Raw genomic sequence first — 57,671 nt, 5'->3', positions numbered from 1 at the left:
TCCCCCTTCAGCTTCTTGAAGGCATCCTCGCTGAAATAGCGCGAGTGGGCTTTTTCTCCGTGAATCATGAGCACGGCGCTGCGGATTTCCCCGCTGTACGCCAGCAGGGGCATATTCATGAAGGAGAGCGCGGAGGTGACATTCCATCCGCCGTTTGAGTTGAGCGAACGCTTGTGGTAGCCGCGCTCCGTCTTATAGTAATTGTAGTAATCCTTCATGAACGCGGGGGCATCCGCGGGCAGAGCATCGGGCACGCCCCCGGCGAGCGCATAGGAACCGTTTTTGGCATCGGCGGTGCGCTGGGCATTCAGCCGTTGGCGCAGTTCATAACGGGCGCCGGCATCCATCGCGTCAAAATAGCCGTTCGCGTTCACGCGGCTCATATCATACATCGTGGAAGTTACCGCCGCCTTGATGCGGGTGTCGATAGCCGCCGCGTTCAAGGCCATGCCGCCCCAGCCGCAAATGCCGATGATTCCGATGCGTTCGGGGTCCACGTCGTCGCGGGTGGAGAGGTAATCGACGGCTGCAGAGAAATCCTCCGTGTTGATGTCCGGGGAGGCGACGTAACGGGGTTCTCCCCCGCTCTCTCCCGTATACGAGGGATCAAACGCAATCGCCAGAAAACCCCGCTCGGCCATCGTCTGGGCATAAAGTCCGGAAGATTGTTCCTTCACGGCTCCGAAGGGGCCGGAAACGGCGATAGCCGGCAACTTCCCGGCAGCCTTCCGGGGCACGTACAAATCCGCCGCCAGCGTAATGCCGTAGCGGTTGCGGAAGCTCACCTTACGGTGGTCCACCTTGCCGCTTTCCGGGAACACCTTGTCCCATTCCTGCGTTAAATTCAGTTTTTCGTTCATGATCCTGTCAGTGTTAGCGTTATTACTCTCGGCAGATAAGCCGCCCGCGCAGCAGAAGCAGGCGGAGAAAGCTACGCAAAGCCTTTTAAATGAATGTCCTGTCATCTTCCCGGTACTTCATGTGAATTACTGCTTCCCGTAATTGATCAGGTACAGGACGGATTCCGGGTCCTGATGGCACAGGAAAAGGCTTTCCCCGCGGTCCAGCCTGGCGATGGCGCCCATGTCTTCCTGGGTAAGTTCAAAGTCAAAGACATTGAAATTCTCTTCCATCCTCTCCCGGTGGGTCGTCTTGGGAATGACGATGATCCCGCGCTGGATCAGGAAGCGCAGGGCCGTCTGCGCCGGGGTCTTGCCGTACTTCTCTCCGATGTCTTTCAAGACCGGGTTCGTGAAAAACCCGTTGCGGCCTTCCGCGAAGGGGCCCCAGGATTCCACCCGCGTGCCGTACTTTGCCATCAGCTCCCGGGCCTTCACCTGCTGGTTGAACACGTGCGTTTCCACCTGGTTGACGGCGGGCTTGATTTCACAGAACTCCGCCAGGTCCACAAAGCGGTCCGGATAAAAATTGCTCACGCCGATGGCGCGGACCTTCCCGGCCCGGTTCGCCTCCTCCATGGCCCGGTAGGTGCCATAATAATCGTTGAAAGGCTGGTGGATGAGCAGCAGGTCCAGGTAATCCGTGCGCAGCTTGCGCAGGGATTCGTCAATGGAGGCTTTCGCCTTTTCATACCCGCCGTTGGTGATCCACACCTTGGTGGTGAGGAACAATTCTTCGCGCGGCACCCCGCTCTTCTCCGCCGCGCGGCCCACGGCCTCTTCATTGCCGTAAATCTGCGCCGTGTCAATGGAGCGGTAGCCCACACTGATCGCGTCCAGCACGCAGCGTTCGCACTCCGCGGCGTCCGGAATCTGAAAAACGCCAAAGCCCAGGATGGGCATGACCACTCCGTTATTCAATGTTACTTCTTCCATAATCGTTTCTATTTGTATTGTTTATTGATATTAAAAAAGACCTGTCAAACGCCCCTCGGCGGCGGAAGTTCCTTCAGTTCATAGTTTCTGCTCCCCAGGCCGATCTTCTCGGCGTAATCCACCGTATGCCTCCCATGGAGGCTTTCAATGCGCTCGATCAGCGGCCTGCTGTTATCTCCCGGAGAAGGCTTGACGGCATAAACGAGGTCCAGGCACGCCTGGTCCAGCGCGACCGGGTCTGTGGAGGCCAGAATACCGATGTCCTTCATTTCCGGGTCATGGGGGTGGGCGTCGCAATCACAGTCAATGGACAGCCTGTTCATCACGTTGATGTAAAGAATCCTGTCCCGGAAATAGTCCGCCACGGCCTGCGCGGAGGCGGCCATGGATTCCAGGAAATCGTCCTGCGTGGCCAGATTGTTCCACACGGCGGAAACGTCCCGCGTTTTTCCTGCGGAATGGATGTACGCCTTGCCGCTTGCGGACGCCACGCCGATGGACTGGTTCTTGATCACCCCGCCGAAGCCCCCCATGGCATGCCCCTTGAAGTGGGCCAGGTTAATCATGAAATCATAATTCTTCAAATGGCTTCCCACGATGTCGTATTCCAGGTGCTTCCTGTCTTTCACCGGAATGGTGAACTCTCCCTCCGCATCCATGATGTCCACCCTGGCAATGTCGGAAAAGCCGTGGTCCTTCGCGGCCTTGAGATGGTCCTCCGTCCGGGAGCGCTTGCCGCCGTAAGCCGTATTGCACTCTACGATGGTGCCGTTCACGCGGCGCACCAGGTCCCTGATCAGGTCCGGGCTCAGGAAGTTATGGCCTCCGGGCTCCCCGGTGCTGATCTTGACGGCCACCCTGCCGGAAGCGGGGAGCCCCAGCGCCTCATAAATCCTTACGAGCGCTTCCGGAGAAATCTCCTTCGTCATCCATACCCCGGACGCCCCGTTCCTTTCTGCTGCCGCCCCCAGCGCGTATTCCGGCAAGGCCAGAGACGCCAGGGCCGCTGTGGAAGACTGGAGCCACGCTCTTCTTGTCATGTTGTTTCCCATGGTAACTTGATTGTTTGTTATTTTCCTGCGAGGCCGCCCGGGAATGCCGGGCTCGTTCATGTTCCGGAAACGCGGCCATCCAGGGTCCGGCAGATTCTGTCCAGCCCTTCAAGCAGCAATTTCCGGGGACAGGCGATGTTCAGGCGGATGAAGCAGCCCTGCGTCTCCCCGTACATTTCCCCGCCGTTCACCATCACGCGGCCTTCTTCCTCCAGCAGGCGGACGATTTCCGCCTCGGGAAGCCCCAGCGCGGAACAGTCCATCCAGACCAGGTACGTGCCTTCCAGCGGCAGCACGCGGAGCTGTGGCAGGCGGCCGCCCAGCACGTCCCGGACCGTTTCATAATTCCGGTAAAGGTAGAGCTTCAGCTCCTCCAGCCATTCCTCCCCGTTGTTGTAGGCTGCCTCCAGCGCGTCCACGGTGAAGGAGTTCACGTCGCACACCTCGTTAATGTTGATTGCCTTGTCTATCTTCTGCCGTATTTCCTCATCCGCCGCGACGATGTTGGCGATCTGGATGCCCGCCAGATTGAAGGCCTTGCTGGGGGAAATGCAGGTGACGGAATGGCGCAGGGCTTCCTCCGACAGGGAGGCGAAGGGCGTGTAGGGATGGCCGGGATACGCCAGCTCGCAATGAATCTCATCCGCCACCACCAGCACGCCGTTTCTCCGGCAGATCTCCGCGATCTTCTCCAGCTCCAGCCTCGTCCACACGCGCCCGGCGGGATTGTGGGGATTGCACAGGAGCAGGAGCTTGACGGCGGGATCAGCCGCTTTCCGTTTCAGGTCCTCCACATCAAGGGTGTACTTCCCGTCCTCATACTTCAGCGGATTCTCCTCCACCACGCAGCCGTTGTTGCGGATGGAGGAGAAAAAGCAGTTGTACACCGGCGTCTGCACCAGCACCTTGTCCCCCGGAGAGGCCAGCGCCCGGATGATCGCGGACAGGGCGGGAACCACCCCCGTGGTGTAAATCATCCACTCCGGCCTGATCTTCCAGCCGTGGCGGCGCGCAAACCAGTTCACCACCGCCTCATAATAGGAATCCGGCACCCGCGTATAGCCGAAGATGCCGTGTTCCGCCCTCTTCCGGATGGCCTCCGTCACGGCCGGGGCCGTGCGGAAATCCATGTCCGCCACCCACATGGGGAGGATGTCCCCCGCGGGCATGGAATCCCACTTGTAGGAATTCGTGCCGCGGCGCGGAACCACTGTGTCAAAATCGTACTTCATGCCGCTTCTCCCGACTGGGTTTTCGCCGTTTCAACGGAGCAGTCCGCCGGGGCCTTGCAGTTCCCGTCCAGAATGATCTCTCCGTAACTGTCCGCCACGATGCGGCCGCTGCGCGGATTCTTGACGCTGTGGACGCGCCCCTTGATCTCCGCCCGGACGGAGGAGTACTCAAAGCAAAGGTCCGCATCCTCCCCGAACGTGCAGTTCTCCAGCACCAGGTTCTCCGCGTAGCACAGCGCCTGCGTGCCGGAAATACGGCAATTCACCAGGCGGAGGTTCTTGGAATGCCAGCCCAGATACTCACCGTCCACCACGGAATCATACACCGTCACGTCCTCCGTATTCCAGAAGGCGTCCTTGGAATGGATCTCCGCATGGCGGATCACTACGTTCCTGCAATACTGGAAGGAGTAATTCCCGTTCAGGCGGAAGCCGTCAATGTCTATATTCTCCCCGTGCATGAACAGGTAATCGCCTTTGTCCGCCTGCACGTTGCGGAGCTCCACATTCCGGCAGTGCCAGCAGCACTCCAGGGCATCAGTCAGGACCACGTTCTCCAGCACCATTCCGTCCATGTCACGGAACATCTTGGGCGCCTCCACCCGCGTATCCTGCATGCGCAGGTTCCGGGAATACCAGATGGCGGCGCGGGCGCCTTCCCGGAACAGGCAATCCTGGATCAGGAGGCCGTCATTGTGCCAGAAGGGGTACTTGCCCCGGAACTCGCACCGCACGGCTTCAATGTCGGAACACTCCTTTAGGGCGGACTCTCCGGGATAAATCGTGACGTCCTCCAGTCTCAAATGATGGGAGGCAAACAAGGGGCGTTCCCCTTCGTAGGAAGTGTTTTTAATCATTCTCTTGGTCATGGTCATGGTTTGGTAAAATGTTCTTCTGATATTCATGGCGTGCCGTTTACGCGGCGGTGACGGACTCCCGGCAAAGGGAGGGAGCGGAAAGAAATGGGAACGGCGCTGGCCGCCAATCATGCCTTCCTCTTTCTTCCTTCAGGCTATTCATTATAGTAACTGTAATGCAAAGCATTTTTAGCATTTTCTGGTTCATCATTTTTAATGTATTTATATTCAATGGATATTAACTGTCATAAAACTCATTTCATAAAAAACGGACTCGTGAAAACATTCATTTTTCACTTCCCCGGCAGGCTACTTCCCTCCTGTACTCCACGGGGCGGTCCGGGAAAAGCCCCTTCTCCTCCCCGGATGGAGCTTCCGCCGGGGTTCTCCTGACCAGCGCGATGCTGCCCAGGATGATGCACAGCCCGGCCATCCGCACCCACGTCATTCCCTCCCCTCCGGCCGCGCAGCCCAGGACCACGGCCACCAGCGGATTGACATAGGCGTGCGTGCCCACCTCCGCCGCAGGCCGCACCTTGAGCAGCCAGATATAACTGGTATACGCCAGAATGGAACCGAACAGCACCAGATAAGCCAGGGACAGCCACGCGGACGCGGGAACGTCCGCCCAGTTCATTTCCTCCGGCTCCCTCCGGGCCAGGGCCCAGCACCAGAACATGGCCCCCGCCGCCAGCATCTGCCACGCGGCTCCGCCCACGTTATTCACCGCTTCCTCCGCGCAGGAACGGTACTTGGCGTACAGCGTGCCCATGGCCCAGGAGACGCAGCCCAGGACGAGCAGAAGAATTCCCTGCGCCCCCTGGCCGCCCCCCTCTTCCTGAAACGCCTGCTCCGCGAACAAAAGCCCCACCCCCAGGAATCCGGCGCCCATGCCCGCCAGGGCGGAAACGCTCCGGAAATTCCTGCGCCACATGGGAGCGTCCAGCGCCATGATCCAGATGGCCGTGGAGGAGACGACGATAGCCACCAGGCTGCTGCTCAAATACCGCTGGGCCAGCATGACCACGGCCATGTCCACAAAAAGGAGGATGACGCCGCTGACGGCGGACTTCCGGACCAGGGCGCTCCGGAAAACGCCCTCCCCCCGGGCGCGGGCCGCCAGCAGGAGAAGGAACCCGGCGGCGCAGAAGCGCAGGCCGCCCAGCAAAAACGGGGGGAAATCCTCCAGAGCCCTCCCGATGAAGTAATAAGTGGACCCCCAGACGACGTAAATCATGAAATACGCGGTGATGATTCCCGGGCGCCCCGGTTGTTCCGTGATGGGATAGGCAGGCATTGGAAAATCTCCCGGGCATTTATTTGTGAAAAGGAGCCGCCTTCCCTCCGCGGAGAAGCGGAGGCTTCCGGAACAACGGAAGCCGTTTTCCGTAAGTGAGCATGCGCCACCCCCATTCCAAGGGGCCGAACAGGCAGAATTTCAGCCACGCATGGCTGAACAAAACCTGGAACAGGAAAACGGCGGCGGCAGTCAATTCCACCTGCGCCAGCCCCATCCGCGCGCCCAGGCGGAAGCCTATGCCGTAAAACAGGACCATGCCCAGGACGGACTGGCCGATGTAGTTGGTCAGCGCCATCCTCCCGGGAGCTGCCAGGGCGCGGAACAGGGGAGCCTGCTGCCGGCGCAGGAACCACAGGCAGAAAACGGACGCATACGCCAGGCTCAGCGGAATGACGCTGAGGGCATACAGGCAGGCGCCCGCCACGGGCCCCCCGCCCAGCAGATGAAGCGCATGGGCGGCATAAAGGAAGGACAGGGGAAGCCCCGCCAGAAAACCGTAACGGCACACCTTCTTCAAAAGCTCCCGGTGGATCTTCAAATTCGCGTAAATGCCCTTTCTCCCCACATACAGGCCCAGCAGGAACAGGGCCAGAACCTTGAACACCCGGTTGCTTTCCAGCAGTTCCTGAACGCGGATGAATGCCCCGGACAGCGTGAACTTCAGCACGTCGGAATAATGCTCCCCATCCACCAGCCACCTGCTGAAATTGTCCTCCGTAATCCCGCTGTGCCCGTTGAAATACTGGACCGCGCCCTCCACGGAGGCGGCCAGGTCCAGCCGGAGGCCCGGCAGTATCTTCAGAATGTCCATCAGGACGGGACAGAAAACGAGCACGGCAGCAGCGGCAAGCAGCTTCCTGTCCGGCACGTTCCGGAACAGCGGCAGCAGCATGCCGGTCAGCGCGTACAGGAGCAGGATATCCCCGCTCCACAGAAGCATCAGGTGCAGCAGCCCGATCAGGGCCAGAAGGCCCATTCTGCGGTAAAAAACGGCCAGGCCGTTCCTCCCCTTCTCCATGGAATGAGCCATGATGATGGAAAAACCGATGCCGAACAGCAGGGAAAACAAACTATAAAACTTGCCGTCAATGAAAACATACTGAAGAAACCGGACCACGCGGTCGATTCCGGCCGTGGGCATGGCGGAAACAACTTCCTGACTCTGGAACGTGTACAGGGAAAACTCCGGGAAATTGGCAAGGCAGATGCCCAGAAGCGCCAGCCCCCGCAGGGCATCCAGAACCACGGAACGCTCCCGCGGACTGACGGGGTTCAATTGTTCAGCGGGAGGCATTCTTCCCTCCTTTCCAGCCGCAGGACGCATCGGCGCCCTGATTCAATAAACGTATTAATTTCATCTTCTTATAAATAATTGTTTCATGTCATTACCACCGTCTTCTCCAACAATGAGGCGCCAGGCCCCCCCTGCAACCGGAAAACGGTTTTCTCCCGGTTCCAACAGCAAGGAATGAATCCGGTTCCGGCGCAACCCGGAAAAGCCCCGGAATCAGCGTTTCACGTCAATGGTCACGCGGAGCTTTCCGGGAACATCCAGGGCCTTCAGGCCATCCCCGTCCAGGCTCCCCAGAATGACCAGGCCGCCGGACGGTCTGAAATCCTTCCTGAAAATGCATAAATTGCCCCATGGGGCGTAGTAGGCGATGGCCCCCCGGAAGGGTTTCCCCACGGACGGCGCCCCGGCGGCGGACAGTTTTCCGGGCAAGGGGCTGATCTTCTCGGTATCCCCGTAATCTTCCAGAACCAGCGTCAGAGGCAGCAGGGACATGAAATCCCTGGCGGCGTCGCTATCCTGGAGAGTGGCGGCAACTTCCCGTTCCCCTGCTTTAATCGTAATATTCATGGTGCTTGGAGATGGTGACGGAGCCTCCGGCTCCGCGGAGCAGCAGGGGGCAAGCAAAGCCCCTGCGGCATGCAAATACAGTAATATTCTTTTCATGGCCTGTGTTTAATGGAACTGGCTGCCCGGCATGGAAACGGGGCCGGGCCTCCCCGTGGAAAAAAGAGAACGGGAGGCTGTCTTCCCGCGGCATCCTCATCCCGTATCCGGAAACCCGGACGCCGCGGGAAGCGCTCACCTATCCTCACTGTGCGCAAAAATCTTTATTCATCTCTTCCCTGTATTCCGGATTCCTTCATGAGAGGCGTTCCCTAAACTCCTATCCCCATGATTCTGGCCTGCTTCATGGCCGGATTGCCCTTGATGTCCCCCATCTTCCAGGCTCCGGCGCCGTAAACCACGCCCTTCTCCACCGCCCCTTCCAGGCAGTCCAGAAAACCGCGGAAGCACTCCACGGTGCGCTCCATGCCGGCCCGGTTATCCTCCGCCGCGGCCAGAATGAAGTAAAACTCCTTGTCCCGCATCTCTTGGTAGCGGGGCACCGTGCGGTCGATGAACGTCTTCATCTGGCCGCACAGCGTGTAAAAATACACGGGGGTGGCCAGTACGATGACGTCCGCCGCCACCAGTTTGTCCAGCAGTTCCGCCATATCGTCCTTCTGGAGGCAGGCGTGGGCGTCATGGCACACGCCGCAGCCGCGGCAATAGCCGATGCGCTTCTCCGCCAGGCGCACCTTCTCCACTTCATGGCCTGCGCCCCGGGCGCCCTTCAAGAACTCATCACACAGAAGGTCGGAATTGCCGCCCTTGCGCGGGCTTGAGGAAATAATCAGAATCTTTTTGCTCATGGTAAAAGCCTCCCGGATTTAACGATAGGACTCCCGGTAAATGGAAACGCAATCCTCCAGGGACAGTTCCACGCGGTCGCACTGGAACAGGAACCCCATGGTTTCCCTGGCGTTGGCCGCCATCTTCCCGAACTCTTCCGGCGTGATGCCGTAGTCGCTCATGCACAGGCCGCTGACTCCGCAGGCCGTTTGCAGCCTGTCCAGCATAGTGAAGAAATCCATGGGGGCCGCGGCGTCCGGCATCCCCATGGCCTGCGCCATGCGGACAAAGCGTTCATCCGCCACATGCCGTTCAATCAGGTGCGTGAAATACGCCTTGCTGATCATGATGAGGCCTGCTCCGTGGGGCAGCACCTGATGGTAGGCGGACAAGGCATGCTCCAGGGAATGCTCGCTGGTGCAGCGGCCCACGCACATCACGTAACCGGACAGGGTATTGCCGAAGGCCACATGCGTACGGGCCTCCAGGTCGGACCCGTCAGCCACCGCCCTGGGCAGGTAACGGCTGATATGCTCCATGGCCGTCAGGGCGTACATGTCACTCATCAGGTTCGTGCCATTGGAAACGTAGCCCTCCACGCTGTGGAACAGGGCGTCAAATCCCTGAAAGGCCGTAAAAAGGGGAGGAACGGTAAGCATCAGTCCGGGGTCCACGATGGAAAGCGCCGGAAACAGGTCCGGATGGACAAACCCCGTTTTTTCATGCGCTTCCTCATTCGTGACCACGGTGCCCGCATCCGCTTCCGATCCGGTTCCGGCGGTGGTGGTAATGGCGACGAGCGGAAGAGGCCTGTTGGCAACGGGACGCCCCTTCCTGGTACCGGACGGGATGTAATCCCAGTAATCGCCGCTGTTCACCGCCATGAGCGCCATGGACTTGGCGGCATCCATGCAGCTTCCGCCGCCCAGGGCGATGATGAAATCACAGCCGTGTTCGCGGGCAAACCGGCCACCGGCGTTCACGGTGGACTTCAGGGGATTGGGCTCCACCCGGTCAAAAACGGCGTATTCAACGCCGGTCTTCTCAAGCTGTCCGGTGAGGCGGTCCAGATAACCGTTGGCCCGCGTGGACTTCCCGTTGGAAATAACAATCATGGCCTTGCGGCCCGGCATGGTCTCCCGGTGCAGGTTTTCCAGTTGCCCGGCCCCGAAAAGAAGCCGGGTGGGCACATGCACGATGAATGTGGAATTGGTATGGTCTGGCATGATGACAGGTTCGTTTGACGGCTGCTTTCCGGCCCCCGGAACATCCGGACGGAAACGGAAAGCAGCGCATTACCTATCATCTAAATGGTTACACTTACTCTAAGGAAAGAAAAATCTTGAAAATAATTTCAAAATCATTTCAAACAATTCATCATCAAATATTTCAGGCGCAAAAAATAAACCATCCCTTCCGTTTATCCCTCAAAAAATTCACACTTTCCATTCATCCCGCCCGCTGTACCGGAGAACATCCGCAAACACGGGAGTTCAACCGCGCTCCGGCTCCCAGCCGGGACCTTTTCTTCCTCTGCAAGCCGTTTCAACCGGGGAAAACAAGTCCGGTCTCATCAAACGCGGTCCCGGTTATTTACGGGCGCGGCGGCGCAGGAAAAGCGTGCCGGGCCCCCGCGCAAGGCCCGGTTTACGGCCTGATGGAACAGGATGACTTGGAAGCCTGCAAATCGGAATTATCCATCTCCACGGCCAGCCAGAACACGCCGACGGCCACCAGGCCGAAAGCGCACGCCCCCGCTACGGAAAGAACGGTCATCACCATCTTCTGCCGTTCCGCCTTTTCCCTGCATTGGCGGACCAGCGTTTGCAGCGCGCCGCAGACTGAACCGAGGCGCCCGCACCACCCTTCTTCCCGGGATGGTTGACTTTTGGGATGCAGGGCGGACCTCATCATCACAGGATAAGGGAACGGCTCCGGCTTCATCATGGAAAGGTCTAAAGGCATGTACTTCATGACCTCTTTTTAACGATATTCGTTAATCAGTCAATATATTTTTCACGAATTCAATTTACTTCTTTCTATCGACAATTCACGAAAATCGTGTATGATCAAGCCATGACACCGACAAAAGGGGACGTGAAAAGCTGGCTGAAAGCCATTGGAAAGGACCGTGACTGGCTCGCCAGGAAATGCGGCACGGAGAAAGGAACGGTCAACAACTGGCTTTCCCCCTCCGGCCCCTTCCCCTCCAACGCCATTTTGAAAATTCATTCCCTGATGTCCCAATACGGACCGGTTGCGCCGGAAAATGCGCCCATTCAGACCAACCGCCTGGTGCTGGAAATCACGGAAGAACGCATGCGGAACTATGAAAGGGCCGCCTCTGAACGGGGAGTGCCCCTGCGCCAGTGGCTGACGGAACTGGCAGACCAAGCGGCGGACGCGCGCCAGCTCCGGCCGGAACGCCCCACCTTCGTTCCGCTGGCGGAACAATTCCCTTCCCCTGGTGCACACGTCAGGCGCGAATACAGCACGCAGATCGTCGGCAACATCGCCGCCGGCTCCCTTGCGGAAAGCGATACCGTCCCGTCCACCATTTACATGGAAAGACCCCTGGGCAAAAATGAATACGTGGTCCGCGTGGAAGGAAAATCCATGGAACCTCTCATCCCGGACGGCGCGCTGGTAGTCATGCGGCGCCATACCGCTCCGCCCATCCCCAAACCGGGCACCATTGTGGAATACAACGACGGCCGCGGCGTGACCCTGAAAAAACTGATCCGGAAGAAAAATGCGGAAACGGGAAAAATGGAACATGCGCTGCAGCCCATCAACCCCGCGTTCAAGGATATTGCCCCCATGGAGGGAGGCAGCATCTCCGGGGTATACGTGGAAACGCTCGTAAACTACCGCAAAGGGTAGTTCATACCTCACGGGGAAAAGTCCGTTCCCCGGCTCTTTTCCATTTCATTCCTTGTCCGTAATGAATAAGGGCCATGGATGAAAGAACTTGCAGGGGGTGATGGTATTTGATTAGGTAACGCGGAAACCGCGCTTCCGGACGGCTGCCGCCCTGTGGTGCGAATCGGCGGTGCGGAAAATACTCTCTCCCATTGAACTGAACCCGGAATTTAAAGCCTGCTCTCTACCATGTCCAACACGCAGAATTCTCCCATTGCGCCTGGAAGTGAAAAACATCACTACCACATTCTTGACGGCCTGCGCGGGGTGGCCGCTATCGTCGTCGTATGGTTCCACATCTTTGAAGCCTACGCCACCAGCCATGTGGACCAGATCATCAACCACGGCTACCTGGCCGTCGACTTTTTCTTCATGCTGTCCGGGTTCGTCATCGGCTACGCCTACGACAACCGCTGGAAGACGATGACCACCGGGGAATTCATCAAGCGCCGCCTCATACGCCTGCAGCCCATGGTGGCGATAGGAGCGGTCATCGGCGCGCTTATCTTTTATTTTCAGGGCTGCTCCGTATGGGATGTATCCCAGGTGGCGGTCATCTCCCTTCTGGTCGCCACCTTCGTCAATGTCCTGCTGATTCCGTCGCCTCCCGGCCTTGAAATCCGGGGCCTGGGGGAAATGTACCCGCTCAACGGACCAAGCTGGTCCCTGTTCTTTGAATACATCGGCAACCTCCTATATGCGCTGTTCATCCGGAAACTCTCCACCCGCTCCCTGGCGGTACTGGTTATCCTGGCCGGATGCGGCCTGGCTTCCTTCAGCTTCTGGGGGCCCAATGGAGACATCTGCTCCGGCTTCGCCATGACCGGGACGGAATGGACAGGCGGCTCCCTGCGCCTGCTGTACTCCTTCTCCGCCGGGCTGCTTCTGTTCCGCCTGTTCAAGCCCGTCAACATCAAGGGCTCCTTCTGGCTGTGCGGCATCTCCCTCGCCATCCTGCTGGCCGTTCCCCGGCTGGGGGGAGAAGACGCCTTCTGGATGAACAGCCTCTATGAAACGGTGTGCTTCGCCGTCTTTTTCCCCCTCATCCTCCTCTTTGGCGCTTCCGGTAAAATCACTGATCCCTACACGGATAAAATATGCCGGTTCCTGGGCAGAATCTCCTACCCCCTGTACATGGTGCATTACCCGTTCATCTACCTGTACTATGCGTGGGTGAAAAACGGAGACCTCTCCTTCTCTGAATCCCTCCCCGGCGCCCTGGCCGTCGTCATCGGAAGCATCCTGCTGGCCTGGCTGTGCCTGAAGTTCTATGATGAACCCGTCCGGAGCTTCCTGGCGAAGCACTTTTTAAAGCGGAAAAATAACCGCAGCCTTGAGCCTTCATCTTCCGTACTCCAAAAAAAGACGGACGGCTAAAAGCCGCCCGTCTGAATTCGCACCACATCCCTATACAGAATTACGCTGCAAAGAACTTTTCCGTCGCAGTAGATGATGCAGCCAGCGGTGGATAAATCGCCGGCCATATACGTGACTCAATTCTCCACAGCCCACTCTGCCTACGGTCCCATCCAATAATTGATGTTCACGTTATTACGTTTGTAAATTAAAAAACACTGGCGCACATCACTTGACCCCCAATTGTTCCGGGGCCAGGTCACCGCCTTATAACGCCAGTTCTGAATACCCCCCTTCCCTCAGGGAGGACTATGGAAATAAAATTGCAGTTTTCTCATCGTTAAATATTTTCTACATTAAGATAATCAGCCGGATTGATACCCTGGATAACACTTACTCGAAAGTGAGCCATTTGCTCCGAACAGGTATCCACGATGGCATAATGACAGTCATTGCTGACTAACCCAAGAGGAACCTCTCCAAGATAGTATACCTGGGGAGTCAGATAACGGCGGTTAAAACTGTTGTAATTATCATCCACTCTCACGCCTGCGTGTCTCCCCAGATAAATCTTGCTGGAGTTCCATGAGGACGGAACCACCATCAAGTCCAGCCGGGAGACTTGGTCCAGGCTGATACCGGGCCACGGCAGCTCCGTAAGTTCTCCGGCCGCATTTTTAGCGACAACTTTCTTATCTGCACAATCCACGTAAAAGGACGGTCCCGGTATATCCTCAATGGCCGATGCTGTCACATTGCTGTAATAACCGGTCCAGCCGAATTTGGTGGATGTATTTCCCATATTGACACCGCTTAACAGGGACATCACCAGAACGTAGTTACCGGGTCCCGCAGGACTGACGGCGCCGCCGTAGTTGGTGTTGGGAACGGCGGATTTGACCAAGATGCATTTATGAGCGGCGTTCGTTCCTATCCAGGACAGGCCGCACCACCCGGACAAAGACCGCTCAATCTTGACGTTGTGGCCCTCAAGCGTAGTCACGGTACCGTTGACGTGGTCCAGGTGGTATACATTCTCCAGAACGGACATGACGGCGGCGGCACCTGCATTGAGTCCGGTCTTGGGAAGTCCGGGCTCAAGCGCGGATGCGGCATTGATGCCCCCGTTGGCGGTGACGGGTCCGTCTATCGTAGCCCCGCCAGTTGAAGAAAACCCGTCAGTAAAATGGGTGCATGCCAAATTTAGGGGAAGCGGTGTAGTCCGCCCATCAACAATGCCGTAGGTTTGCAAGTACAAACCGCCATGCTGGTTGCCAATGGAAAACCATCGTTTACCATTGTCAGCAATGGTGGGATTGTCAACATAAGCCCCGATGTTGATCGGCACACCCATTGGCGTGATATATGCGCCGGTAGTGCTGGCTACCGTCGTAGCCGTAAGTTCCCCATCCAGTACCATATTACCGGCGGTATTCAGTTTCGGAGCGGCGTTCCAGCATAGGCGTTCTTCCGCCGTAATATGTGCAGTTCCATTCTCCACGTGCTCATGCAGTTCAGCCTGAGAGGCCATGAAGATTCCATTGACTGTAGTAATTTTATTCATGATTATTCTTTCTGGTTGTTGTGAGGTGGCTGAATAACTCCACTGCCACCTTGTCCACTCGTACCACTTCGTTGAAAGCATCTACCTGGTCCCCGGAAAAATCATCACGTGTGAAACGTCTGAACTGGATAAACCCGGCCCGCATTCGAAAATTTGTCTCCACTCACAGATTCGGGCATCCGATCTGTATTTGTGCGTGCCAATAGTCATTGGCTCAACGTCAATGAGTGGATGAGTCTTCACAAGAAAAGAAACCAAATGAAACTAAAGGAAGAATTCCTTGCCATTTTAATATGACATTAGTTCGTCAATGCCCTAAAACAAAAAAACTTCCTAAATCAGGAAGTAGAAAAATGGAGCGGATGATGGGATTCGAACCCACGACATCAACCTTGGCAAGGTTGCGCTCTACCCCTGAGCTACATCCGCTTGGATGGGTCAGCGGACCGGAACTGGCCGCTGGAGGGTTTATACGCCTGTGTCGGAAAAAAGCAACCTTTATTTTGGGATTTTCCCGTCCCGCGCCCCTTCCCTTTCTGCCGAACTGTATCAAAGTGTGGCTTATAAATGAAATTCTCTCGTCAGGCGGAGAGACACATTCTATGCTGTGGCGGCATGAAAGAATTGCTCATTACCCTTATTACGCTGGCAGGCCTGTTCATCGGCATGCATTACCATGATTCCCTTGTGGGGGATGGACAGGCGGACCAGCAGAAGACGGAAGCTCCCGCTTCCGCCCAATAGCCCCCGGCCATGATGAAAACGGCTTTCCGGAAACCCTGTTTTTCCGCCATTTTCTGCGGCACGGCCCTGCTGGCTTCTTTGCCGCAGGTTCTGGCGCAGTCTGCGGACAGCGCAGGAATCCTCTCCACCACGCCGCAGTCCGTGGAGGATCTTCAGCGCATTGAACACCAGCTTCAGCAGGTGCTTCCCAGGGTGCTTCCAGCCCTAGTCTGCATTGAGGTGAATAACGGGAGCGGCTCCGGCATCCTGGTCTCGGAAAAAGGGCTGGTTTTTTCAGCGGCCCACGTCGTTGACAAGCAGGGCACCGTGCTCAAGATCATCATGCCGGACGGTACGCGCCTGCCCGGAAAGACCACGGCGCAGAACAGCGAGTCCGACGCCGGGCTGGCTGAAATCACCACCGTGCTGAACAAGGGCCTTCCCCGTGTGCAGCAGACAGAGAAACTGCCCCGCGTGGGAGACTGGGTGTTCGCGCTGGGCCACGGAGGCGGACTGGACCAGAAACGCGGCCCGATGGTGCGCCTGGGCCGTGTGGTTTCCCTCAAGAATGGCGTCATCCAGACGGATTGCAAGCTGATCCGCGGGGATTCCGGCGGCCCTCTGTTCAACCTGAATGGAGAGTTGATCGGCATTCACAGCCGGGTGGGTTCCGGGCTTGAAGACAACCTTCACGTTCCCATGAAGGATTTCGACGCCCTGACGGAACCTCCCCCCGGAGGAAAAGCGCCCCTCCCCCCGTCACCGGAACAGGACGGCTAAACCATTTATTCCTGCCGCTCATGAAACTTCCCTCCTGCGCGTATCTGCTTCCCGTGGCCTGTTCCCTGCTGCCCTCCGCCGTGGCGGAAGGTTATAACGGGAGCCTGGATTTTGAACAGCGCATCAATGGAAAGACGGTTTTGAAGACCATTGAACCCGTGCGCGAACGCCTCCAGGAATTGAGCGCCGTTTTCTTTTCCGGCCATGACGTGATGGTTTACGGCATCGTCCTGAGTCCGGACGGCTACATCGCCACCAAGGCTTCCGAACTTCACGCCCACCAGAATCCGGTGATCCGTATAGGGGCCGCCAAGTACAGCCATTTCAAGGAGATCGGCACGGACCCGGCCACGGACATCGCCGTGGTGAAGGTGGACGCCTCCAACCTTTCCGCCCCCGGCCCCGTCAGCCATGAGGCTCCCATGGGCATGCTGGTGGTCAGCAACGGCTCCACCACCCGCAGTTCCAGACGGGCCCAGCTCGGCACCCTCAGCGCGGCGCAGCGCCCCATTCCGAACGGTGATACGGCTTACATGGGCGTGGTTTTCGCTGCTCCGTGCTCCATTCAGGAGGTCGTCAAGGATGGCCCCGCCGACAAGGCAGGAGCCATGGCCGGGGATGAGATTCTGGCGGTGGACGGCGCCCCTGTTACCACGCTGGAAGCCATTTACCCCATTTTGTCCAAGAAGGAGATCGGGGAGAAGGTGACGCTGAAGGTCAGCCGCAAGGGCAACAAGGTTTCCTACGCCATCACGCTGGGTTCCCGGCGGAAGGCTCTGGGTGAAGATACGCCCCAGAATTCCAATGACCTCATCAGCGGAGGCTTCAGCAAGCGCCGGGATGATTTTCCCATGGTGCTCCAGCATGACACCCCTTCCCGGTATACGCTGATGGGCGGCCCGCTGCTCAACCTGAAAGGAGAGCTCATCGGCATGAACATCGCCAGAGTGAACCGGGCGGAGAATTACGCCCTTCCCATCAGCGTGGTGCAGGAGAGCGTGAAGCGCATTCTGGAAAAAGCCCAGCAGCAGGAGAAGAAGCTCCAGGAAGATTCCTGAACCATTCCCCGCTTTCTCCGGCATAAAAAACGCGCGGGAGCAGTTGCCTTCCCCCGCGCGGATTCTGGAAAAACAAGTCCGGCTACATGCCCGGCACGTCCGCGGCATCCGGCACCGTCTTGGGCTGCACGGTGGGGTCATAGTGGACGGCCCCGGTCACGCGCACGCTGCCGTCCGGCAGAAAGACCATGGAGGGGGAGCCCATCACTTTTTTGTAGTACTGGAGCTTTTCCATGGTTCCGCGGCAGTTGATGCGGGAGTACGCGCCCAGCAGGGGAGTGGTGGGGAAGAAGACGTGCACGTTCGCCTTGCCGTCCACCATGCACTGCGGCCGCGTGGTGCCCAGCCAGTCTCCGATGCACACGGCATTGTAGGCCACGCCCGTGTCCGGGTCCTTCGTCTGCACGTACAGTTTCTGGATTCCGCGCACGGCAATGGTGCAGATGGAGAAGGTGCACCGCTTGGCGCTGCCCGGAATGGCTACGGTTTGGGACCACATGGGGGTGCCGGTACGGACGGCGAAGAGGGATTTCTGGGAGGCGAACATGTCCTTCTGGTTGGGCATTTTCACCACCGCCTGCACATGGTAGTTCCCTTCCCGGGAGAGGTCATAGAAGTGCCGCAGGTCAATTTTCCGGGATACGCTCATGCCGGCGGGAACCTTGAGCGGCGGGAACATGGCAAATTTGGACTGCGGGAGTTCCGCTCCCGCGGTGGAGTGCTCCACATGGATGTCCAGCCAGGAGGAGTATTCCTGGCTCTTCAGTTCCACGGGCACGCCGGAGTTGTTGGTGATGGTCAGCCTCATGTACATGGCCTCCCCGCTCAGGAAGGTTTTCTTTTCCGGAACGACTTTCACGTAGATCTGGGCCAGGGCACCGGACGTCCCCATCAGGGCCAGCAGCAGCATTGCAAGGATGTGTTTCATGGTATTGGTATATCGAGTAGGTGTTTTTTAAATAGGTCAGCGGACGTCCCGCACAATTCTGAAGCCCAGGTTGTCCCGGCATTCATCACGGGAGCGCAGGTACTCCACCCTGTTGGTGATGCCGGGGTGCTTCCAGTCCCCGCCGCAGGCCACAGGCCCCGGCGGCTCTTTCACGCGCGCGGGGTCCTTTTCCATGGAGGAGGTCCACTCCATCACGCCGGAGGCCATGCCGCACACGCCCGTTTTTAAATCATAGTCATTGCTGTACCGGTCAATCACCAGGGTTTTGTCCCCCTTTTCCCCCGTGTCCAGCATGGCGCCCAGGGCCATCCATTCCCGGCGCGCAGGCAGCCGGTAGCGCGGCTCTCCCGGCGCAACGGGTTTCCAGCTTGCATACGCCCAGGCATCCCAGAAGCTGACGTTGACCACCGGGGAACGGGGCGTGATTTTCCTGCCCTTCCATTTCCCCCCCGGAGTATTGGCCGCCGTCCACATGGCTTCCCAGTCCGCGGGAACGTGGGTGGCGGTCTGCTTGTCCGGCTGGTCCGGATGGGAGTATTCCTCCCTCAGTTCCGGGGTAAGGCGCGCCCACTGGTCCAGAAACAGGCGGTAGGATTCCATGGTGATTTCATGGGCTCCCACCATCAATTCCCCGCCGCCGGGAAGGGTTACGCGGACTTCCGTATGGTCGCTGGCGGAGAAATCCGGATAGTGTTTCGGAGCCGGAGGCGGAGCAGGCCCGGAGACTTCCTCCCGGGGGAGTAAAAGGAGCACGGCACCGGCGGCTATTCCTGCGCCCAGCAGGCCCGCTCCGGCCCAGAGCATCCATGCCCCGCGTTTTCTGCGGGGTTCCACGGGAACGGTATAGCGGTGGGTGGTGGCACGCGGGGAGATTCCCAGTTGTTCGCGCACCGCGGCAATCAGCTCCATGACCTGGTCCCAATGCATCGGCTTGCCATTCTGGCCCTCCTGCATCCACTCCAGCAGGGTGCGCATGCGGGTGGTCCCGGGCACGTCCGGCGTGACCAAGGGCAGAAGGTCGGCCCCCAGGCGCTTCATCTGCGCGCGGGATATTTCTTCATGAAAGTCACCGGGCATGGCCGTATTCATCAGCCGCACGGCGGACTTGTCATCCAGGAAGATGTGGCGCGGCTCCATGACGTTGAAGGCGATTTGCAGGCGTTCATACCTGCCGCACATGCCGCCAACCGTTTCAATTATTTTCAGCAGGTCCTTCATGGGCAGAGTCTGCCCGCGGTCCAGCATGGACTGGAGGGAGGAGCCCCCCAGTTGTTCACTGGTGACGAACCAGTACCCCTGCGCCTGGGACGCCTCGTAAACAGTGCCCAGCACCGGGGCGGTGAGAGCCGCCCGCGTGCGGGCTTTCATCAGGAAGTCCTCCACGCTCACGCCCTCCGCGTTGTCCGGGTCCAGCAGTTCCAGGAATACGGAACGGTCCATGCCCTGCTGGATGGCCTGGTAGAGAATCCCTCCCCGCGTGCGGCCGATGAACGCCACCAGCGTGTAGTCGCCAAAGTTGTGGGGAAGGTCGAACATGGGCAAGTCAGGCATCAGGGAGGCAGAAGGGAGTCATAGGAGTCGGAAACCGGAGCCGCCTCCACCGGGGGCAGCAGGCCGCCGTCGTAAATTTCAGGCATGCCGGAAGGGGAACTCTGGTTCATCTGTTCCAGCAAGAATAGCACGGGGGGGGAGGCATGGCAATCCATCGGTTCACCCTTATAGTATAATTTGGCGGTATATCCGTAATACTTGAGGCTTCCGTAGGCGATCGTCTCTTCCTCCGTCAGGGGGGGCATGTAGTAGGTCACCTCCATGATTTCCTCCCCGTCCGCCCAGTCCGCCGGTTCCGTGACGCACCGTGAGGAGGGTTCCGGAGCGTGCGTCTTTTCCACCTTTTTTCCGTTGACCTTGTCAAAGAACTGGACAATGACGCGCAGGTCCTCCGGCCTGACATTCAATCCATCCTTCATCAGAATGGGAACGATGAGCTTGACGCGCTCCCCGGCGGGGCATTCCGGATCCCGGTATTCCAGAATGGTGCCGAAGGACATATCCCCCCGCAGGTCCGCCGGGCTGGAAAAACCGGCCTGGAGGTGCTTCGCCGCGCGCGCAAAGTATTTCCCCGCCTTTTCCCGCTGGGTGTATACCTTCAGGAAAAACTCCCGGGATTTATCCGCATTTCTCAGCCATTCATACGTGAGGCCGTAATAGTAAAGCACCACCGGATTGTCCGGCTCCAGCCTCATGGCCTGCTCCAGCTTCACCACCGCCACTTTAAGGTCTCCGTCAATCTGGGCATACCGCGCCGCCTTGACAAGTTCCGCCACTTCCTCCGTCATGGGCGGCATGGCTTCAGCCGGGTCCTCCGGCGCCCGGGGGGCCTGGGCGGAAACATCTTCCCCCCCCGGCACGGCAGCCGCCACGGCGGCGGGGGCCGGATCGTCGGCCGGGTCGGACAGGTCAGCATCCCGAAGCATTTCCTCCACGGAACGGGGTTTTTCAGAGGACGTTCCCGGTACGGGGGGCGCCTCCGCGGGTTCCTCGTCTTCAATAGGGGCAGACGGGGCCTGCGGGTCGGCTTCCGCCGCCACGGCCACGGGAATTTCCACCATTTTTTCCACCACCACGGTACGGGCGGACAGGCTGAAGGAGACGCCCACCATCAGGAGCAGGATGAAGGCCAGCGCGCCCAGCGTCCAGCAGGCAATGCCAAACGCACGGTCACGGGCGTTTTTTTCCGGTATGGGGGACTCGCTCATATGCCATGCTCCGCATGTTCCCCGCCATCCTTCCGGGCAGACGGGGCGTCCGCATCCGGAGCTTCTTCATAATCAACTACCTCTCCCCGGTAAAGGGACAGAAGGGCCTTCATGAAATCCTCCGCGTTGTTGGGGGAGTCCTCCTTGCGGAAGCCCCCGTAGGTCAGCCCGTCCAGCCTGATGCGGTTTCCCCCGCATTCCGGTTTCAGCGTCGCAAGGGCCAGCCCCTTCTGCTTCCACCGGCGCAAATCAAGACGGGCAATGTCCTCCACGCGGAAGGTTTTGCCGGCAGCCGTCACCTGCCCTTCGCTGAGGGCCATTTTCCTGCCGCGCGTCCTGACTAGGAAAAACAGGGCCACCATGGCCAGCACCATGCAGACGCTTCCGGCCACCCATTGTTCAAAAATCTTGGAGGCGTCATACGGATGGTCCTCCGGCTTGATGGGGTAGCGCATTTCTCCGGAATAGGACTGCCATGCGGCGCTCCACCCCTTTCCGGGGGCGGACATCAGCCCATAATCCGCCAGCACGGCGGGCCATGCCGTTCCGGTCCTGTCCACGCCGGAAGGTATCTTGTACCCCTCCGGGAATTCCACGGTGCGCGCCATGACGGTACGCTCCCATTCATCCCGGGACGCGCCGTTTCCGCTCACTTCACGGTCAAAGAGGGCGCCGGCATCCACAAACGCCTTGTGCATGAAGAATTCCAGGTTTTTTTGAGGATACCCGGTGGAAGCATCATAATAAAAGTACACTCCGAACCCCAGGAACATGAGAGCCATGAGAACCGCCCTGCCGGTGAACCACATGGTCGGCTTACATTCTACCGTGTCAGACTGCATGTTCCTTACATACCAACAATGCCATGCCCTTGACCATAAAAAAAGCGCACGTCACCCGCCTTTGCGGGAAAGAGGGGCGGATTCCTTCCCGGCGGCGGGTCCGGACATGCGGCGGAGGGGAATAAAACGCCCCTGCATTCCGTTCCGGGGATGTACCTGGAAAATCACTTTTTACCTTCTTCTTGGCTTGATTTATTTTGTGAAAGTTAAATAATAACACGCGCAGGGATTGCCTGACGGGCCCATTTTGCCCGGAAACGCCGTAATCCGCTGCATTCCCGTATCCCGGCACGCATCATTTTACCGCATATGAGACCAAGCAATCCCCAATACCGCCGCATGGACGCCGATCCCGGTTTCAATCCCCAGGCAGACGACCAGGTGGATTCCGACATGGAACAGGCCCAGCTTAGGCTGGAACAACTGCGGAAGGAAAAGGAGGAGGTGGAGAGCTCCCGCCGCCGTCTGGAGGAAAGCCATCTGCGCAAGGCCCGCTTCATGGACCAGCAGAACGAACTGGGGGACCGCATGGTGAACGCCGCGGACCTTATTTCCAGAGAGGTGGAAAGCCTCCGGCAGGAGAGCAACGAGCTGGAACAGATTCATATGACCCTGACGCGCAGCCTGAAGATGCTCAGCACCGTGCGCCCGGATGAATGGCCCATTGAAAATACGGACAACCTGATCAGCCAGGGCCAGCAGGTCATTGACCGCTGCGAGGAGGAATTTGCGGACGCCGTCCAGCAGTGCGCCCGCATGCAGCACACCAAGGTGCTCACGGGCGTGCGCCGTTCCAGCAAGGTGCGCATCAGCTCCCGCGAATTCATGACCCAGTTCCTCCAGGGCCTTTCCTTCCATCTTCCCCTGCTCCTGATTGCTCTCATTATCCTCTTCTTCATCTGGATTTTCAGCCCCTCCGCATCATGATTAAAAGAAAAGCCAAACGCCGTTCCTCAGAACTGGCAGAACTGGACCGCGCCTCACGGGAAATTGAGAACCGCATCCAGGAATTGGAAGCCTCTCTCAAACGCCCCGCGCAGCAGACCCGCATGCGCCTGGACCGCAATACCATGCCTCCGCCGGACCGCGTGCGGGAAGGCACCCAGAACCGCGCCCTGCGCGCCGTGGTGGCCCGCGACGGCCGCGCCACCAACATGAGGCGGGAGCTGCGTGAAAACTTCATGCTGCTGGGCCTGCTGGTTTGCGCCATCGCCGCCTCCTTCTGCTGGATTGTCCGCCTGCTGGAGCAGCAGTAGTCCTTCCCCTTTTCCTTTCTCCCACATGACGCACGTTCCCATCATGAGCACGCCCCAAATTGACGTAGCCTACATTGCCAAACTGGCCCGCATTGACCTGACGGAGGAAGAGGCCGCCCTCTTCTCCAAAGACCTGGACAAAGTCCTGGCTTATATTACCAAGCTGGAATCCTACGACGTCACGGGCATCGCCCCCATGAACCATCCCCTGCCCACGATGGATGTGATGCGCAAGGACGTTCCGGAGCCCGGCCTCTCCCAGGAGGAAGCCCTTTCCAACGCCCCCCAGCAGTCCCAGGGGCAGTTCCGCACGCCCAAGGTGGTGGAATCCGCCTGACCTCCTCCCCGTCTTTCCCTCTTCACGCTTCAACCGTTCTTACCCCTTCCTTTTTCATGTCAAGCATTCAAGGCACCCTGGCCCAGTGGCGCGACCGCCTGCGCCGCAAGGAACTTTCCCCCGCCGAACTGGTCAATCTGACCGCGGACGCCATGGAGGCGGACCGGACCACCAACGCCTACATCTCCTTTGACCGCGAGGCCGCCCTCCGTGCCGCCGCCGCCGCGGATATCTCCAGCCCCCTGGCCGGCATCCCCATCGCCGTGAAGGACAACATCAACGTCCTGGGCCAGCCGACGCGCTGCGCCTCCCGCCTGCTGGCCCCCTATGCCTCTCCCTATGACGCCACCTCCATCCGCCTGCTGAAGGCGGCGGGCGGCATCCCCCTGGGCCGGACGAACATGGATGAATTCGCCATGGGCGCCAGCGGTGAAAACTCCGCTTACGGCGTCACGCGCAACCCGAACGCTCCGGACCACATCCCCGGCGGCTCCTCCAGCGGCTCCGCCGCCGCCGTAGCCTCCGCCACCGCCATCGCCGCGCTTGGCTCGGATACGGGCGGCTCCATCCGCCAGCCCGCCGGGCACTGCGGCATCGTGGGGCTCAAGCCCACCTACGGGCGCGTTTCCCGCTACGGCCTGGTGGCCTTCGCCTCCTCCCTGGACCAAATTGGTCCCATGACCCGGACGGTGGAAGACGCCGCCATCCTGCTCCAGGCCATTTCCGGGCATGACCCGAAGGACTCCACGTCCGCAGACCAGCCCGTGCCGGACTTTGAAGCCGCGCTGGGCCGTGACGTGAAGGGACTGAAGGTGGGCATCCCCGCGGAATACTTCACCTCCGGCAACCATCCGGGCATTTCCGAGGCCGTGCAGAACACCGTGAAGCAACTGGAAAGCCTGGGCGCGGAACTGGTGGAGATCAGCCTTCCCCATGCGGACGCCGTGGTGGCCGCGTATTATATCATCGCCTGCGCGGAGGCCTCCTCCAACCTCTCCCGCTTTGACGGCGTGCGCTACGGCAAGCGGGCGGAAGACGCCAACGGCCTGGTGGAGCTCTTTTCCCGCACCCGTGAAGAGGGTTTCGGCCCGGAAGTGAAGCGCCGCATCATCCTGGGAACGTACGTACTCAGCTCCGGCTACTATGATGCCTACTACTCCCGCGCGCAGAAAGTCCGCTCCCTGGTTGCCAAAGACTTTGCGGAAGCCTTCTCCAGGGCGGATATCATCGTGGGCCCTACCTCCCCCGCCCCCGCGCCCAAAATAGGGGATTCCGCCCTGGACCACCTCCAGACCTACCTGGCGGACATTTACACCATCCCCGCCAACCTGGCAGGGCTTCCCGCCATCTCCATCCCCTGCGGGGCGGTGAAGGAAGGGGACCTGGAACTTCCGGTCGGCTTCCAGATGATCGCTCCCCATTTCCGGGAAGACCTTCTGTTAAAAACCGGATTTGCCCTTGGGAAATAATCGGAATTTTTCAACGCCGGCGCACGGCAGACTGTCTCACCCGCTATCAACAATCATGGACACCCGAGAATTCAACGAAATTATCGCCGCGAACTCATCGTGGATTTCTGCTCTCAGAACGGAGGTTGGCAAGGTGGTCATCGGCCAGCAGGCGCTGGTAGACAGGTTGATCCTCAGCCTCCTATGCAAGGGGCACGTTCTTCTGGAAGGCGTGCCCGGCCTTGCCAAGACGCTCTCCGTTAAAGCCATGGCGGGCACGCTGCACGCGCAGTTCGCCCGCATCCAGTTCACGCCGGACCTTCTGCCGGCGGACCTGCTGGGCACCATGATTTATAATCCGGAGGAAAGGCAGTTCACAGCCAAGAAAGGCCCGATCTTCGCCAACCTTATCCTGGCGGACGAAATCAACCGCGCCCCGGCCAAGGTCCAGTCCGCCCTGCTGGAAGCCATGCAGGAACGCCAGGTGACGCTGGGTGAAACCACCTACCGCCTGCCGGACCCCTTCCTGGTGCTGGCTACGCAGAACCCCATTGACCAGGAAGGCACCTACCAGCTCCCGGAAGCCCAGCTTGACCGCTTCCTCTTCAAGGTGCTGGTCACCTACCCCACGCGGGAGGAGGAACTCCAGGTGCTGGACCTGATGGCAAGCTCCGCCAAGCCGCCGGAAACCTCCCCGGTCACCACACCGGAACAGGTGGCGGCCTCCCGCGATCTGGTCAACCAGATTTACATTGACGACGCCGTGCGCGGCTACATCGTGGACCTGGTGCGGGCCACCCGCTTCCCGGAAACGGTGGACGTAAAGCTGCGCGGCCTTATCCGCGCGGGCGCGTCCCCCCGCGCCACCATCAACCTGGCCCTGGCCTCCCGCGCCAACGCCTTCATGCACCACCGCTCCTTCGTCACCCCACAGGACATCAAGGACCTGGCCCATGACATCCTGCGCCACCGCATCCTGCTCTCTTATGAGGCGGAAGCGGAAAACATCACCACGGACGACGTCATTGACCACATCCTGACGAAGGTCCCCGTGCCGTGACGCCAGGAGACGGTTCCCCCGTCCGCCTTATCCTTCAGGCCCTGCGGGGCGCCTCATGAAAACCTGATTGAACTCAAACAGGGAGGATTAATTCATGGATAAAGCCTCAGACATTCTCAAGCGCGTGCGCCGCATTGAACTGCGCGCCAGGCATCTGGCCACGGAAAACTTTGCCGGGCAATACCAGTCCGGCTTCCGCGGCCAGGGGCTGGACTTTGACGACTTCCGGGAATACATGCCGGGGGACGACCCCCGCTTCATTGACTGGAAGGTGACGGCCAGGATGAACTCCCCCTTCGTGCGCCGCTTCCGGGAGGAACGGGAGCAAGCCGTCATTCTGGCGGTGGACGTCAGCGGCTCCATGCACTACGCCTCCTCCGCGGCCCGCGCCTCCAAGCTGGATTACGCGGCGGAAGTGGCGGCGGTGCTCGCCTTCAGCGCGGCCCAGAGCGGGGACAAGTGCGGCCTGCTCATTTACGGGAACAGCCATTCCCGGTACATCCCCCCGGCCAAGGGCATCAAGCAAACCCTGCGCATCGTGCGCGAAATAGTAGCCAGTAAAAACGACGGGACGGACCAAAGCATCTCGGACGTAGCGCGCCAGCTCGTCCTTTCCCAGAAGAAGGCGGCCATGGTGATCATGATCAGCGACTTCTGGAGCGAGCACAACAAGGCCGCCCTGGGCCAGCTCAACTTCAAGCATGACTTCATCCCCATCCGTGTGGCGGATCCCATGGAACTCCACCTTCCGGACGCCGGGCGCGTTATCTTGAAAGACACGGAAACCGGCCGGAGCATGTTCCTGAACCTCTCCCGCCAGGACGTCCGTGAAGCCCACGCCAACGTCGTGCACCTGCACCGTGAAAAATGGACGCAGGATTTCCGCCGCCTGGGCATTGACTTCCTGGACCTTCAAACCACGGACAACTTCATGCCGCCCCTCCAGGCCCTCTTTTCCAGAAGGTCCCGCAAATTCTCACGCTAACCCCCTCCCCGCCAGCCATGCCAGCACCCGCCACCTTCCAGACTCCCCCCACGGCCATTCCGGAACCGCCGGCCTTTCCCACGCTGATGGAAACGCAATCCCCGGACGCCTACCTTCAAGCGGGCTTCTGGGATACGTGGGGCATCTGGATCATGCTCGCTGCCATCCTGCTGGCTGTCGCCATCGCCGTTATCGTACTCATCCGCAGGAAGGGGCAGACTCCCCCCGCTCCGCTCAGCCCGGCGGAAACCGCCATCCGGGACATCACGGTGCTCCGGGAAACGCATCCCTCCCTCAGGCAGGCTGCCGTGGAATTCTCCCTTCTTCTCCGCAAATACCTGGTGGGGGAAACCAAAGACCCGGCGCTGTATGAAACCCAGCAGGAATTCAACCGCCGGGCGGACGCGCTCACCGCGCTCCCCTCCGAACTCCAGGGCCCCACACGCGACCTGCTGGACCGCATGGCCTCCCTGAAATATGAGCCGGACACCCCGGAAAACGACTCCCTGGTCAACGAACTGGCGGACGACACAGTCCAACTTATCAATGACATAGAAAACGACGCCCGCCGCACGAAAGAGGAAACGGACCTTGTCGTTAAAAAACCTTCCCCCCGCTCCAACCAACGCTAGCACACCATGACGGAACACTTCCAATTCGCACAACCTGAATGGCTCTACGTCCTTCCCTTCATCTTGTGCCTCATTATCCTCCGCCGCAGGCGGGGAGCGGAAGGCTCCATCACCTACCCCACCGTGCGCTTCATCGCCTCCCTGGCCCGCAATCCCCAATCCCTGGCCGGGAAAATAGGGGCCATTTGCTTCGTGCTCGCGGCGGCAGCCATCGCCATCGCGCTGGCGCGCCCCCAAAACGTGGAAGATAAAACCTTCCGCACCGTCAACGGCATTGACATCATGATCGCCTTTGACCTCTCCTACTCCATGGAGACGCCGGACATGGTCCTCAACCGCATGCCCATCAACCGCCTGGTGGCGGCCAAGCACGTCATCACCCAGTTCGTGGACAGCCGCCCGGACGACCGCATCGGCGTGGTGGGCTTTGCCGGAAAGACCAAATCCTTCTGCCCCCTCACGCTGGACCACGCCCTGGTAAACAGCATTATCCGTGACTTCCACCTGCGCATGATCCAGGCAGACGGAACGGCCATCGGCTCCGCCATCGCGGCGGCAGCCACCCGGCTGGACGACCGCAAGGACACCAAATCAAAAATCATCATCCTGGTAACGGACGGCGCCTCCAACTCTGGCCAGATATCCCCGCTGGTGGCGGCGGAAAACGCAGCCAAGCTGGGCATCAAGATTTACACCATTGCCGTGGGCACGGAAGAAGGCACCCTGGCGAACGGAATGGTGGTGCAAAGCGAATTTGACGAACCCACCCTGCGGAAAATAGCCCAGATTACGGGCGGGGAACACTTCCGGGCCACGAACATGGCCTCCTTCAACAAGGCGTTCACCTCCATCGGCAAGCTGGAAAAAAGCGAGGCCAAGGTGCAGACCGTCCGCCACATTGAGGAATACTTCATGTACTTCCTTGTCACGGGCGCCGCGCTGACTCTTCTGGGCCTCTCCCTGCAAGTGCTCAAACCCGCCCCGGCCCCGTAACACCATCCCTTCCCCGCCATGACCTTCCTTTATCCCTACGTTCTGTACGCGCTCATCCTCCCGGCCCTGCTCGCGGCGGCGGCCTGGTGGCTGTGGCGCCGCCGTTCCAGAAAATGGGAAGTGCTCGTCTCACCGGAATACCGGCAGGAGCTGGTCCACGCTCCGGCCACCTGGCACCGGGTGCTCCCCGTCATCTTTGCCGTGCTGGCGTCCATCTTCGCCATCCTCTCCGTAGCCCGCCCGGTGGACGGCTATACGGAGGTAAGGGAAATCCCCAAATCCCGCAATATCCTCATCGCCATTGACTGCTCCCGCTCCATGCTCAGCAAGGACGCCTCCCCCACGCGCCTGGGAAGAGCTAAAACCGCCGCCTACGACCTGCTGGACGCCCTGCCGGGGGACAACTTCGGCATCATCATCTTCTCCGGGGATGCCGTCCTGCTCATGCCCCTCACCCATGACCACAATGCGCTGAAGGAAACCATTGAACAGCTTCAATTCGGCTGGGTATCCCAGGGGGGAACCAACCTGGAAAACGTCGTGCGGCTGGCCCTCCAGACCTTCAAGCGGGACAAGGAGGCGGACGCCAGAAACGCCCTGGTCATCCTGAGCGACGGGGAAGACACCGTCAACATCACCTACAAGACGGCGGAAGCCGCCCGGCAGCATGAACTCATCATCGTCACGGCGGGCATCGGCACCACCATCGGCACCACCATTCCGGATGAACAATCCCCTTCCGGCCTGTACCGGGACCGCCGCGGCCAGCATGTCGTTTCCAAGCTCAACCCGGAAAGCCTGCAATACCTGGCCCGGCAGACGGACGGCCAGTATGTGCAGCTCTCTGACGGAGCTGCGCTCAACCGCTTTGTCAAGGACATTGCGGACCGCCTGGACGTCACGGAAGGAAAGGAGGAAGTGCGCCGCGTGCCGAACGACCGCTACGTCATCTTTGCCGTTCCGGCCCTGATCTGCCTGATCCTCACCCTTCTTGCCGGCACCCGCTGGCGCTCCTTCCGCCGTTCCGGACGCCGCGGCATGGCCGCCCTGGGAGCCATGCTCCTGCTTTCCGCCGGACTGCTGGGCACGGAGGCGCGAGCGGACACGGGCGCCCTGGACAATGTCACGGACCTGCTCCGCACGGGAAAAACGGAGGAGGCCGTCAAGTCCATTGACGAGATGCTTTCCGCGCCGGACCTGGCTCAAGAAACGCGCCAGGCGCTGGAATTCGCCAAAGGCTGGCTGGAACAGAAGGAAGGCAACGCCAAGGAAGCCGCGGAAGCCTTCTCCCGGGCGCTCCTTTCTCCCAAAGCCAGCCTTCAGGCGGACTCCCACTTCAACCTTGGCAACCTGGAAGCCGCCCAGGCACGAAAAACCATGACCTTCTCCAGGCCGGACGAGGAACAGCCTCAGTCCCGACCCTCCTCCATTGATGACCAGATCAAGGAAATAGATGCCCGGCTGGCAAAAATTCCCGTGGCAAAAGAACACGTCAAGGAGGCCGTCAAGCGCTTTGACGATGCCATTAATGCCTACCGTTCCCATGAAGGAGCCGCTGCCAACAGGGAAGACATGCTCCGTTACGACAAGGAGCTGGACGAATACCGCAAACAGCTTGAGGAACTAAAGAAGAAATTGGAAGAGGAAAAGAAAAAACAACAAGATCAGCAGAACAAGGATCAGCAGAACAAGGATCAGCAGAACAAGGATCAGCAAAACAAGGATCAGCAAAACAAGGATCAGCAAAACAAGGATCAGCAAAACAAGGATCAGCAAAACAAGGACCAGCAAAACAAGGACCAGCAAAACAAGGACCAGCAAAACAAGGATCAGCAAAACAAGGATCAGCAAAACAAGGACCAGCAAAACAAGGACCAGCAAAACAAGGACCAGCAAAACAAGGACCAGCAAAACAAGGACCAGCAAAACAAGGACCAGCAAGACAAGGACCAGCAAGACAAGGACCAGCAGGACAAGGACCAGCAGGACAAGGACCAGCAGGACAAGGACCAGCAGGACAAGGACCAGCAGGACAAGGATCAGCAAAACAAGGATAACGCCCAGGACCGGGAAGACCGGAATGAGATGAAAAACGCCCAGCTCCCTTCCTCTCCGGAAAAAGACAAGCTGCCGGAAACGCCGGGAGCGGAGCAACCGCAGCCCCAGCCGCGCCCGGAAGGGGACAAGCCCGTACCGGTAGCCACGCAAAAGGAAAGCAAGGAGGAAAAGGAACGCCGTGAAGCCAGGGCCATCCTGATGGAACGCAGGGATATTGAACCAGGGTGCCCCGTTCCCCAGCGCTCCCCGGAAATTCCCCCGGACAAGGACTATTAACCTTCACCCCTTTCATTATTAACCCCTTCAAACCACACCGCAACATCATGAAAAAATTGTTCGCCATTCTTTCACTCTTCTTCTGCATGGCCATCACGGCCATGGCGCAGCAGGTGGTCACCACCTGGCTGTCTGACGCCGTGGTGCCGGGAGAACAGACCCGCCTGTTCATCATCCTGACGGACGGCAGCATCGCCCGCCAGGACCCGCTCCCCAGGGTGAAAGGCGCCAGCCTGCGCTGGGTCAGCCAGGGCAACTACATCCGCTGGCCCGGGTCCCCCAACCAGTCCGCCTTCCTGATGGCCATTGAAGTCACGCCGGATGAAGTGGGCACCGTGGAAATCCCCTCCCTCACCCTCCAGGCCAACAACGGGCGCACCTATACCACGCTTCCCCAGACGCTGACCGTTTATCCGTACAGCGCCATCAAGTGGAACACGCTGAACATGAACGGAACCACCGTGCCGTACGGCATGCTGTGGCATGTGGACAACCAGAGGCCCTACGTGCACCAGCCGGACCGCTGCGAACTGAAAATATACGCTCCGGAATACATCCTGGAATACACGGCCCCCACCATCACCACCTCCAACCTGGCCACCTGGCGCTTTGAACCCACGCTGGTGGAACTGCTCCGCGGACAGCCCCGCGGTTCCGTCCTCTATAAAGGCGTAAACTGGAACGTCATGACCTTCCAGAGTACCCTGTTCCCGCTGCGCGCCGGGGAAGTCACCGCCGCGGGCACCGTTACGGCCCGCGCCACGCTGCCGGAGGCGGATCCCCTCATCGCCAACTTCATCCGCTCGGAAGTGCTGGTGGAAATGTCCATCCCGGAAGTAAAAATCACGGCGCAGGAACTCCCGGAGGGAGCGCCCGCCTCCTTCACCAACGCCGTAGGGGAATTCCGCATCTCTTCCAGCACGGATGCACGGGACCTCAGCGCCAATGAACCCATCACCGTCAAGATCAAAGTGACAGGCACGGGCAACATCCACAGCATTGCCTGCCCGGCCCTCACGGACGCCTCCAACTGGAAGCTCTACCCGCCCAACAAGCTGGACCCGGGCCAGAACACCCGCACCATCCAGGGAACCGTGGAATTCCAGCAAATGCTGCGCCCCATTGCCCAGACGGATGCCATCCCCCCCTTTGAACTCACTTTCTTTGACCCCAGCACGCAACAGTACAAAACCGTGACCACCGCCCCCATTCCGCTGGAATGGAAGGCCTCCGCCATCACCGGAGCGGCGGCCGGAGCCGCTGCGCCCGCCACACCTCCCCCCGCGGGCACCATCCCGGTAGCGGACATGACGGACATCTATGGCCTCATGCCCGCCTCCGTCATGAACGCCCTGACCGCCCCGGCCCACTGGGGATGGTACTTCCTGGCTTACATCCCCGCCGTCGTCCTGCTGGGCATGGCTCTCATCCGCTACATCCGGAAAGTCCAGAAGGAAAGCTTCACGGCCAGGGAGCGCATGCGTTCCTTCAGGAGGCTCGCCTCCACCCCGCGCCACGCCAGCTCCACGGAATTCCTGCGCGCCGCAGGCAACTTCATTGAAAGCTACATCCCGCCCACCAAACAGAATGAAGAAATGAAAACGATCCTTCAGCTCCGGGATGACACGGCGTTCAAACCCTCCGGCTCCGCGGACGAACTGCCCCATGCGGAACGCCAGCACATGCTGCAAGCCATTAAAAAAGCCATTGCCAAGCTTCCCGTGGTCATCATGGCCGCCGTCCTGGCGGTGTCCCTGGCCGGAACAGCCGTAAACGCGGAGGAAGCGGACAACCTGGGCGTACAGGCCTACGAGCAGGGGGAATACGCAAAAGCCGCGGACTACTTCAGCAAGGAAAGCGCCAACCCGGACCTCTCCAGGGCGGAACGCGCCTATGCCTGCTTCGTCACCGGCAACGCCTACTACCGCATGAACAAGCCCGGACTGGCGGCTCTCAACTACCGCCGCGCGCTGGAGCTATCCCCCTACTTCACGGAGGCCAGATACAACCTGGAATTCATTGAACGCAAGGAAGGCGCCATCCTGCCGCCGGACACCACGGAAAACCAGTGGCTCACCTACCTCAGCCATGATGCGCTGGGCCCGGTCTCCATCCTCTCCGGAGCGGTCATGCTCACCTTCCTGGCCCTCCTGACCGTCACCCGCAGGCACGGCGCGCTGCTGACCATCCTGGCCACCCTCAGCGGCCTGGTCACCGTGGCGGCTGTCATGAACTACATCATGTACCCGGAAACGCCGGAATCCGTCCCCGCGGACCGCCTTCTTGTCGTCACGCAAAAGACGCCCGGCAGGCATGCGGCTGACCTGGCCAGCCCGGCCATTATCACCCTTCCGGAATCCACCCCGCTCATCCTGCGCGCGGAACGCGGCTCCTGGTACTACGCCAGCACCTTCCAGAACACGCCCGTCTGGATACCCAGGACGGACGCCCAGCCGCTGTAAAGCCGGCCGCACTTTCCCCCCTTGCAAAGGGCCGTTCTCCCGGACCCCGGCTTTCCGGAAGAACGGCCCCTGTCCATGCCTGAACGGAGCTACGCAGGCACACGGCAACGGCGCTTTGAAGAACCGGGCCATGTCCCGATGCCCAGGAACCGCTTTCACGGGAATTTCCATCTTTTTCTCCTCCCCCATTTCCGGGCGGATGGAAGAAAACAAGGCGGAAACATCCGGAGAAAAAATCCGGGAATGCCGGAAATCCACCTGCTTTAAACAAAAAAAGTGAAGGGGAACTGACGGGTAAACCCGGCCTGTCCCGCTTCACTCGCAACCGTGCGGCGGCATGGTTTACCAGGAATCCAGATGCACTTTCCTGCCCGGAGGCGGAAAAGCCTCGTCCAGCAGCTCCACATCCCCCGCCGTCAACTTAACGGACAGGCTGTGGTAATTCTCCTGCACATGCGTGACGGAACCGGCCTTGGGAATGGCAATCATTCCGGGCATCCGCATAATCCAGGCCAGCGCGATCTGCACCGGGGTGGCCTCATGCTTCAGGGCCAGCTCCACCAGAACGGGATGGGTGCACAAACGACCTTCATCCGCCGGAGAATAGGCCATTACGGGAATATGGCGTTCCCGGCACCAGGGCAGCAGGTCATACTCCACGCCGCGGTGGGATAAATTATAAAGAATCTGGTTGGCCGCGCAGCTCTTTCCTCCCGGTACGGCATAAAACCGTTCCATCTCCGCCACATCCATATTGCTGACGCCCCATGATTTGATTTTACCCTCCTGCTGCAACTCCAGCATGGAGGCCACCGTATCTTCAATGGGATGGGGACCGCCCCAGTGAAGCAGATATAAATCTATGAAATCCGTCTTCAGCTTCTTCAGGCTACGCTCACAGGCGGCCTTCGTCCCGGTTCTGCTGGCATTGCCCGGAAGCACCTTGGTCACTAGGAAAACGCGGTCGCGCAATCCGCGGATCGCCGCACCCACCAAGTCCTCGTTTCCGTACATTTCAGCCGTGTCAACCACGCTCATGCCCAGCTCAATGCCGGCGCGCAGCGCCTTGATCTCTTCGGCCTCCCTTAACGCCGACTTTCCCATCTTCCAGGTTCCCTGCCCCAGGGCGCAAACCTTCCGATGGTCCGGAAAAATCACTGAATGTTCCATTGCCGGTATTCTTTCTACCTGATCGTGCACGTTCATACTGTATAAACCTTTGACAACATTCAGAGAAAAAAGATCAAGAATGAGGACGTTTCCCTCATTCATCCGGGCCCCGGCTTACCCAGCGCCCCCGCTTCAGCGTGAAATAACGTACACGGGAATTTTACACAACTTGCTTATAATAAAATAAACTTATATCAAAACAGAACCAAGCGGAACATGCCGCCGCAAAAAGTTCCGCGCCGCCGTGCTGTCATACCTGCCGCCGGGCATGCATTTTGGCTGATAAGGGCCTCGCTTTTCGCACGGTTCCGTCTCCCTCCAGCGTGTTTAAATCCACGCACCCGTGAGGGTGCGACGTTGTAAAGCCCGAAAGGCGTATTCCACTTATGGGTTTCAATCCACGCACCCGTGAGGGTGCGACTGACGATGCGCACGACGGGGGTAGTCGGCGCAGGGTTTCAATCCACGCACCCGTGAGGGTGCGACGCTTGGAATTCAAAGCCTTGAATTCTATTTACCGGGTTTCAATCCACGCACCCGTGAGGGTGCGACTTCTTGCCGTTGACCTGGCCTCCCGTAAGCTCGTGGGTTTCAATCCACGCACCCGTGAGGGTGCGACTCCAAAACGGCGTGGAAAGCTGGGCGCGCCGCTGGTTTCAATCCACGCACCCGTGAGGGTGCGACCCGTGCTGACTCCGGAGGAATACGCTGATGCACAGTTTCAATCCACGCACCCGTGAGGGTGCGACCCTTGTTGAATCCGCCTTGTACCGCTGCCATCTGGTTTCAATCCACGCACCCGTGAGGGTGCGACAGTGCCGATTTCCCCTTCCTGGTCGTTGAATTCCGTTTCAATCCACGCACCCGCGAGGGTGCGACCAGTTCCTTCAGTTCGGTTTCAATCTCCGCGCGGGTTTCAATCCACGCACCCGCGAGGGTGCGACGCCAAGAGCCGCGCCCGTCAGTTGGCCTGGGGCCGTTTCAATCCACGCACCCGCGAGGGTGCGACAGCTTACGAAAGGGGCAGTTCTCCCATAGAGATGTTTCAATCCACGCACCCGCGAGGGTGCGACCGGATTCCGGGCAAAATCCATCAGCATGGACTTGTTTCAATCCACGCACCCGCGAGGGTGCGACCTCGAAACGGATAAGCTCAGGGCCCTTTATTCCGTTTCAATCCACGCACCCGCGAGGGTGCGACCAATACATTAGAAAATAAACTCCGCCAGTTGAAAGTTTCAATCCACGCACCCGCGAGGGTGCGACTAAGACCCCAATTGCCGTTGTCGATAGGCGGGCGTTTCAATCCACGCACCCGCGAGGGTGCGACGGCCTAAGGGCTTACAGGTTGAGCATCAATAACGCCGTGGGCGTTTTGCGCCGACCTCCCATGCCGCCGCATGGTTTCCAGGCCGTAAAGAAGAGATTATTGTTGTCAAGATAGGATTCCCAACGTCTTGCAGGAATCGCCGATGTCCCGGGAATTTCCTGTGAGCTTGGGGTTGGCGCAAGGGAGACCGGACGCTATGCTTTTTCTCCTGTAAAAAGCAGCCGCCTCCGGCAACCTGGGCCTGTGCACGATGCAGGAACATCCTAACCCGCGCCCTTTCCTCCGTCCAGAACTTTGCACAGCCCTTTTCCCGGGAATATCGTTATTCCCCGCCCCGCCAGACAAAAAAAGCGCTTCAGGAGCATTGCTGCCGTCCTGAAGCGCCTTTTGGAAAAATATCCGGGCTTTACATGATGCTCTTGCGCGTCCACTTGTTCAGGCTCAACAGCCATACCAGCACCACGGAGATGACGGAGGCCATGCAGGCCAGCAGGGGAATTTTCACTGCCGAGGGGAGACCGCCCAGCCCGATGAAGTTCACGAAGTCATAGGAGCACTGGACAAAGAAGAAGTGGCACAGGTATACGCCGAAGGTCAGCGCCGCCAGACTGCTCAGCCACGGACGCGGCTTGATCCTGAGCCTGCTGACCATGGCAAAGATGGCGAAGGTCATCATGAAGACGTTGATGCCGGAGAAGTACCAGAGGACTTCCAGCTTGGAGTACTGGCCGGGGAAGTGCTTTTGAGTTTCCAGGAAACCGAAGAATGTGACGGCAAAACCAACCAGGAAGAGGGGAGCGGTGATGGCGAACATTTTTTTCCAGCTCCAGGCAAGGGGGTATTTAACCAGATAATGGGCCAGCACCATGTAACCCAGGAAGCCGGAAAAGTTATAGAACATGCCGTACGGGTTCCAGTCGCAAACGCCCAGGATGCCCATGTTGCCGTAATTACCTTCATAGCCCAGCGCCGGAGCCAGCATCTGGATGTAGGGGAGGGTCATGCTGAATATCCATATCCCCAGGAAGATTTTCACGTCTTTCCGTTTGGCCTGCGTCAGCCAGGCGCTCATGATGGGCATGAAGAGGTACAGGCCCACCAGCATGTATACGTACCACAGGGGGGTGGTGTCATAGTTGAAGTTGAAGAGGAAGGTGTACAGTTTCTGAACGGTGGCGCTCCAGGTGTAGGTGTCCATCACGATGTTGGGGCTGGCCGTCTGCACGCCTGCAGCAAAGTAGCCGAAGTAGAACAGGGGGAGCAGCAGAGACCACACGATGAGGGGAATCAGCACCCTTTTGAGACGCCTGGCATAGAAAGCGCTCATTTCCATGGTGACGGGGAAGAGGAGCACGCCGGAAATCATGGCGAAGAGCGGGACGCAGGGACGGACGAGGCTGCCCCAGAAGACGGCTGATTTGAAGTTGAACGTACCGTCAAAACTGCCTACGAACGGGTCGCAGCAGTGGGCCATGACAACGAGGAAACAGGCCAGGATGCGCAGGAAGTCAATCCATGCGATGTGGCTGCCGTGTGGGTTCAATGGTTGGTTGGTGCTCATGGAGGTGTGGTGGAAAGAAGCGCCGCAGCATTGCGGACATTCCCGGAAATATACCCTTTTCCCGGAAACGTTCTATCATAAAATGGGGAAAAGAAACAAAAGGTTCCCGAAAACAGGCATCCGGAAGCGGCGAAAGCAGGGGGAAAAGAAAAAAGAGTGGAACAATGGACAGGAAAGCCTGGACGGCCCGTTGGTTTTAAGATTTTCCCCATCCAGCAGGCTCAAGGAGCGCCGCAGGACCTGCGGCACCCAGATGTTTTTCTTTCTTCCCGTTCCCGGACATTTTCTCACGCCCCGGCCGTCTTGAAACTGCCGGGAGGCGGAATCAGGTTGCCGTAGCGGTGGACGGTTTCGGAGACGGCCTGTTCCCGGAAGTAGCCCAGCAGCTCCAGGCGTCCGTTGGCAAGCACCGGGCGGTCCAGGACTTCCACGTCACGGGCGCGGGCGGCGTTCGCCAGTGCCTCGGAAATGCCCGTTCCGCGCAGGAATTGCACGCCCTGGGCCGCCTCCGGCATCCGGTCGATGAGTTCGGCTTCCGTCTCCACCGTCAGGGTGGCGTAGTAGCCGTTCATTTTCTGAATCCAGGGATGGCCTTCCTCCGCACTCAGGTGCAGAGCCGCTCCGCATAGTTTTGCGCCCAGCAGCAGGATGGCGGCATCATCGTCAGACATGTTTTCCACACGGGCCAGTATTCCCTTCACAGGCACGTAACGGAATGTGTTGTTTTCCCCGTAGATGCGGGAGGGGTCATGCTCCACGCCGAATTCCTCCATCCACCACTTGGCCTGGGAGCCCGCGGCGGAACGGATGCGCTTGGCACAGTCCGGCAGTTCGGAGCACAGTTTTTCCACCAGCCCGGTGATGCGTTCCCCCGGCGTGCGCAGTTTCTGCGGGAGCGCTTTTTCCTCCCAGCTTCCCAGCATGGTGAGGTAGTTGGGGCCTCCGGCCTTGGCGCCGGGCCCCATGGAGGAGTGGTTCCACCCGCCGAACGGCTGGCGGCGCACGATGGCGCCGGTAATGACGCGGTTGATGTAGGCGTTGCCCACCTGCACCTTGCTCTTCCAGAGGGCGATTTCCCGTTCATCCAGGGACTGGAGGCCTCCGGTGAGGCCGAATTCGGAGTCGTTCTGGATGTCAATGGCTTCTTCCAGGTTTTCCGCGCGGATGATGCCCAGCACCGGGCCGAAGCATTCCGTCTGGTGGAACCAGCTTCCCGGCTTCACGCCCAGCCGGATGCCGGGCGACCACAGGCACGGGTTGTCTTCCGAGGGTTCCGGCTTGAGCAGCCATTCCTCCCCGGGCTCCAACTGCGTAAGCGCCCGGAGCAGGTTGCCTTCCGGCTCCTTGATGAGCGGGGTCACTACGGAGTTGACCTCCCAGGAGCCGCCCACCTTCAGGCTGGCGGCGGCATCCTTCAACTGGCGCAGAAAGGCCGGGTTGTCATAAACGGACGCTTCCACAATGGCCACGCTGGCGGCGGAGCATTTCTGCCCGGAGTGGCCGAAGGCGCTTTTTACCAGGTCTTTCACGGCCTGGTCCGGGTCCGCCGTGGCGGTAATGACCATGGCGTCCTTTCCGCTGGTTTCCGCCAGCACGCGCAGGTCCGGGCGCAGGCCGCGCAGCATCTTCCCGGTGCGGTAGGAGCCCGTCATGATTACGCCGTTCAGGCGCGGGTCCATCAGGAATTTGTGGGAGATTTCATTGCGCGGCATGGGCATGAACTGAAGCACGTTCCTGGGCACCCCGGCGCGCCAGAAGGCCTGGGCAATCTGCCAGGCCGTGTAAACGGCCAGCTCCGACGGCTTGAACACCACCGTGTTCCCCGCCATCAGAGCGGCAGCGATTCCCCCCGTGGGAATGGCGAAGGGGAAGTTCCAGGGCGACATCACGCAAACGGTGCCCAGCGGGGTCATTTCCACGCCGTCATTCATGCCGTCACGGTCCAGCCCTTCCGCGTAATAGCGGCAGAAGTCAATGGCCTCGCTCACTTCCACATCCGCCTCCGTGGGCACCTTTCCGGCGTCCCGGACCATGGCCGCAATGGCCTCGCCGCGGATTCTGGACAGTTCCTGCGCCGCCTGGTGCAGGATTTCAGCGCGCTCACTGACGCTTTTGGACGCCCAGGAGGAACGGGCCTTGTCCGCCGTATCCAGCGCGCGTTCAATCTGGTCAAAGTCCGCATATGCGAACTTGTAGGAAACTTCATTGTGGCGTGACGGGTCTCGCCCCACGCCCCACAGGTTGGTGGTAACTTCCTCCCCGTTGACGACCAGGGGGATTTCTTCTCCGGATTTTTCCTTTTCCGCGGCAATCAGGCCGTTGATCCATTCCGCATTCTGCCTGAGGGACCAGTCCGTATCCCGCTCATTGGAAAAGGCGTCCCGGTAATGCGTGGGCTGTACGGGGTCCGCGGCGCGGTTCTGCGTGCGGTTGGGGCCGTACTTCACCTCGTCCTTTTCCTGGCAGGCTTTTAAAAACCGCTTTTTCTGGGCTTCCCAGCTCCGGGAACCCGGCGTCATGCCGAAGAGGTCATGCAGGAAGTTCTCCTCACTGGTGTTTTCATCCAGCCGCCGCACCAGGTACGCAATCGCGCTGTGGAAGTCTTCCTTCAGGACCACGGGGGCATACAGCAGCAGGCCGTCCGCCGCCTGGCGGATGACGCGCGCCTGGTGGTTGGCCATGCCTTCCAGCATTTCAAATTCCACGTAATCCCGCACGCCTTCCCGTTCACGCAGGAGCATGGCGTAGCACAAGTCAAAGAGGTTGTGGGAAGCCACGCCGAACTGCACGTACCTGGCGTTCTCCGGCATGCAGCCGTAATGGAGCATTCTCTTGTAGTTGGCGTCCACCTGGGCCTTCGTGCCGTACGGCGCCTGCGCCCAGTCATGCATGGAGGCCTCCACCTTCTCCATCGCCAGGTTGGCGCCTTTCACCAGGCGTATCTTGATGCGCGCGCCGCCCTGCTCCACGCGTTCCTTCGCCCAGGCGCACAGCTTCATCTGTTCCTCCCAGGAATCCGGCAGATAGGCCTGAAGGACGATCCCGGCTTCCAGATGCATGAATTCCTCTTCCATCAGGGTGCGCTTGAACGCCTCCGCCGTCAGGTGAAGGTCCCGGTATTCCTCCATGTCCAGGTTCACGAACTTGGGCTTTTTGGAGCCGTCCGGCAGAGTCACCGCATTCGTAATGGCCGCCCGGTACAGGATGCGCAGGCGCTCCTGGATGAGCTTGACGGTTTCCTCAAAGGCCACCAGATGAATCTGGCTGAAAATGGCTGAAATCTTGACGGAGATGTATTCGCAGTCCTTGTCCCCCAGGCGGTCCACCACCTGCTGAAGGCGGTGATGGGCCTCGCTCTCACCCAGAATGGCCTCTCCCAACTGGTTGATGTTCATCCGGATGCCGGCCTTGCGCCTGCGCCGCAGGTGGGAATGCAGCTTCCCGTCCTCCGCCGGGAGAATGACGTTGGAGCTTTCCTTCCTCAGCTGGCTGGTGATCATGGGCATCACCACGCCCGGAAACTGTGCGGAAAGCCTGCCGCCCAGCTTCATGGCCAGGCGGTCCGTGGCGGACAGGTACCTGGGGATGCCGTAGCCGTCCAGCAGGTACCTGAACAGCTCCGCGCCGCGGGCGGAGGCGGAGGGGCGGAAGACGCGGTCCGCCAGCGCCAGCGTAAACGCCTTGCCCGCCGGATCATTCATCATGCGCTCCATCTGCTCCGCCTGCTTCTTTTCCTTCCTGCGCATCCCGGCATTGGATTGTTTCAGAATGGATTCCGCCAGCTCCACGGCCTTGGCGGCCAATTGCTGGTCAGTCCACTTGTCACGGCTGGCCGCCGCCATCATGTCCGGGATGGATGAATCTGTCATAACGGTCCGAAGACTAGCCCCTGCCATGGGCAAAATCAAGCCAATTTGCCCGGCCCTTCCTGTGGAGCGGAGAATCAGGAAGAAAAAACGCATTCCTTGATTCCGCGGCGGGAGCCGGGGCCCCTTCCTGTCCGTTTCCGGGAGTTATGGAAAAACCGGTTCAATCATGCCGGGCAGCGGCCAGCCGAGCCCTTCTCAGCTCCTCCCGGAGCTGGTGCGCACGCCTGCCGCAAACGCTGAAACGGTCCATGTCCCGCACTTCCTCCAGCACGGCAATGGCCTGGTTGAAGGCCTCCTCACTTTCCGCATTGTGGCCGTCCCGGTACAGGGATTCCTCCAGCCGGACCCAGAGGGGATGAACCATGGCCAGCAGGAGCAGCTGCCGTTCCTCCACGGCCAGGGAAGGATCAGCCGCCCTGCTCCGCCACGTTTCCAGGCATTTCCGGATGGCCGGGGCTTCACAGGCCCGGAAGGATTCACAGAGCAGATCAGCCGTTTCCCGGTTTTTCTCCAGCCGGAGCGCCGCCGCGCGGGCGTTCAGGAAGGCGGGAACTTTACAGTCCAGTTTTTCCAGGCGTTTCATGGTTCCCGGATAGTCCCGGAACCAGGCTTCCGCCGGGACCTGCTCCAGAGCCCGGCAAATGGCGGCGGCTTCCTCCGCGGGGTCTCCGCCCTTCGGGACATCATTCACCACGGTGACGGGGCGTACGTGCTGCGCCTTCTCCGCCAGCTGGGCCATCCTTCCCGGGAGGGAGGCGGCATCCGCCCCTCCTTCCATTACATCAAACACGCGCCCCCTGGTATCCAGAAAAACCACCGTGGGGAGCACACGCACGCCATGCAGCGCCGCCCGGGACAGGCTGCCGCCCTCTTCCCAGTCCTTCAGGGCGGGACGTTTGGACACCGTGACAAACTGCACGTCACGCACCTTCCCCTCCAGCGCGCGGCGTTCTGCCGTTCCGGGGCGCAGCGCTTTCACCCAGCGGGCTTCAGCCGCTCCGGGCTCCGCGGAACCGTACACCACCAGCACAGGGAGCGGCGGCAAGGAAACCACAGCGCAGGTGGAAGAGGCATCCTCCGTTTCAGCACGGCCCGGAACCGCCATCACCAGCGCCAGACAGGCGCACGCCATTACCGCTGCAGCCCTCATGAACGTAACCGGGCTTCAGGCACGCCGGATGGTGATGCGCTTGTAGCGGCCGTCACCTTCCTCCGACTCCGTGGCGATGCCTTCCATGGATTGGAGGGCATTGTGCACCAGGCGGCGGTGGTAGGCGTTCAGCGGTTGCATCTTCATGGGCTTGCCGCTTTCCTGCACGCGCTCCGCCAGGGAGCGGGCCTTCTCCAGGAGGCGGGCCTCGTTGCGTTCCCGGTAATGGTCACAGTCCACCTTCACGCGGGGGGCCTCCTCCATCTTCCGCTGAATCATCCGGTTGACCAGGTACTGGAGGTCGTCCAGCCTGTCCCCGTCTCCGCCAATGATATACTGGCAATCCGGGGAGGAAATGTTCAGGCAAATAATGCCGTCCGTCTCCGTTATTTCAATATCCGCGGAAAAACCCAGTGAAGCCAGAAGGCTCTTCAAACTCTGTTCAGCTATTTCTTGCACCGTCATAACCTGTTAACAACTAATAAAAATGTTCCGTACCGGAAAAGTCCATGCCGCGCGGCAGGAACGCCCTCTCCGGTAACCCCATTGACAAAAAAATCATAACCTATTTATTCCCCGCGTCTATGAAAATTTGTGGAAGCTCCGCCTCATTTACGTATGCAGGGGATTTTATCCATTCCCGTGTTCAGGAGAATACCGGCGCCGCTTTTGAGGACTCCCGCGGCTTCCACCTCCTCCGGTCCCTCCGGCTTTATTTCATCCTCCCCCTTGTTCAAACGGTACTTCCGCACCATGAGCCGGCTGCGGGATTCATCCGTATAACACCGGGACACCACGGCGCCGCCCTCCTCCACGGCAACGGTACCCAGTGAGGCGACGATGCACCCGACCTGCTTCAGCATGGGGGAGGCCGTGATGCAGCTCCCGTAATCCCCCACATGCGCCTTCCGTGAAATGCGGAACACGCGCAAATGAAAGGCCCCGGCTCCGGCCTCATGGGCCAGCACCAGCTCCGGCATGCCGTCCCCGTCCAGATCAGACAGCCGCAGAGCAGGGCCATCCCCCACCCTGGAGCCGGCAAATATCCCGACAATATGGGGCTGGTCCTCATCCTCTCCGCGGTAATTCATTTCCGCCACCAGATAGAGGGAATTTTCACCCGACCCATGTGTCTTGTCCACATACAGATGCACCCGGCTGACCAGCCCGGAAGGGGCGTCCGGGTACTGCGGAAGAACGAGACTCTCCACCGGCTCCAGATGCAGGGCACGCGGCGGCTTGCCAAACGCCGCCTGAACCTCCACGGCCACATCCCGGTTGTTCCCGGCCTCCTGAGCCGCTCCCATCACAGGCAGGAACACGAGTCCAATGAAACACGCTTTGTTCATGAAGCTCATTTTTTAGCATACTACTTGTTCAAGTCGAGTTCATTCCGGAGAATCGCACCCGGACTTCCGCGGTTGAAAACAGTCCCTGCCGGAAAGAGCCGCAGCCACGTAAAACCTGAAGCAATGCCGCAAGCCTTTGCGGCAGATAAAAAAGAAAACCGAGTTTAGAGAATAAGCCACAGGCAGGAACGCATGCCAATAAAACAGGAGTGATCCGCGCCTTCCGTTCTCCGCAACTTAAATCATTCCCTTCAAGCGCTTTTTCCGGATTCTCCATCATCTTTTCCGTACCGGACTGACAAAACCGGCCGGAACATCCCGTGGAAAAACAGAGTCCAAGCTTCAACCCATGTAAAAATTCAAACACATCAAGGGACAAGCCAATGAAAAAAAAGACCCAGCAAATGGAAGAACGCTACGCCCCCTTTCCGGATGGAACGGAAGCGGAACCCCACTATACAGATACTATTGACCCGGAGCTGATCAAGCCCACCCCCAAGCCTACGCCGCCCAACGCGGAACCCTCCGCCCCCGGCTCCATGAAGACGCCGGACAACACTACGGAAAAAATCAAGGACCTGGACACCATGCGCTCCAACGGCATGGGACAAGCCCTTACAAGCAACCTGGGAATTAAAATAGCCGATGACCAAAACACACTTAAAGCCGGAAGCAGGGGCCCCTCTCTGCTTGAAGACTTCCACTTTCTGGAAAAAATGGCTCATTTTGACCAGGAGCGGATACCGGAACGCGTGGTTCACGCAAGAGGTTCCGGGGCACATGGCTATTTTCAGGTATACAAATCCCTTTCCAAGTACACCAAGGCGGGCTTTCTGCAGGATCCGGGAGAAAAGACTCCGGTCTTTGTGCGTTTTTCCAACGTGCAGGGCTTCAGAGGATCTCCGGATACGGTGAGGGACATCCGCGGCTTCGCCACCAAATTCTATACCAAGGAAGGCAACTATGACCTGGTGGGCAACGACACGCCGGTCTTCTTCATCCAGGACGCCATCAAATTCCCGGACTTCATCCATGCCGTGAAGCCGGAACCCCATAATGAAATGCCGCAGGGGCAGACGGCCCACGATTCCTTCTGGGACTATGTTTCCCTCCAGCCGGAAACCCTGCACAACGTCATGTGGCTCATGTCCGACCGGGGCATCCCCCGGAGCTACCGTACCATTGAAGGCTTCGGCATCCACACGTACAAGCTGGTCAATGCGGAAGGAAAAAGCACCTTCGTCCGCTTCCACTGGAAGCCGGCATATGGCAAGAAATCCCTGATCTGGGATGAGGCCCAGGACCTTACCGGACGGGACCCGGACTTCCACCGCAAGGACCTCTGGCAATCCATTGAAGGCGGAGACTATCCGGAATTCGAGCTCGGCTTGCAGATTATCCCGGAAGAGGACGTGGATAAATTCGACTTTGACATCCTGGACGCCACCAAGCTCATCCCGGAAGCGCTGGTCCCCGTGGAAATCGTCGGCAAGATGGTGCTGGACCGCAACCCGGACAACTTCTTCGCGGAAACGGAACAGGTCGCCTTCTGCCCCGCCAACATCGTGCCGGGCATTGACTTTTCCGACGATCCGCTCCTCCAGGGCCGCATCTTTTCCTACAGCGACACCCAGCGGCACCGCCTGGGCGGAGCCAACTTTACGGAGATTCCCATCAACCGGCCCATCTGCCCCTTCCACAACAACCAGCGGGACGGCTTCCACCGCATGCAGATAGACACCGCCCCGGCCAACTATGACCCCAACTCCATCGGGGACAACTGGCCGCGTGAAACGCCGCCGGAAGACGGCGGCTTTGCCACCAGCCCCCAGCCGGTGACGGGCATCAAAGAACGCCTCCGGAGCCCCTCCTTTGCGGAATACTATGCCCAGCCCCGCCTGTTCTGGATGAGCCAGACTCCCGTGGAGCAAAGGCACATCATTGACGCCTTCAGCTTTGAAGTAGGCAAGGTGACGCGCCCGTACATCCGGGAACGGGTGGTGGACCTGCTGACGCGCATTGATCCGGACCTGGCCGCCGGGGTAGCCAGGAACCTGGGCATCGAACTGACAAAGGAACAGCTTAACCGGGAACTTCCCAAGCCGGTATGCGGCCTGGAAAAAGACCCCACCCTGAGCCTGTACGCCAAGCCGGACGGCAACCTCAAGGGCATGCGCGTTTCCCTGCTCGTAGCAGACGGAGTGAACCTGAAGTCCGTGGATGAAATCTGCGATGCCCTGAACAAGGAGGGAGTGCATCCCCAGGTGCTCGCCCCCCACATGGGCTCCGTCAAGACGGAGGACGGGGAAGACCTCCACGTGGACGGAACCCTGTCCGGTAATCTGGCCGTGCTGTTTGACGCCGTCATCGTCCCGGAAGGAGCGAAGAGCATTCAGACGCTGATGATGAACGGAGACGCCAAATACCACCTGCGCCAGGCATACCGGCACCTGAAGGCCATCGGCCTGCCCGGTGACGCCAGTGAAATGCAGGAAGCAGCGGACCTGCCCCAGGACATGGACGATCCCGGCCTGCTTACGCCGAAGGACACCAAGGCGCTGATGAAACCCTTCATCACGGCCATGAAACAGCACCGCGTCTGGGCCCGCGAACCCAAGGCGCTGGACTTCGGAGCCTGATTTCTTCCCATTCAGGCCCCGGTTCAGCCGCATGATCAAGCAAGGGCTGCCTCACCTTCTGGTGGGGCAGCCCTTTTTTATACCAATGCCGGGCAGCCCACCCATGCTTCACGGGAATCAGGAGCGGAAAACCGGGGTACAACGTTCATGCAGTCCTGAACGTTTTGCGCATGATGATTTTTCTCCGGAACAGCCGTAATTTTTTCCGAAGCAGTTTTCAACCTCATCTATTTATCCTTTGAAAGTAAAAATATTACATCAAATTTACCACTGAATCCAACTTCAGCATCCGGAGTTGCTTTGACCGTTGGAGAAATCAATCCACAGGAAGAGAGCAAGCTTTCCCTGCAAGGACGATACGGAATTCATCAACATACATAGAAAGAAGGAGAATAAGTTGATCAACTACCTCACTACAAACGATACCCGCAAACAAAAAACCATGAATAAAATTACCTCTATCAACGGAATTCTACTATCATCTCAGAATGATTTTTATCAGCACGAGAAAAACAGTTCCGTTCACGTCACGGAGGACGAACGAACGGCCTGGAACGCCAAGGCTGAAGCATCTGACGTCAATTCCAAAGTCAGCACGGAAGCATTCGAAGCCCACAAAACGAACGCCACGGCCCACATCACGGAAGAAGAACGTAACCGGTGGAATGCTGCTCCCGAAGTGGACGAAAGCGGCAATATGACGCTTGCCGGAAGTCTGACGACGGCAGGAGCCTATAACGCCAACGGCGGCATTAATATTCCAGTTGATCCTGTAACGGATACGGATGCCGCCCGCTACCATGAGGTACGGGTGCTCAATGAGATTACCAATGGAGCAGGACAAAACTATTTCAATTTTTCCCCGCCCCCATTCGGTAAATTGTTATCGCCATTTTCCTGGCTGGCTACCTATTGGCCCAAACCGGCAACGGAAAATGGATGGGTGGATTTTAATTTCCAATGCGTGCCTGTGGGGCAGGACAGTGACCGGGGCGGTTCCTATACCGCGGCAACCGGCATCTTTCTACCCTTATACACCGGTCTTGGCTATCAGCGCATGTTCCAGGTTGTTGCCGGGGGACTATTTGATGTAATGCTTAATGAAGCGTGGGCCGCCCCTGACGATTATCCTTTCTCCGAACCTGCAAATGGCGTTGCCATGTGGTGGGATGTTTACTTTGGGGACCAGCTCACGGACCAGGACAACAAGATTCCCGCGCGCGGGCGATTTTGCCGATTCAACCACAATACCGGGAAGGTGGAGCTATTTAGCAAAACGGCGCTGTTACCTGCAAATTTCCGGTTACGGGGGATTGCGATAGCATGGGGAAATGAACATGACCATGGGGGGATTTGGGTTGTTGGAGTAAATGAGACAACAGGAGGCAGACTGGAGGCCTACCGCATTTGTGAAAAAACCTGGTTCACCTCTTCTTATCATAATTCTGTCAACATGCAAAATATAAGAGTGTTATGCAATAGAGAAGCGTTGGATGTAGGAGTCAAGCCGCTAAAAACTTACACAGGGCTTTACGGACAAAAATCCGTAGTGGCGGAATGGTGTGAAATGATGGAGGTTAAATAATGATGAAAGCACAATTACAATTTCAGTTTCCCGAACCCGGCAACTGGGGAAAGTTTATCCTGACGGCCGTATTCCCGGACAAGAATGGCTTCATTCAATCCCGACGCTTCACACAGGATGATATTCCCGGAGCACAGGCGGAAACTTTCCATGAAGTGGTAACACGCGTTGCCGTTTTATCCGACGAATGGAAGGCGCTCCAAGTCCGGGCGCAGCTGGACCAGGTCATCGTCAACCTACTCCCGGAGGAAGCAGAAGTATCCCCGGAATCCAAGGATGCGGTCGTTTTAACCGTGGAGGCGGTCAATGCCCGGGGAGGACGCAGGCTTTTCACCAGTCAGGATTATTCGGAGTTCACGATGATGGACGAGGCGGCAGTGGCGTTTTTCAACTACTTCATAACAAACACTAGCAATCAATAATAATCATGAATACTACTAATATTCTCAACGGGGTCACTCTGGCATCCCGTGATGAAGTAACCGAACACTCCGAAAATGCGACAGTGCATCTTACGGAGGAGGAACGTAACACCTGGAACGCCAAGGCGGATGCTTCTGCTCTTGCCGGCAAGGTGGATACGGGCACGTTCACGGCCCATGAAACCGACCCTACAGTTCATGTGTCACAAGAAGAGCGCGAGAAATGGAACGCCCGTACCACGAAGGGTGTGGTGGCGGCTACGCAGGATGGACTCGACGAGCATACGGAGAACACGACTGTGCACATCACGGAAGAAGAACGTATCACCTGGAATGCGAAAGTCGATTCTTCTGAACTTAGTTCCAAGGTGAGTACAGACACCTTCAATACTCATAAAAACGACTCTACGGTTCATATCACTGCTCAGGAAAGGAATAGGTGGAATACGACCGCTCCAGCCAATCTTGCTACTATTAATGGTAACAACAATTTCACGGGCGGGAACACCCACGCGGGAACCGAAACATTCAAAGGTTCTCTCATGATTAGCGGTTCAACACAGAAAACCACACTTGAAAGTGCTGATACATCGTTACAAACGTTGAGAAGTACCCAAGCCATTATCCGCATGCAGTCGGTTTACGACTCTTTTTTTGGGTCCTCCTCTCAAGCAGATTATCACGTAGGAGGCTGTTGGACAAATGCGTCTGCCATTCCTCAAAAAGGAGTTTTGACGCAAATCAATGGGGAAGGACATAAAGATGATGGGAGCAACTCTCATTGGATTCACGTCGAATGTCCCGCTAAGTGTGTTGTACACTTTGGGTCTAGCAATTCGTCCTCCATTATTCAAGGCGGTGCATCCGGAACTCCAAGTACGTGGGACGAGGCTCCCTGGGCTTTGCATTTATCAATTCCTGACGTTAATGGATGGGGTATTGGGTATGCTCATAATTCATGTATCTGGACGCTGATCGGGAAAAACTACTGTGGCAATAATCTTCCGGTGCTAATCGCCTATAACGTAACTGTCCATAAACCTGTACTTGCCGCGATACTTTGGGACAGAACTTATTTTCCATTGCATACCACATGGGGCATCCATGATACACCAGATCATGATCCTGATTATGGAAGTGATATTATCCCTTATCGTTGGCGTTATAGCGTCAGTCTCGCATTACCTGCTTCTAAGGAGTACAACCTATTAGGATATGCTGACGTACACTGTCTCGGTAAACCTTATATGTACGGAGGAGGTTCAACTACTGCCGCTGTTGATGGTATAACATCTAAAGCTATTATCCGAACACATTCCGGACACGTAAACACTGAAGAATCAACCTTTGAGGAGGCTATATTGTGTAAAATGTACAATTTAAAGAGGGTGGAACCTTCCAATTGGGAGGATAGTTTTGAAACCGCTTATAATATCGAACCGGCGGGTGGAACAATCACAGGGGATGTTAATTGCGATGGAGAGAATCGTTTGGATTATGGCTGGGGTGGCGCGATTATCAGTCTTGCAGAATGGGTTCACCTATCACAATTCTCTGTACATAAAGACAACAGTGGTCCCAGAGATATTATTGTTGATCCGAACGAAACTGGGAAGGAACGTTGGTGTTATGTACTAACAGGACTAAGCAACCGGCGAGCTTCCAAAATCATTAAAATTACGCAAAAGGCATCATGAACTACCATTATAAATAAACGGCATACTCACATGGTAACAAAACAATCCAACAAAGGTAGATGTAGTTCTATCTTTGAAGCATTAATACAAAGTACACGTATTAGATGGAAGCTTATAGCCAAGCTATACTAGTCCCTGTTTTCTGATGTGGAAAAGGGACTAATTATTACAAACCGTATATTTTGAATATCAACTTGAAACCCCGTTTCTTAATATTAGCACACCGAAAGTATTCATATATTTATTAAACCACCCACAAAAGAAAACCCCGCAAGCCGTTAAGCTTGCGGGGTTTATTAGTGGTACACGGAGAGGGATTCGAACCCCCGACCAACTGCGTGTAAAACAGCCGCTCTACCACTGAGCTATCCGTGCATGAGGTAGCGGGAATATATACCGGGGAACCGGGAACGGCAAGGAGAAAATGAGAAAAGTGCGTTCCCTTCCCCTCCCCACATGCCCCATCCGGCCTGACCCGGAAGATTCCCGGAACAGGCAACGGGCATGGGCCCTGTTCGCTGCCCGTGCCCCCGGGTTATTTCCAGATCATTTCCGGCTTTTCCGCGCCTCTTACCTGATTTCCACGCGCCGGAGCGCGCGGTAGTGCAGGATGATGAAGAGAACGCACAGGACGGCCTCAGACCAGTAGAAGACGTCCAGGGCGTCCCGCCCGGAGGTGAAGCCGTAGGAGTGCAGCCCCACGCCCAGCATGTTGACGCCCCACCAGGCAAAGGCGATGATGACGCCGCCCACCACGTTGCTGAAGTGGAGCAGCCAGGGGGAGAGCCACCCGGCCTTGCGCGCATGCAGCACGATCAATTGCCACAGCACAATCATCAGCGCCCCGTTTTCCTTGGGGTCCCATCCCCAGAAGCGCCCCCAGGATTCATTGCCCCAGATGCCGCCGAAAACCGTTCCCACCAGCGTGAATACCAGGGAGAAGCACAGGATGCCGTAAGCCATGCGGTCCAGGGACAGTTCCGTTTTCCTGCCGATCAGGCGCAGGGGGGAGGCCAGCAGGTACACATGGGAGAGCACCGCCGCCAGCAGTCCCGCCGCATACCCCAGCACAATGGTGATAACATGGGTGGAGAGCAGGAAGTTGGAGCGCAAGATAGCTACCAGCGGGTCCATGTGGTCCACCGCCTGGGAGGATTCATACAGAATGCCCATCTGGCAGGAGAGCGCCCCCAGCAGCAGCCCCGCCGCCAGCACGATGCCCTTTTTGCTGAACAGCTCCGCCACCAGGGCGCAGAGCACGCCCATGCAGGCGATGAAGGCGATGGTTTCATACGTGTTGCCCACCGGGGATCTCATGGTGATCATCACGCGGATGGCCAGGCCCGCCGCCAGCACGCCGGTTCCCGCCGCTCCCAGCAGCCACGCCAGGCTGAACCCGCTGGGCCGCAGGAAGCGCCGCCAGAGCGGAGCGCCGGCGGAAGGCCGGAAAAGGGCGCAGACCAGCAGGCACACGAACGCCGCCACAAAGACGGCCAGGGAGACGTAAAGCGGGTCCAGGCGGTAGTAGAAGATTTCCCTTTCCAGGCTGTGCCGCTCCCCGGCGGAGGCGGCTTCATTGGGCTGCGCCAGTTTTTCCAGCAGCAGCCCTTCCGCCTTCATCCTCAGTCCTGACGCTTCCTTCCCTTCCATGCCCATGGCCTTGCGCTCCAGCAGGGAGGCCATGGCCAGAAAGGCCCCGGTGGATTTGTCCGGGGCAGCCGTCCACAGGCGTTCCCCATCGTGGTTTCCGGCGGGGAACCAGCGGGGGAATTCCATCCGCTCCATGGCAGCGGGGTCTTCCAGCATGATCCGTGAGCCGAGCATCCACCCCCGCACCACGTCAAAGTTGCGGGAAAGGGCCAGGATTTCCTTCTGGGCCTCCGTGAGGTTTCCTTCCCCCAGCATCCGGATTTCCCGGACGGCACGGGTCATTTCCTGCCAGCGTTCCGCAATCTGCGCGTAGGAGTATTTTTTACGCTTGTCCGCCTGGCCAGGCAGGTGCAGCTGCGTGACCACCTCTTCCCGGTTAACCAGAAAAACGGGGTACTGCTCCGCCAGTTCCGGGCGGAACATGCAGTCCAGCATCCATTCCACCGGGGAGAGCTTCTTTTTCCCCTCCGGCGTATTGATGGAGAAGCTTCTTTTGCCCAGCGTCCGGAGCAGATGGAAGCCCGCATACGTGGAGACGGGCTTCAGCCGGCCTCCGTCCTGCACGGCCATTCCCCCGGCGCGTTCCACCAGGAAGGAGGACCAGGGCGCATAGTTCTTCACTTCAACCGGATGGGCGGCAGGCCTGGCCGCCAGCATGCCGATTCCGAAGATGGCGGCCACCAGCACGCAAACGCCTACCAGCCGCAGGCGGCGTCTTCCGCCGGGAACGGGCGGTTCCGGCTGTTCCCCGGCTGCCTCCGTCCCTGCGGGAACCTGCCCCGGCTTGCGGCGCAGGTATCTTCCGAAGACGAAGCTAAAATGCCACAGCAACCCCGCCGCAATAATGTAGGAGGACCATTTGGGCATTTGCTCCAGAGGGTTGTGCGAGGCGCGGAGAATGGAGATGAGCCTGCCGGGGTGCAGGGAGTCCTGCCCCCAGCTCATCTGGTACAGCGTCCAGCCGGAGAGGCGCAGCGGCTCATTCATGCGGATGACGGCGTCATACTGGCCTCCGGATTCCGGAAAGACGGTTACCTGGGATTCATAGGATTTGGGCTTGGAGGTGCCGGGATAGAATTCCGGCACAAAGCGGTTCAGGCGCAGGTCAAACGGCAGGGCCTGCTCATGCACGCGGTCCCCCTGGGGCAGTTCCACCTGGTCCACGGCCACCGTCATTTTATTGCCAAGCATGATGCCGGCCAGCAGCAGCAAAATGCCGCCATGGGCCACCAGAATGCCCGCGTGCTTCCACGTCCACCTGACGCGGAACATGCCGCCTATGAGCAGGTTAATGAACAGAAGGGTGCACGTGACGCCCATGCCGGGCAGCGGGAGGGAGATGAGGGAGTGCTCCCCGCCCAGGGGAATCAGCACATACGGCGCGCCGAAGAAGGATTCTATGGCGGCTTCCGATCCCATGGAGGAGGACAGGCGCACCTGATGCAGCGTGCCGGCAAACGTAAGCACCAGCAGTATCAGCATCAGGGCGATGCCCAGCCCGTAGCTTCCGGCAAATTTCCAGAGCCGCCGGCCATAGTCCCTCCATTTCGTATCCGTGTGCTTCCCGTCCATCAGTGTAATGCGTCCGTATGTAAAAAAGCGGGACCGATCACACGATCAGCTCGTGAAACCGGCCCCAATCAAGTTCTTGGAGAAAGGAGGATTAGAAGTTATCCGCCAGTTCTTCAAAGTACGCCTGGGGATGCACGCAGGCCGGGCATACCTTGGGGGCGGTGGCTCCGGTGTGCACGTAACCGCAGTTGCGGCACTTCCACTGGATTTCCTTTTCCTTGGCAAATACCTTGCCGTCGCGCACGTTTTCAGCCAGCTTCAGGTAGCGGGCTTCATGGTGCTGTTCCACGGTGGCAATCTTGCGGAAGGTTTCCGCAATGGCCGGGAAGCCTTCCCTGTCCGCCACTTCGGCAAACGTGGGGTACATTTCGGACCATTCGTCGCGCTCTCCGGCCGCGGCGGCCAGCAGGCATTCCTCCGTGGATTCCAGGGGAGCCGTGCAGACGGTGTGGGTCACTTCAATGCAGGCGTCCTTAAGCAGTTTGAAAAACACCTTGGCATGTTCCTTTTCATTGTCAGCCGTTTCCAGGAAGATGGCCGCAATCTGCTCGTAGCCTGCCTTCTTGGCTACACCGGCAAAGTAGGTGTAACGGTTGCGCGCTTCGGATTCCCCGGCAAACGCCTTGAGGAGATTCTTTTCTGTTTCTGTGCCTTTGATGGATTTCATAAATTAGTCATCTGGTTGCGTAAGCGGGATTATCCTAATGGGGACTTGCCGAAAAACAAGCTTTTATTGAATGAATCTAAAAAATCATTTTCCTGCCGATTTTCCGGAAAAAGCCTCGCGCCACGGGTCATCCAGCCTGCCCGGGATGTTGTCCAGCTCCCGCAGGATTTTTTCCCGTTCCCGGGAAATGCGCTCCTGCTCCGCGGAGTCAGGCGCGGGTTCCTCTCCGGGCATGGGCAGCAGGCCGTCCGGCGTCTTGCCGCTGTCCGGGGTAATCGGAAGGGTAATGTCCCTGTTGTCTTCATCCGGTTTGGGGGCCGGATGGTCCGGGTCCTGGTCATCCTTCTTTCCGGAGCTTTCCGGAGCGGCCAGGTTGCGGTACAGAAACACCAGGTCCCCCGCCTCCACGGCGCCGCTGCGTATGTCCGCCGGAATGCGCGCCCGGCCCAGCCGTTCCTCCGTCACGACCAGGTTGGCCACCCTCCGGTTTTCCTCCAGGCCCGGAGACTGGGAGATCAGCACGGTGCCCGGCTCATAAATCTTCCCGGCCAGCGCAATCAGCACATAGTTATGGCTGCGGTACACCTGCTCCACCTTCCCCACGTACACCGGGGGCCGGGGAGCCTTTTTGACAGGCTGTACCTGCTGGGAGCAGGAGGCGGCCAGCAGAGCGCACGCCGCCAGGACCGGCAGGGAAAGGAAGCGTTTCATGGGAGGGGGCAGCTTTTTATCATTTATTCCACCAGCACCTTGCGCGGACGGTTGGTGTTGTCCGCAGGCGCAATGATTCCACGTGATTCCAGCAAATCCATCATGCGGGCCGCACGCCCGTACCCGATGCTCAAGCGCCGCTGGAGCAGGGACGTGCTCACCTTGCGCTCAATGAGGGCCACTTCCAGGCATTTGGAGTAGCATTCCTCCTCCGCGTCATCCAGCGGGCTGTCCGCCCCTCCGTGGGAAGGCTCTTCCAGGGATTTCTGCACCTCTTCATGGAATTTCTGCCTGGCCTGGGAGGCGCAGTGGGCCACCAGGGCTTCCACCTCATCATCAGAAATGAAGGCGCCCTGCGCCCGCTCCACCTGGGCGGAACCCGGCGGCAGGTAAAGCAGGTCCCCCTTGCCCACCAGTTTTTCCGCGCCCTGCCTGTCCAGAATCACGCGGCTGTCCGTGCCGCTGGCCACCTGGAAGGCGATGCGCGTGGGTATGTTGGCCTTGATGGTTCCGGTGACCACCTGCCTTCTGGGAGTCTGCGTGGCTACAATGAGGTGGATGCCCGCGGCGCGGGCCTTCTGGGTCAGGCGGCCGATGTTGGTTTCAATGTCCGCCCCCACCGTCTGCATCAGGTCCGCAAGTTCGTCAATGATGATGACGATGTAGGGGAAGCGTTCAGGGATGACGCCGTCGTCATCCAGGTCCAGTTCATCATCTTCTTCCGCCGGCCATTCGCCCTGGGATTCAAATTCGCGGGCGACGGCCTCCGCCAGCGCTTCGTCCCCCTCCCCGTTTTCCGGCTCTTCAGGTTCTTCCGCAGGCGCGTCCGGCGGACGCTTGTTGAAGGCTTCAAAGTTGCGCACGCCCACCTTGGCGAAGCAGTGGTAGCGGTGCTCCATTTCATTCACGCACCAGCGCAGGGCATTGGGCACCTTTTTGGGGTCCGTCACCACGGGCACAATCAAGTGCGGCAGCTTGGAATAAGGCTGCATTTCCACCACCTTGGGGTCCACCAGAATGAGCCTCAGTTCATCCGGGCGGAATTTCAGGAGCATGGAGGAGATAATGCTGTTGATGCAGACGGATTTGCCGGACCCGGTGGCCCCGGCCACCAGCAGGTGGGGCATGGAGGCCAGGTCCCCGATCACGGTGCGGCCGTACACGTCTTTCCCCAGAGCCAGCGGTATTTTCTTCTTGGGAGAGCAGAAGCCGGGGTCCTGGAGCAGTTCCCGCAGGGGCACGGCCACCTTCTTCCGGTTCACAATTTCAATGCCCACCGTGTCCTTGCCCGGTATGGGCGCCACGATGTTCACGCTTTCCGCCTTCGTCGCCAGCGCAATGTCCTTGGCATACTGGTCAAAGGTGTTCACGCGCACGCCGCGCGCGGGATAAACTTCATAGCGGGTGATGGTCGGGCCGCGGGTGATGTCCCCCGGCGTCACGTCCACGCGGAATGTCGTCAGCGTATCAATGATCTTCTGCTGGATTTCCAGCATTTCATCCTTGTCTTCCTCCGTGGGGCCGTCCGGTTTTTCCTCATAATGCAGCAGTTCAAAGGGAGGAAGCTCGTAATTGCGGAATTCCTCCGTGGGCGGCGTGGAGAGTTTGGAGAAAGGCTGCTCCTTGGGCGCGGGCTTGATTTCCGCCGGTTCCGCCACGGTAATCCTGGGCTTGGGCGTCAGGGGAAGGCGGCCCTGCGTGCGCGTGGCCCGGGCGGGCGCGGCGGCTGGCTTCACGGGGGGAGCCGCGGTGACTTCACTATATAAACCCTCCAGATCATCCCCGGTGCGCTGAAGGCGGGGGGAGGAGGAAGCCCTGCTCTTCCGGTCCGGCCTGGGGGCGGACAGGGCGGCGTCCTCCATGCTGGCCCTTACGCGGGCCGCCTCCCTGGCAAGCTGGTCGGACCGCCGCTTCATCTTTTTCTCTTTCCGGTTCATGCGCCAGGCGCGCCATTCACGCAGCACGGCGCGGAACAACGGGCGGGGGTGCATGCCCGCGGCGTAAACCAGGGCCGCCAGATAACCCAGGCCGGAAAGCACCAGCACGGCAGAAGCTCCCGCCAGGGGAAGCAGCAGGAGCGTCCCCAGCAAATGGCCTGCCAGGCCGCCGGAACCCTGCACCTGGTGGCGCGCCACCCACTCCGCTCCCGGCACATGCCCGGCCGTCAGGAACAGGCACCCGCACAGCAGCAGGAACAGGCCTCCGTACACCACGCCGCGGGGCAGTCTGCCGCGATGCGCCAGACGGTAAAAGCCCCACCATTCCAGCAGAATGACAAGCATCCAGGCCATGCCGCCCAGCACCCAGTAAAGAATTCCCGCGGCATACAGCCCTGCCAGCCCCAGCACATTGGACGTTTCGGGAACCACGTGCCCGGACTTGTTTAAATAACTCCAGCCTATTTCCCGCACGTCAAACGTCAGCATGGCCGCCAGCAGCGCCGCGCCGCCCAGCAGGGACACGACACCCCACACCATTCCTATCCAAACCGGGGGGCGCTCCTCTTCATGCTCAAATGCATGATGCTCCTGCACATCCAATGCCATACCTGCCTTTCATCTTAACAACTCCGCGCGCGCAACTCAAGGCTAAACAAAAGGCGGAGGCCGTGAGGAGAAGAATTCACCTGAATGCGGCAAAAAACAGAGCCCAGGGAGAGAAAAAAATCAGAGCCCCCCCTCCCCCGTCCCCCCTGCTGACGGCTCCGTGCATACTCCTTCCCTTACCTGTACAAACGCCGCCATCCCCCCGCAAACCAATACAAGCACAGCAATACCCAATTCCGTTCTCTTATCTTACTGAATAAGTTAATTCAACGTTCTTTCTATTATAAAAAGACATGTTATTCAATTCTTCGCCGTCCAGTTTAAAATATCC

General features: G+C 58.9%; 46 protein-coding genes, 2 tRNA genes and 1 CRISPR repeat array (1 of these 49 running past the window's edge). Of the genes, 19 read left to right on the top strand and 29 right to left on the bottom strand.

Annotated elements, in window-relative coordinates; translation table 11 throughout:
• From HHJ06_RS04810 to HHJ06_RS04760, 11 genes are all read right to left on the bottom strand, one after another.
• Window positions 1-965: the 5' portion of an alpha/beta hydrolase gene (locus tag HHJ06_RS04810; protein ID WP_215428100.1), read on the bottom strand. The gene continues 115 nt to the left of window position 1, outside the view; only the first 965 of its 1,080 coding nucleotides appear in the window; it begins with the start codon at window positions 963-965; its stop codon lies beyond the left edge, outside the window.
• Window positions 966-986: 21 nt separating this feature from the next.
• Entirely contained in the window at window positions 987-1,835 is an 849-nt protein-coding gene (locus HHJ06_RS04805; RefSeq protein ID WP_215428098.1) for an aldo/keto reductase, read from the bottom strand.
• Between the two features lie 44 nt (window positions 1,836-1,879).
• Window positions 1,880-2,875 (bottom strand): DUF362 domain-containing protein, encoded by a 996-nt coding sequence (locus tag HHJ06_RS04800; protein WP_251841419.1) that lies wholly within the window; start codon window positions 2,873-2,875, stop codon window positions 1,880-1,882.
• A gap of 68 nt (window positions 2,876-2,943) precedes the next feature.
• On the bottom strand, window positions 2,944-4,119 hold the full coding sequence (locus HHJ06_RS04795) for a MalY/PatB family protein (protein WP_215428094.1): 1,176 nt from the start codon (window positions 4,117-4,119) through the stop codon (window positions 2,944-2,946).
• Window positions 4,116-4,988: a DUF3737 family protein gene (locus HHJ06_RS04790; protein ID WP_215428298.1), complete on the bottom strand. Its 873-nt coding sequence runs from the start codon at window positions 4,986-4,988 to the stop codon at window positions 4,116-4,118. Before HHJ06_RS04790 ends, HHJ06_RS04795 begins: the two co-directional genes overlap by 4 nt.
• Window positions 4,989-5,262: 274 nt before the next feature.
• Window positions 5,263-6,273: an EamA family transporter gene (locus HHJ06_RS04785; protein ID WP_215428092.1), complete on the bottom strand. Its 1,011-nt coding sequence runs from the start codon at window positions 6,271-6,273 to the stop codon at window positions 5,263-5,265.
• A gap of 19 nt (window positions 6,274-6,292) precedes the next feature.
• Window positions 6,293-7,570, bottom strand: a complete 1,278-nt coding sequence (locus HHJ06_RS04780; RefSeq protein ID WP_215428090.1) for a DUF418 domain-containing protein — start codon at window positions 7,568-7,570, stop codon at window positions 6,293-6,295.
• A gap of 213 nt (window positions 7,571-7,783) precedes the next feature.
• Window positions 7,784-8,137, bottom strand: coding sequence for a cyclophilin-like fold protein (locus HHJ06_RS04775; protein WP_215428088.1), 354 nt, complete (start codon window positions 8,135-8,137; stop codon window positions 7,784-7,786).
• 308 nt (window positions 8,138-8,445) lie between these two features.
• A complete protein-coding gene (locus HHJ06_RS04770; RefSeq protein WP_215428086.1) occupies window positions 8,446-8,982 on the bottom strand; it encodes a flavodoxin family protein in 537 nt (178 codons plus the stop codon).
• Window positions 8,983-9,000: 18 nt separating this feature from the next.
• On the bottom strand, window positions 9,001-10,188 hold the full coding sequence (locus HHJ06_RS04765) for an iron-containing alcohol dehydrogenase (protein ID WP_215428084.1): 1,188 nt from the start codon (window positions 10,186-10,188) through the stop codon (window positions 9,001-9,003).
• A gap of 421 nt (window positions 10,189-10,609) precedes the next feature.
• Entirely contained in the window at window positions 10,610-10,927 is a 318-nt protein-coding gene (locus HHJ06_RS04760; RefSeq protein ID WP_215428082.1) for a hypothetical protein, read from the bottom strand.
• 111 nt (window positions 10,928-11,038) lie between these two features.
• Between HHJ06_RS04760 and HHJ06_RS04755 the strand changes: the two genes are divergently transcribed.
• Both HHJ06_RS04755 and HHJ06_RS04750 read left to right on the top strand, forming a co-directional pair.
• Window positions 11,039-11,845 carry a LexA family protein gene (locus HHJ06_RS04755; RefSeq protein ID WP_215428080.1) on the top strand — a complete coding sequence of 269 codons (807 nt, stop codon included), beginning with the start codon at window positions 11,039-11,041 and terminating at the stop codon, window positions 11,843-11,845.
• A gap of 228 nt (window positions 11,846-12,073) precedes the next feature.
• Window positions 12,074-13,261, top strand: coding sequence for an acyltransferase family protein (locus HHJ06_RS04750; RefSeq protein WP_215428078.1), 1,188 nt, complete (start codon window positions 12,074-12,076; stop codon window positions 13,259-13,261).
• 319 nt (window positions 13,262-13,580) lie between these two features.
• Here HHJ06_RS04750 and HHJ06_RS04745 read toward each other — a convergent pair whose 3' ends face one another.
• Together HHJ06_RS04745 and HHJ06_RS04740 are read right to left on the bottom strand one after the other, a co-directional pair.
• A complete protein-coding gene (locus HHJ06_RS04745; RefSeq protein WP_215428076.1) occupies window positions 13,581-14,804 on the bottom strand; it encodes a hypothetical protein in 1,224 nt (407 codons plus the stop codon).
• Window positions 14,805-15,158: 354 nt separating this feature from the next.
• A tRNA-Gly gene (locus tag HHJ06_RS04740) sits at window positions 15,159-15,233 on the bottom strand.
• 186 nt (window positions 15,234-15,419) lie between these two features.
• Here HHJ06_RS04740 and HHJ06_RS11845 point away from each other — a divergent pair.
• The 3 genes from HHJ06_RS11845 to HHJ06_RS04730 are packed head-to-tail and all read left to right on the top strand — an operon-like array spanning window position 15,420 to window position 17,365.
• Window positions 15,420-15,548, top strand: coding sequence for a hypothetical protein (locus tag HHJ06_RS11845; RefSeq protein ID WP_286010588.1), 129 nt, complete (start codon window positions 15,420-15,422; stop codon window positions 15,546-15,548).
• A gap of 9 nt (window positions 15,549-15,557) precedes the next feature.
• Window positions 15,558-16,307, top strand: a complete 750-nt coding sequence (locus HHJ06_RS04735; protein ID WP_215428073.1) for a S1C family serine protease — start codon at window positions 15,558-15,560, stop codon at window positions 16,305-16,307.
• 20 nt (window positions 16,308-16,327) lie between these two features.
• Window positions 16,328-17,365, top strand: a complete 1,038-nt coding sequence (locus HHJ06_RS04730; RefSeq protein WP_215428071.1) for a PDZ domain-containing protein — start codon at window positions 16,328-16,330, stop codon at window positions 17,363-17,365.
• Window positions 17,366-17,447: 82 nt separating this feature from the next.
• Here HHJ06_RS04730 and HHJ06_RS04725 read toward each other — a convergent pair whose 3' ends face one another.
• Genes HHJ06_RS04725 through HHJ06_RS04710 form a run of 4 tightly spaced genes read right to left on the bottom strand, consistent with a single transcriptional unit; the run spans window position 17,448 to window position 21,855 of the window.
• On the bottom strand, window positions 17,448-18,293 hold the full coding sequence (locus HHJ06_RS04725; RefSeq protein ID WP_215428069.1) for a hypothetical protein: 846 nt from the start codon (window positions 18,291-18,293) through the stop codon (window positions 17,448-17,450).
• 36 nt (window positions 18,294-18,329) lie between these two features.
• Window positions 18,330-19,865, bottom strand: a complete 1,536-nt coding sequence (locus HHJ06_RS04720; RefSeq protein WP_215428067.1) for an SUMF1/EgtB/PvdO family nonheme iron enzyme — start codon at window positions 19,863-19,865, stop codon at window positions 18,330-18,332.
• Complete coding sequence (locus HHJ06_RS04715) at window positions 19,865-21,073, bottom strand: tetratricopeptide repeat protein (RefSeq protein ID WP_215428065.1); 1,209 nt, start codon at window positions 21,071-21,073, stop codon at window positions 19,865-19,867. The genes HHJ06_RS04720 and HHJ06_RS04715 overlap by 1 nt, the downstream gene beginning before the upstream one ends.
• A complete protein-coding gene (locus HHJ06_RS04710; RefSeq protein WP_215428064.1) occupies window positions 21,070-21,855 on the bottom strand; it encodes a hypothetical protein in 786 nt (261 codons plus the stop codon). Before HHJ06_RS04710 ends, HHJ06_RS04715 begins: the two co-directional genes overlap by 4 nt.
• Before the next feature lie 369 nt (window positions 21,856-22,224).
• On the opposite strand from HHJ06_RS04710, the gene HHJ06_RS04705 reads away from it, so the two are divergent.
• The 10 genes from HHJ06_RS04705 (at window position 22,225) to HHJ06_RS04660 (ending at window position 33,422) form a co-directional block, all read left to right on the top strand.
• Window positions 22,225-22,842: a hypothetical protein gene (locus HHJ06_RS04705; protein ID WP_146016511.1), complete on the top strand. Its 618-nt coding sequence runs from the start codon at window positions 22,225-22,227 to the stop codon at window positions 22,840-22,842.
• Entirely contained in the window at window positions 22,839-23,171 is a 333-nt protein-coding gene (locus HHJ06_RS04700; protein WP_102711358.1) for a hypothetical protein, read from the top strand. The genes HHJ06_RS04705 and HHJ06_RS04700 overlap by 4 nt, the downstream gene beginning before the upstream one ends.
• A gap of 43 nt (window positions 23,172-23,214) precedes the next feature.
• Window positions 23,215-23,508, top strand: a complete 294-nt coding sequence (gene gatC / locus HHJ06_RS04695) for an Asp-tRNA(Asn)/Glu-tRNA(Gln) amidotransferase subunit GatC (protein WP_022397159.1) — start codon at window positions 23,215-23,217, stop codon at window positions 23,506-23,508.
• Window positions 23,509-23,564: 56 nt separating this feature from the next.
• A complete protein-coding gene (gatA, locus tag HHJ06_RS04690; RefSeq protein ID WP_215428061.1) occupies window positions 23,565-24,977 on the top strand; it encodes an Asp-tRNA(Asn)/Glu-tRNA(Gln) amidotransferase subunit GatA in 1,413 nt (470 codons plus the stop codon).
• Window positions 24,978-25,032: 55 nt separating this feature from the next.
• Window positions 25,033-26,016, top strand: a complete 984-nt coding sequence (locus HHJ06_RS04685) for an AAA family ATPase (RefSeq protein WP_102711352.1) — start codon at window positions 25,033-25,035, stop codon at window positions 26,014-26,016.
• A 94-nt stretch (window positions 26,017-26,110) separates the two neighbouring features.
• Window positions 26,111-27,001, top strand: coding sequence for a DUF58 domain-containing protein (locus HHJ06_RS04680; protein WP_215428059.1), 891 nt, complete (start codon window positions 26,111-26,113; stop codon window positions 26,999-27,001).
• A gap of 17 nt (window positions 27,002-27,018) precedes the next feature.
• Window positions 27,019-27,633, top strand: coding sequence for a DUF4381 family protein (locus tag HHJ06_RS04675; protein WP_215428057.1), 615 nt, complete (start codon window positions 27,019-27,021; stop codon window positions 27,631-27,633).
• A gap of 6 nt (window positions 27,634-27,639) precedes the next feature.
• Window positions 27,640-28,626, top strand: coding sequence for a VWA domain-containing protein (locus HHJ06_RS04670; protein WP_215428056.1), 987 nt, complete (start codon window positions 27,640-27,642; stop codon window positions 28,624-28,626).
• 18 nt (window positions 28,627-28,644) lie between these two features.
• Window positions 28,645-30,960 (top strand): vWA domain-containing protein, encoded by a 2,316-nt coding sequence (locus tag HHJ06_RS04665; protein WP_215428054.1) that lies wholly within the window; start codon window positions 28,645-28,647, stop codon window positions 30,958-30,960.
• A 47-nt stretch (window positions 30,961-31,007) separates the two neighbouring features.
• Window positions 31,008-33,422 (top strand): tetratricopeptide repeat protein, encoded by a 2,415-nt coding sequence (locus HHJ06_RS04660; RefSeq protein ID WP_215428052.1) that lies wholly within the window; start codon window positions 31,008-31,010, stop codon window positions 33,420-33,422.
• Window positions 33,423-33,764: 342 nt separating this feature from the next.
• Here HHJ06_RS04660 and HHJ06_RS04655 read toward each other — a convergent pair whose 3' ends face one another.
• From HHJ06_RS04655 to HHJ06_RS04625, 7 genes are all read right to left on the bottom strand, one after another.
• On the bottom strand, window positions 33,765-34,592 hold the full coding sequence (locus tag HHJ06_RS04655) for an aldo/keto reductase (protein WP_215428050.1): 828 nt from the start codon (window positions 34,590-34,592) through the stop codon (window positions 33,765-33,767).
• A 325-nt stretch (window positions 34,593-34,917) separates the two neighbouring features.
• Window positions 34,918-35,922: direct repeats of the CRISPR family, unit length 31 nt; unit sequence GTTTCAATCCACGCACCCGCGAGGGTGCGAC.
• 406 nt (window positions 35,923-36,328) lie between these two features.
• The gene (locus tag HHJ06_RS04650) at window positions 36,329-37,483 is read right to left on the bottom strand and encodes an acyltransferase (protein WP_215428048.1); all 1,155 of its coding nucleotides are present in this window, start codon (window positions 37,481-37,483) and stop codon (window positions 36,329-36,331) included.
• Window positions 37,484-37,770: 287 nt separating this feature from the next.
• On the bottom strand, window positions 37,771-41,352 hold the full coding sequence (locus HHJ06_RS04645; RefSeq protein WP_215428046.1) for a bifunctional proline dehydrogenase/L-glutamate gamma-semialdehyde dehydrogenase: 3,582 nt from the start codon (window positions 41,350-41,352) through the stop codon (window positions 37,771-37,773).
• A 160-nt stretch (window positions 41,353-41,512) separates the two neighbouring features.
• Window positions 41,513-42,502 (bottom strand): TlpA family protein disulfide reductase, encoded by a 990-nt coding sequence (locus HHJ06_RS04640; RefSeq protein WP_215428044.1) that lies wholly within the window; start codon window positions 42,500-42,502, stop codon window positions 41,513-41,515.
• A 15-nt stretch (window positions 42,503-42,517) separates the two neighbouring features.
• A complete protein-coding gene (locus HHJ06_RS04635; RefSeq protein WP_215428042.1) occupies window positions 42,518-42,937 on the bottom strand; it encodes a protein jag in 420 nt (139 codons plus the stop codon).
• A gap of 173 nt (window positions 42,938-43,110) precedes the next feature.
• Window positions 43,111-43,851: a hypothetical protein gene (locus HHJ06_RS04630; protein ID WP_215428040.1), complete on the bottom strand. Its 741-nt coding sequence runs from the start codon at window positions 43,849-43,851 to the stop codon at window positions 43,111-43,113.
• 28 nt (window positions 43,852-43,879) lie between these two features.
• Entirely contained in the window at window positions 43,880-44,230 is a 351-nt protein-coding gene (locus HHJ06_RS04625; protein WP_215428038.1) for a hypothetical protein, read from the bottom strand.
• Window positions 44,231-44,234: 4 nt separating this feature from the next.
• Here HHJ06_RS04625 and katE point away from each other — a divergent pair, with 4 nt between their 5' ends.
• The 4 genes from katE (at window position 44,235) to HHJ06_RS04605 (ending at window position 50,194) form a co-directional block, all read left to right on the top strand.
• Window positions 44,235-46,490 (top strand): catalase HPII, encoded by a 2,256-nt coding sequence (katE, locus tag HHJ06_RS04620; protein ID WP_215428036.1) that lies wholly within the window; start codon window positions 44,235-44,237, stop codon window positions 46,488-46,490.
• Window positions 46,491-46,887: 397 nt separating this feature from the next.
• A complete protein-coding gene (locus tag HHJ06_RS04615; protein ID WP_215428034.1) occupies window positions 46,888-48,075 on the top strand; it encodes a hypothetical protein in 1,188 nt (395 codons plus the stop codon).
• Window positions 48,075-48,497 (top strand): hypothetical protein, encoded by a 423-nt coding sequence (locus tag HHJ06_RS04610; RefSeq protein ID WP_215428031.1) that lies wholly within the window; start codon window positions 48,075-48,077, stop codon window positions 48,495-48,497. The genes HHJ06_RS04615 and HHJ06_RS04610 overlap by 1 nt, the downstream gene beginning before the upstream one ends.
• 5 nt (window positions 48,498-48,502) lie before the next feature.
• On the top strand, window positions 48,503-50,194 hold the full coding sequence (locus HHJ06_RS04605; RefSeq protein WP_215428029.1) for a hypothetical protein: 1,692 nt from the start codon (window positions 48,503-48,505) through the stop codon (window positions 50,192-50,194).
• 300 nt (window positions 50,195-50,494) lie between these two features.
• On the opposite strand, the gene HHJ06_RS04600 is transcribed toward HHJ06_RS04605, so the two are convergent.
• The 5 genes from HHJ06_RS04600 to HHJ06_RS04580 form a co-directional block, all read right to left on the bottom strand.
• Window positions 50,495-50,569: transfer RNA gene (locus HHJ06_RS04600), tRNA-Val, on the bottom strand.
• Window positions 50,570-50,764: 195 nt separating this feature from the next.
• On the bottom strand, window positions 50,765-53,416 hold the full coding sequence (gene ccsA, locus HHJ06_RS04595) for a cytochrome c biogenesis protein CcsA (RefSeq protein WP_215428027.1): 2,652 nt from the start codon (window positions 53,414-53,416) through the stop codon (window positions 50,765-50,767).
• A gap of 91 nt (window positions 53,417-53,507) precedes the next feature.
• On the bottom strand, window positions 53,508-54,083 hold the full coding sequence (gene rbr / locus HHJ06_RS04590) for a rubrerythrin (RefSeq protein WP_215428025.1): 576 nt from the start codon (window positions 54,081-54,083) through the stop codon (window positions 53,508-53,510).
• Between the two features lie 84 nt (window positions 54,084-54,167).
• Window positions 54,168-54,794: a hypothetical protein gene (locus HHJ06_RS04585; protein WP_215428023.1), complete on the bottom strand. Its 627-nt coding sequence runs from the start codon at window positions 54,792-54,794 to the stop codon at window positions 54,168-54,170.
• A 23-nt stretch (window positions 54,795-54,817) separates the two neighbouring features.
• Window positions 54,818-57,340, bottom strand: coding sequence for an FtsK/SpoIIIE family DNA translocase (locus tag HHJ06_RS04580; protein ID WP_215428021.1), 2,523 nt, complete (start codon window positions 57,338-57,340; stop codon window positions 54,818-54,820).
• Window positions 57,341-57,671: the final 331 nt, after the last annotated feature.

Origin of the sequence: Akkermansia muciniphila (assembly GCF_018709685.1) — a bacterium.
Classification (GTDB): Bacteria; Verrucomicrobiota; Verrucomicrobiia; order Verrucomicrobiales; family Akkermansiaceae; genus Akkermansia; species Akkermansia muciniphila_E.
The sequence above is the reverse complement of the archived record's forward strand: the minus strand, read 5'-3'. Positions and strand labels throughout refer to the sequence as shown.

Excerpts from the sequence above, each read along its gene's own strand:
- HHJ06_RS04665 (WP_215428054.1), top strand. The coding sequence starts at position 28,645 with ATGACCTTCCTTTATCCCTACGTTCTGTACGCGCTCATCCTCCCGGCC.
- HHJ06_RS04705 (WP_146016511.1), top strand. The coding sequence starts at position 22,225 with ATGAGACCAAGCAATCCCCAATACCGCCGCATGGACGCCGATCCCGGT.
- HHJ06_RS04645 (WP_215428046.1), bottom strand. The coding sequence starts at position 41,352 with ATGACAGATTCATCCATCCCGGACATGATGGCGGCGGCCAGCCGTGAC.
- HHJ06_RS04640 (WP_215428044.1), bottom strand. The coding sequence starts at position 42,502 with ATGAGGGCTGCAGCGGTAATGGCGTGCGCCTGTCTGGCGCTGGTGATG.
- gatC (WP_022397159.1), top strand. The coding sequence starts at position 23,215 with ATGAGCACGCCCCAAATTGACGTAGCCTACATTGCCAAACTGGCCCGC.
- HHJ06_RS04675 (WP_215428057.1), top strand. The coding sequence starts at position 27,019 with ATGCCAGCACCCGCCACCTTCCAGACTCCCCCCACGGCCATTCCGGAA.
- HHJ06_RS04660 (WP_215428052.1), top strand. The coding sequence starts at position 31,008 with ATGAAAAAATTGTTCGCCATTCTTTCACTCTTCTTCTGCATGGCCATC.
- HHJ06_RS04685 (WP_102711352.1), top strand. The coding sequence starts at position 25,033 with ATGGACACCCGAGAATTCAACGAAATTATCGCCGCGAACTCATCGTGG.
- HHJ06_RS04735 (WP_215428073.1), top strand. The coding sequence starts at position 15,558 with ATGATGAAAACGGCTTTCCGGAAACCCTGTTTTTCCGCCATTTTCTGC.
- HHJ06_RS04700 (WP_102711358.1), top strand. The coding sequence starts at position 22,839 with ATGATTAAAAGAAAAGCCAAACGCCGTTCCTCAGAACTGGCAGAACTG.
- HHJ06_RS04750 (WP_215428078.1), top strand. The coding sequence starts at position 12,074 with ATGTCCAACACGCAGAATTCTCCCATTGCGCCTGGAAGTGAAAAACAT.
- gatA (WP_215428061.1), top strand. The coding sequence starts at position 23,565 with ATGTCAAGCATTCAAGGCACCCTGGCCCAGTGGCGCGACCGCCTGCGC.
- HHJ06_RS04725 (WP_215428069.1), bottom strand. The coding sequence starts at position 18,293 with ATGAAACACATCCTTGCAATGCTGCTGCTGGCCCTGATGGGGACGTCC.
- HHJ06_RS04795 (WP_215428094.1), bottom strand. The coding sequence starts at position 4,119 with ATGAAGTACGATTTTGACACAGTGGTTCCGCGCCGCGGCACGAATTCC.
- HHJ06_RS04670 (WP_215428056.1), top strand. The coding sequence starts at position 27,640 with ATGACGGAACACTTCCAATTCGCACAACCTGAATGGCTCTACGTCCTT.
- HHJ06_RS04605 (WP_215428029.1), top strand. The coding sequence starts at position 48,503 with ATGAATACTACTAATATTCTCAACGGGGTCACTCTGGCATCCCGTGAT.
- HHJ06_RS04745 (WP_215428076.1), bottom strand. The coding sequence starts at position 14,804 with ATGAATAAAATTACTACAGTCAATGGAATCTTCATGGCCTCTCAGGCT.
- HHJ06_RS04610 (WP_215428031.1), top strand. The coding sequence starts at position 48,075 with ATGATGAAAGCACAATTACAATTTCAGTTTCCCGAACCCGGCAACTGG.
- HHJ06_RS11845 (WP_286010588.1), top strand. The coding sequence starts at position 15,420 with ATGAAAGAATTGCTCATTACCCTTATTACGCTGGCAGGCCTGTTCATC.
- HHJ06_RS04780 (WP_215428090.1), bottom strand. The coding sequence starts at position 7,570 with ATGCCTCCCGCTGAACAATTGAACCCCGTCAGTCCGCGGGAGCGTTCC.
- HHJ06_RS04805 (WP_215428098.1), bottom strand. The coding sequence starts at position 1,835 with ATGGAAGAAGTAACATTGAATAACGGAGTGGTCATGCCCATCCTGGGC.
- katE (WP_215428036.1), top strand. The coding sequence starts at position 44,235 with ATGAAAAAAAAGACCCAGCAAATGGAAGAACGCTACGCCCCCTTTCCG.
- HHJ06_RS04775 (WP_215428088.1), bottom strand. The coding sequence starts at position 8,137 with ATGAATATTACGATTAAAGCAGGGGAACGGGAAGTTGCCGCCACTCTC.
- HHJ06_RS04715 (WP_215428065.1), bottom strand. The coding sequence starts at position 21,073 with ATGAGCGAGTCCCCCATACCGGAAAAAAACGCCCGTGACCGTGCGTTT.
- ccsA (WP_215428027.1), bottom strand. The coding sequence starts at position 53,416 with ATGGACGGGAAGCACACGGATACGAAATGGAGGGACTATGGCCGGCGG.
- HHJ06_RS04765 (WP_215428084.1), bottom strand. The coding sequence starts at position 10,188 with ATGCCAGACCATACCAATTCCACATTCATCGTGCATGTGCCCACCCGG.
- HHJ06_RS04770 (WP_215428086.1), bottom strand. The coding sequence starts at position 8,982 with ATGAGCAAAAAGATTCTGATTATTTCCTCAAGCCCGCGCAAGGGCGGC.
- rbr (WP_215428025.1), bottom strand. The coding sequence starts at position 54,083 with ATGAAATCCATCAAAGGCACAGAAACAGAAAAGAATCTCCTCAAGGCG.
- HHJ06_RS04785 (WP_215428092.1), bottom strand. The coding sequence starts at position 6,273 with ATGCCTGCCTATCCCATCACGGAACAACCGGGGCGCCCGGGAATCATC.
- HHJ06_RS04585 (WP_215428023.1), bottom strand. The coding sequence starts at position 54,794 with ATGAAACGCTTCCTTTCCCTGCCGGTCCTGGCGGCGTGCGCTCTGCTG.
- HHJ06_RS04580 (WP_215428021.1), bottom strand. The coding sequence starts at position 57,340 with ATGGCATTGGATGTGCAGGAGCATCATGCATTTGAGCATGAAGAGGAG.
- HHJ06_RS04720 (WP_215428067.1), bottom strand. The coding sequence starts at position 19,865 with ATGCCTGACTTGCCCATGTTCGACCTTCCCCACAACTTTGGCGACTAC.
- HHJ06_RS04800 (WP_251841419.1), bottom strand. The coding sequence starts at position 2,875 with ATGACAAGAAGAGCGTGGCTCCAGTCTTCCACAGCGGCCCTGGCGTCT.
- HHJ06_RS04680 (WP_215428059.1), top strand. The coding sequence starts at position 26,111 with ATGGATAAAGCCTCAGACATTCTCAAGCGCGTGCGCCGCATTGAACTG.
- HHJ06_RS04790 (WP_215428298.1), bottom strand. The coding sequence starts at position 4,988 with ATGACCAAGAGAATGATTAAAAACACTTCCTACGAAGGGGAACGCCCC.
- HHJ06_RS04650 (WP_215428048.1), bottom strand. The coding sequence starts at position 37,483 with ATGAGCACCAACCAACCATTGAACCCACACGGCAGCCACATCGCATGG.
- HHJ06_RS04655 (WP_215428050.1), bottom strand. The coding sequence starts at position 34,592 with ATGGAACATTCAGTGATTTTTCCGGACCATCGGAAGGTTTGCGCCCTG.
- HHJ06_RS04630 (WP_215428040.1), bottom strand. The coding sequence starts at position 43,851 with ATGAACAAAGCGTGTTTCATTGGACTCGTGTTCCTGCCTGTGATGGGA.
- HHJ06_RS04710 (WP_215428064.1), bottom strand. The coding sequence starts at position 21,855 with ATGGCTCTCATGTTCCTGGGGTTCGGAGTGTACTTTTATTATGATGCT.
- HHJ06_RS04730 (WP_215428071.1), top strand. The coding sequence starts at position 16,328 with ATGAAACTTCCCTCCTGCGCGTATCTGCTTCCCGTGGCCTGTTCCCTG.
- HHJ06_RS04755 (WP_215428080.1), top strand. The coding sequence starts at position 11,039 with ATGACACCGACAAAAGGGGACGTGAAAAGCTGGCTGAAAGCCATTGGA.
- HHJ06_RS04760 (WP_215428082.1), bottom strand. The coding sequence starts at position 10,927 with ATGCCTTTAGACCTTTCCATGATGAAGCCGGAGCCGTTCCCTTATCCT.